At 67.4% G+C, this 57,671-nt stretch carries 47 protein-coding genes and 2 tRNA genes (1 of these 49 running past the window's edge); 29 read left to right on the forward strand and 20 right to left on the reverse strand.

Annotated features, from left to right (window positions below; translation table 11 throughout):
* The first annotated feature begins 57 nt into the window (after positions 1-57).
* Positions 58-1,614, forward strand: a complete 1,557-nt coding sequence (locus CYJ26_RS08690; protein WP_219619551.1) for a site-specific DNA-methyltransferase — start codon at positions 58-60, stop codon at positions 1,612-1,614.
* Positions 1,614-4,196, forward strand: coding sequence for a DEAD/DEAH box helicase (locus CYJ26_RS08695; RefSeq protein WP_101638283.1), 2,583 nt, complete (start codon positions 1,614-1,616; stop codon positions 4,194-4,196). The genes CYJ26_RS08690 and CYJ26_RS08695 overlap by 1 nt, the downstream gene beginning before the upstream one ends.
* Here the strand turns inward: CYJ26_RS08695 and CYJ26_RS08700 are convergent.
* Positions 4,180-4,878, reverse strand: a complete 699-nt coding sequence (locus CYJ26_RS08700) for a recombinase zinc ribbon domain-containing protein (RefSeq protein ID WP_101638284.1) — start codon at positions 4,876-4,878, stop codon at positions 4,180-4,182. The genes CYJ26_RS08695 and CYJ26_RS08700 overlap by 17 nt on opposite strands.
* A gap of 241 nt (positions 4,879-5,119) precedes the next feature.
* Between CYJ26_RS08700 and CYJ26_RS08705 the strand changes: the two genes are divergently transcribed.
* A complete protein-coding gene (locus tag CYJ26_RS08705) occupies positions 5,120-6,850 on the forward strand; it encodes a class I SAM-dependent DNA methyltransferase (protein WP_244902055.1) in 1,731 nt (576 codons plus the stop codon).
* A gap of 146 nt (positions 6,851-6,996) precedes the next feature.
* Here CYJ26_RS08705 and CYJ26_RS08710 read toward each other — a convergent pair whose 3' ends face one another.
* Complete coding sequence (locus CYJ26_RS08710; RefSeq protein WP_276327963.1) at positions 6,997-7,815, reverse strand: MerR family transcriptional regulator; 819 nt, start codon at positions 7,813-7,815, stop codon at positions 6,997-6,999.
* A 35-nt stretch (positions 7,816-7,850) separates the two neighbouring features.
* Positions 7,851-9,182 (reverse strand): MFS transporter, encoded by a 1,332-nt coding sequence (locus CYJ26_RS08715; protein WP_024035300.1) that lies wholly within the window; start codon positions 9,180-9,182, stop codon positions 7,851-7,853.
* A gap of 191 nt (positions 9,183-9,373) precedes the next feature.
* On the opposite strand from CYJ26_RS08715, the gene CYJ26_RS08720 reads away from it, so the two are divergent.
* From CYJ26_RS08720 to CYJ26_RS08725, 3 genes are all read left to right on the forward strand, one after another.
* A complete protein-coding gene (locus CYJ26_RS08720) occupies positions 9,374-10,156 on the forward strand; it encodes an MFS transporter (RefSeq protein ID WP_211205877.1) in 783 nt (260 codons plus the stop codon).
* On the forward strand, positions 10,157-10,288 hold the full coding sequence (locus tag CYJ26_RS11145) for a hypothetical protein (RefSeq protein ID WP_276327964.1): 132 nt from the start codon (positions 10,157-10,159) through the stop codon (positions 10,286-10,288). It begins immediately after the preceding gene.
* Between the two features lie 86 nt (positions 10,289-10,374).
* Positions 10,375-11,016 carry a TetR/AcrR family transcriptional regulator gene (locus CYJ26_RS08725; RefSeq protein ID WP_101638285.1) on the forward strand — a complete coding sequence of 214 codons (642 nt, stop codon included), beginning with the start codon at positions 10,375-10,377 and terminating at the stop codon, positions 11,014-11,016.
* A 117-nt stretch (positions 11,017-11,133) separates the two neighbouring features.
* On the opposite strand, the gene CYJ26_RS08730 is transcribed toward CYJ26_RS08725, so the two are convergent.
* The 4 genes from CYJ26_RS08730 to serC form a co-directional block, all read right to left on the reverse strand.
* Positions 11,134-12,525, reverse strand: coding sequence for a glycoside hydrolase family 30 protein (locus CYJ26_RS08730; protein ID WP_024035347.1), 1,392 nt, complete (start codon positions 12,523-12,525; stop codon positions 11,134-11,136).
* Positions 12,526-12,653: 128 nt separating this feature from the next.
* Positions 12,654-14,771 carry a beta-galactosidase gene (locus CYJ26_RS08735; RefSeq protein WP_244902056.1) on the reverse strand — a complete coding sequence of 706 codons (2,118 nt, stop codon included), beginning with the start codon at positions 14,769-14,771 and terminating at the stop codon, positions 12,654-12,656.
* Between the two features lie 238 nt (positions 14,772-15,009).
* On the reverse strand, positions 15,010-16,194 hold the full coding sequence (locus CYJ26_RS08740) for a phosphoglycerate dehydrogenase (protein ID WP_006547863.1): 1,185 nt from the start codon (positions 16,192-16,194) through the stop codon (positions 15,010-15,012).
* A gap of 163 nt (positions 16,195-16,357) precedes the next feature.
* On the reverse strand, positions 16,358-17,446 hold the full coding sequence (gene serC, locus CYJ26_RS08745) for a 3-phosphoserine/phosphohydroxythreonine transaminase (protein ID WP_040319468.1): 1,089 nt from the start codon (positions 17,444-17,446) through the stop codon (positions 16,358-16,360).
* A gap of 638 nt (positions 17,447-18,084) precedes the next feature.
* On the opposite strand from serC, the gene CYJ26_RS08750 reads away from it, so the two are divergent.
* On the forward strand, positions 18,085-18,957 hold the full coding sequence (locus CYJ26_RS08750; protein ID WP_101638287.1) for an ATP-binding protein: 873 nt from the start codon (positions 18,085-18,087) through the stop codon (positions 18,955-18,957).
* Positions 18,958-18,976: 19 nt separating this feature from the next.
* On the opposite strand, the gene CYJ26_RS08755 is transcribed toward CYJ26_RS08750, so the two are convergent.
* Positions 18,977-20,446, reverse strand: coding sequence for a CCA tRNA nucleotidyltransferase (locus CYJ26_RS08755; protein WP_034235864.1), 1,470 nt, complete (start codon positions 20,444-20,446; stop codon positions 18,977-18,979).
* 102 nt (positions 20,447-20,548) lie between these two features.
* Between CYJ26_RS08755 and CYJ26_RS08760 the strand changes: the two genes are divergently transcribed.
* The 8 genes from CYJ26_RS08760 (at position 20,549) to CYJ26_RS08795 (ending at position 32,755) form a co-directional block, all read left to right on the forward strand.
* On the forward strand, positions 20,549-21,058 hold the full coding sequence (locus CYJ26_RS08760; protein WP_006547859.1) for an NUDIX hydrolase: 510 nt from the start codon (positions 20,549-20,551) through the stop codon (positions 21,056-21,058).
* A gap of 8 nt (positions 21,059-21,066) precedes the next feature.
* The gene (locus CYJ26_RS08765) at positions 21,067-23,559 is read left to right on the forward strand and encodes a DUF6049 family protein (RefSeq protein ID WP_101638288.1); all 2,493 of its coding nucleotides are present in this window, start codon (positions 21,067-21,069) and stop codon (positions 23,557-23,559) included.
* 8 nt (positions 23,560-23,567) lie between these two features.
* Positions 23,568-27,296 carry a murein biosynthesis integral membrane protein MurJ gene (locus CYJ26_RS08770; RefSeq protein ID WP_101638289.1) on the forward strand — a complete coding sequence of 1,243 codons (3,729 nt, stop codon included), beginning with the start codon at positions 23,568-23,570 and terminating at the stop codon, positions 27,294-27,296.
* Between the two features lie 100 nt (positions 27,297-27,396).
* Positions 27,397-28,323, forward strand: coding sequence for a thioredoxin-disulfide reductase (trxB, locus tag CYJ26_RS08775; protein ID WP_024035667.1), 927 nt, complete (start codon positions 27,397-27,399; stop codon positions 28,321-28,323).
* A 64-nt stretch (positions 28,324-28,387) separates the two neighbouring features.
* Complete coding sequence (gene trxA / locus CYJ26_RS08780) at positions 28,388-28,714, forward strand: thioredoxin (protein WP_006547854.1); 327 nt, start codon at positions 28,388-28,390, stop codon at positions 28,712-28,714.
* A 178-nt stretch (positions 28,715-28,892) separates the two neighbouring features.
* Positions 28,893-30,320, forward strand: a complete 1,428-nt coding sequence (thrC, locus tag CYJ26_RS08785; protein ID WP_101638290.1) for a threonine synthase — start codon at positions 28,893-28,895, stop codon at positions 30,318-30,320.
* A gap of 156 nt (positions 30,321-30,476) precedes the next feature.
* On the forward strand, positions 30,477-31,784 hold the full coding sequence (locus tag CYJ26_RS08790) for an aminotransferase-like domain-containing protein (RefSeq protein WP_006547852.1): 1,308 nt from the start codon (positions 30,477-30,479) through the stop codon (positions 31,782-31,784).
* A gap of 8 nt (positions 31,785-31,792) precedes the next feature.
* Positions 31,793-32,755: a D-alanine--D-alanine ligase family protein gene (locus CYJ26_RS08795; protein WP_101638291.1), complete on the forward strand. Its 963-nt coding sequence runs from the start codon at positions 31,793-31,795 to the stop codon at positions 32,753-32,755.
* A gap of 142 nt (positions 32,756-32,897) precedes the next feature.
* Here CYJ26_RS08795 and CYJ26_RS08800 read toward each other — a convergent pair whose 3' ends face one another.
* The 8 genes from CYJ26_RS08800 to rpmH form a co-directional block, all read right to left on the reverse strand.
* On the reverse strand, positions 32,898-34,160 hold the full coding sequence (locus tag CYJ26_RS08800) for a ParB/RepB/Spo0J family partition protein (protein WP_048680447.1): 1,263 nt from the start codon (positions 34,158-34,160) through the stop codon (positions 32,898-32,900).
* Positions 34,160-35,062, reverse strand: coding sequence for a ParA family protein (locus tag CYJ26_RS08805; protein ID WP_101638292.1), 903 nt, complete (start codon positions 35,060-35,062; stop codon positions 34,160-34,162). Before CYJ26_RS08805 ends, CYJ26_RS08800 begins: the two co-directional genes overlap by 1 nt.
* 167 nt (positions 35,063-35,229) lie before the next feature.
* Positions 35,230-35,826 carry a 16S rRNA (guanine(527)-N(7))-methyltransferase RsmG gene (gene rsmG, locus CYJ26_RS08810; protein ID WP_048680449.1) on the reverse strand — a complete coding sequence of 199 codons (597 nt, stop codon included), beginning with the start codon at positions 35,824-35,826 and terminating at the stop codon, positions 35,230-35,232.
* Positions 35,827-35,939: 113 nt separating this feature from the next.
* Entirely contained in the window at positions 35,940-36,482 is a 543-nt protein-coding gene (locus tag CYJ26_RS08815; protein ID WP_034234904.1) for a Jag family protein, read from the reverse strand.
* A 37-nt stretch (positions 36,483-36,519) separates the two neighbouring features.
* Positions 36,520-37,683 (reverse strand): membrane protein insertase YidC, encoded by a 1,164-nt coding sequence (gene yidC / locus CYJ26_RS08820; protein ID WP_006547846.1) that lies wholly within the window; start codon positions 37,681-37,683, stop codon positions 36,520-36,522.
* A 73-nt stretch (positions 37,684-37,756) separates the two neighbouring features.
* Positions 37,757-38,065, reverse strand: coding sequence for a membrane protein insertion efficiency factor YidD (yidD, locus tag CYJ26_RS08825; protein ID WP_034234900.1), 309 nt, complete (start codon positions 38,063-38,065; stop codon positions 37,757-37,759).
* A complete protein-coding gene (rnpA, locus tag CYJ26_RS08830; RefSeq protein ID WP_081449130.1) occupies positions 38,062-38,436 on the reverse strand; it encodes a ribonuclease P protein component in 375 nt (124 codons plus the stop codon). Before rnpA ends, yidD begins: the two co-directional genes overlap by 4 nt.
* Before the next feature lie 3 nt (positions 38,437-38,439).
* On the reverse strand, positions 38,440-38,577 hold the full coding sequence (gene rpmH, locus CYJ26_RS08835) for a 50S ribosomal protein L34 (protein ID WP_006547843.1): 138 nt from the start codon (positions 38,575-38,577) through the stop codon (positions 38,440-38,442).
* Between the two features lie 338 nt (positions 38,578-38,915).
* Here rpmH and dnaA point away from each other — a divergent pair, with 338 nt between their 5' ends.
* The 10 genes from dnaA to CYJ26_RS08880 all read left to right on the forward strand — a co-directional run bounded on the left by dnaA (position 38,916) and on the right by CYJ26_RS08880 (position 49,824).
* Positions 38,916-40,493: a chromosomal replication initiator protein DnaA gene (gene dnaA, locus CYJ26_RS08840; RefSeq protein ID WP_034234889.1), complete on the forward strand. Its 1,578-nt coding sequence runs from the start codon at positions 38,916-38,918 to the stop codon at positions 40,491-40,493.
* Positions 40,494-40,969: 476 nt separating this feature from the next.
* Positions 40,970-42,103, forward strand: coding sequence for a DNA polymerase III subunit beta (gene dnaN / locus CYJ26_RS08845; protein ID WP_006547841.1), 1,134 nt, complete (start codon positions 40,970-40,972; stop codon positions 42,101-42,103).
* Positions 42,104-42,135: 32 nt separating this feature from the next.
* Positions 42,136-43,365, forward strand: a complete 1,230-nt coding sequence (gene recF, locus CYJ26_RS08850) for a DNA replication/repair protein RecF (protein ID WP_101638293.1) — start codon at positions 42,136-42,138, stop codon at positions 43,363-43,365.
* A complete protein-coding gene (locus tag CYJ26_RS08855; protein ID WP_244902057.1) occupies positions 43,352-44,002 on the forward strand; it encodes a DciA family protein in 651 nt (216 codons plus the stop codon). Before recF ends, CYJ26_RS08855 begins: the two co-directional genes overlap by 14 nt.
* Before the next feature lie 283 nt (positions 44,003-44,285).
* Complete coding sequence (gene gyrB, locus CYJ26_RS08860; protein ID WP_034234912.1) at positions 44,286-46,304, forward strand: DNA topoisomerase (ATP-hydrolyzing) subunit B; 2,019 nt, start codon at positions 44,286-44,288, stop codon at positions 46,302-46,304.
* 81 nt (positions 46,305-46,385) lie between these two features.
* Positions 46,386-48,968, forward strand: a complete 2,583-nt coding sequence (gyrA, locus tag CYJ26_RS08865; protein WP_006547837.1) for a DNA gyrase subunit A — start codon at positions 46,386-46,388, stop codon at positions 48,966-48,968.
* The gene (locus CYJ26_RS08870) at positions 48,965-49,435 is read left to right on the forward strand and encodes a DUF3566 domain-containing protein (RefSeq protein ID WP_006547836.1); all 471 of its coding nucleotides are present in this window, start codon (positions 48,965-48,967) and stop codon (positions 49,433-49,435) included. Before gyrA ends, CYJ26_RS08870 begins: the two co-directional genes overlap by 4 nt.
* Positions 49,436-49,484: 49 nt before the next feature.
* A tRNA-Ile gene (locus CYJ26_RS08875) sits at positions 49,485-49,561 on the forward strand.
* 27 nt (positions 49,562-49,588) lie between these two features.
* Positions 49,589-49,711 carry a hypothetical protein gene (locus CYJ26_RS11150; RefSeq protein WP_006547835.1) on the forward strand — a complete coding sequence of 41 codons (123 nt, stop codon included), beginning with the start codon at positions 49,589-49,591 and terminating at the stop codon, positions 49,709-49,711.
* A gap of 37 nt (positions 49,712-49,748) precedes the next feature.
* A tRNA-Ala gene (locus CYJ26_RS08880) sits at positions 49,749-49,824 on the forward strand.
* A 604-nt stretch (positions 49,825-50,428) separates the two neighbouring features.
* Here the strand turns inward: CYJ26_RS08880 and CYJ26_RS08885 are convergent.
* Together CYJ26_RS08885 and CYJ26_RS08890 are read right to left on the reverse strand one after the other, a co-directional pair.
* Complete coding sequence (locus CYJ26_RS08885) at positions 50,429-51,277, reverse strand: rhomboid family intramembrane serine protease (RefSeq protein ID WP_006547834.1); 849 nt, start codon at positions 51,275-51,277, stop codon at positions 50,429-50,431.
* 110 nt (positions 51,278-51,387) lie between these two features.
* Positions 51,388-51,909 carry a peptidylprolyl isomerase gene (locus CYJ26_RS08890; protein WP_006547833.1) on the reverse strand — a complete coding sequence of 174 codons (522 nt, stop codon included), beginning with the start codon at positions 51,907-51,909 and terminating at the stop codon, positions 51,388-51,390.
* A 176-nt stretch (positions 51,910-52,085) separates the two neighbouring features.
* On the opposite strand from CYJ26_RS08890, the gene CYJ26_RS08895 reads away from it, so the two are divergent.
* Positions 52,086-52,715, forward strand: coding sequence for a hypothetical protein (locus CYJ26_RS08895; protein ID WP_034234881.1), 630 nt, complete (start codon positions 52,086-52,088; stop codon positions 52,713-52,715).
* Positions 52,716-53,414: 699 nt separating this feature from the next.
* Positions 53,415-54,275 carry an aldo/keto reductase gene (locus CYJ26_RS08900; RefSeq protein ID WP_024035377.1) on the forward strand — a complete coding sequence of 287 codons (861 nt, stop codon included), beginning with the start codon at positions 53,415-53,417 and terminating at the stop codon, positions 54,273-54,275.
* A 63-nt stretch (positions 54,276-54,338) separates the two neighbouring features.
* Here the strand turns inward: CYJ26_RS08900 and CYJ26_RS08905 are convergent, their stop codons facing one another.
* Positions 54,339-54,680: a cell division protein CrgA gene (locus tag CYJ26_RS08905; protein ID WP_006547829.1), complete on the reverse strand. Its 342-nt coding sequence runs from the start codon at positions 54,678-54,680 to the stop codon at positions 54,339-54,341.
* Positions 54,681-55,063: 383 nt separating this feature from the next.
* Here CYJ26_RS08905 and CYJ26_RS08910 point away from each other — a divergent pair, with 383 nt between their 5' ends.
* Both CYJ26_RS08910 and CYJ26_RS10755 read left to right on the forward strand, forming a co-directional pair.
* Positions 55,064-55,822, forward strand: coding sequence for a class E sortase (locus CYJ26_RS08910; protein WP_101638294.1), 759 nt, complete (start codon positions 55,064-55,066; stop codon positions 55,820-55,822).
* Positions 55,822-55,977: a hypothetical protein gene (locus CYJ26_RS10755; protein WP_006547827.1), complete on the forward strand. Its 156-nt coding sequence runs from the start codon at positions 55,822-55,824 to the stop codon at positions 55,975-55,977. The genes CYJ26_RS08910 and CYJ26_RS10755 overlap by 1 nt, the downstream gene beginning before the upstream one ends.
* A gap of 229 nt (positions 55,978-56,206) precedes the next feature.
* On the opposite strand, the gene pknB is transcribed toward CYJ26_RS10755, so the two are convergent.
* Positions 56,207-57,671 carry the 3' portion of a Stk1 family PASTA domain-containing Ser/Thr kinase gene (gene pknB / locus CYJ26_RS08915; RefSeq protein ID WP_101638295.1) on the reverse strand. It continues 497 nt past the right edge of the window, so only the last 1,465 of its 1,962 coding nucleotides appear in the window; the start codon falls outside the window, past its right edge; the stop codon is at positions 56,207-56,209.

A 57,671-nucleotide genomic window follows, 5' to 3' on the forward strand; every position in this document is an offset into this window, starting at 1 on the left:
AAGTAGGGTGGAGCACGTCGAGGTCTTTCGGGATGGCGAGCGTGAAGAACTTCCATCATCCGGGAGACCTCGACCCCTACCCAGCCACCGACGCGCTCAACCGACTACACCCTCGTTCGTGAAGAGCCGGACAACCTCGAGCACTCCATCTGGTTGACCATGATGCGCGACCGGCTGCTCCACATGAAGAAGCTGCTATCTGCTGACGGTTCGATTTGGGTACACCTTGACGACGTGGAGGTGCACCGAATGCGCCTTTTACTGGATGAAGTGTTCTCCCCAGGCTCGTTTGTGACGACTATCGCATGGGAGAAAGCGCAGGGTGCGCGCAATGATACCGATATCTCATCCGCCCAGGATTTGATTCTCGTGTATAAGAAGTCACCGACCATCGACTTTAAGAGCGTCCGGAACCTACTGCCACGAAGCGCAGCGCAGATCGAACGGTATCAAAATCCAGATAATGATCCACGCGGACCCTGGCGACAGGGTGACAATGGAACTGCAAAATCAGGCTCCGAGGATTACCGGTTCCAGATCAAGCTGCCCTCTGGCCGTGAAGTTGTCCCGCCACCCGGGTCATACTGGCGTTTCTCTGCCGCGTCCTTTCAAGCTGCAAGGAAAGAGAGACGTATTTGGTTCGGCGCGAACGGGGATTCACTCCCGGTGATTAAGCGTTACTTAAACGAAGTCCAAGGCGGCGTGGTTCCGCGAACCTGGTGGCCGGCATCAGAGGTTGGATCAAACCAGGAAGCAAAGCGTGACCACTTGCGTCGCCTGTTCCCTGATTCCGAGCCGTTCTCCACCCCCAAGCCGGAGCGTCTCCTCGAACGCATCATTCACATCGGATCGAACCCGGGAGACATCGTGCTAGACGTGTTTGCTGGGTCGGGGACGACGGCGGCGGTGGCGCAGAAGATGGGGCGGCGTTGGGTGACGTGTGAGCTGCTCGAATCGACGTTCAACACGTTCACGCGTCCCCGTCTGGAGAAGGTCGTCAATAACGAAGATCCCGGTGGTATTACGCGGACGAAGGGTGAACGGGTTGATGCGGCCGTGGACGGTCTGCCTGATGGTGTCTCGCCGGAGGATGCGGCGAAGTTCACGAGCGTGCTCAACAAGCTGATCAAGGGCGACCCGGAATTAAAGAAGAGCGTCGAGGTGAAGTCTTTGAAGGCTGCCTCGAAGACCAGGCGCACGAAGGAAGTGGTCAACTGGCGTGGTGGCGGCGGCTTCCAGGTCGCCCATCTGTCGCCTGCGTGTTTCGACTACACCCCTGAACTGGACCGGGTGATGCTAACTGCGGCCGCGACCGGACAGACCCTGATCGACTCGGTGGCTGCCAACCTCGGGTTCACGCTGTTGCACCCGGACGATGACTATGTGTTCGACGCTCGACGCGGTAACGCTCTGTTGAAGGTCGTGGAGGGTGTGGCCACGCCTCAGATCGTTGACTGGCTAGCTTCCCAAATCCAGCCCGGAGAGACGATCGTGCTGGCCGCTACCACCGTCATGGACGGCGTGCGTCAGCACCTGCGCAAGCTGGTGAAGGGGTCGCGGGTGGTTGCCCTGCCCGATGATGTGTTCCGCTATTCCGAGGGTGGTGACCAGTGATGAGGCTCAACATCAGTTTTGATTCGGACATGTTGGAGTCGATCAGTGCCGAGTTTGATCTTCGTGCCCCGAACAAGGAAGCGCTCCGTCAGCTCATCTTCACCCTCGATGGTGACTACGACCCGGCTGTGATGCAGGTGCTCAACCTCGCCACGGGTGTGGGTAAGACCTACTTGATGGCGGCGTTCGTGGAGTATTTGCGTCGTCAGGGTGTGGGCAATGTGGTGATTGTGACGCCCGGTAAGACGGTGCAGGCGAAGACGGTGCAGAACTTCACTCCCGGCTCCCCCCGCTATATCGCTGGCTCACCGGTACCACCAGAGGTGGTGACGCCGCAGGATTATTCGGCGTGGATCGCCCGGCAGAACGGCCCCGCCCAGCTTTCGTTCGGGCGGGAAACCCCGATGCTGGCGTTCATCTTCAACATCCAGCAGTTGATCGCGCCGAAAGAGGCCGAGGGTGATACCCACGGTGCTACGCAGGATGCGATGCGCCGTAAGCCCCGCCGCTTTGATGAAAACGCCGGTGTGCTCTTCGACTACCTGAAGAACCTCGATGACCTTGTCGTGATCGCGGACGAGTCACACTTGTATGGTTCCAGCGCGGTAGCGTTCAACGCCGCGCTGAAGGAACTCGACCCAGCAGCGGCGATCGGTTTAACGGCGTCGGTGGATAAGAAGACCGATCACGTGATCTTCGAGTACCCGTTATACCGGGCGATCGCCGACAAGTATGTGAAGGCTCCGGTGTTGGCGTTCCGCAAGACTGGATATGGCACCGACGAGGCTTCTGAGGAGCAGCAGCTACGTGACGCTCTGCAGCTACGTGCGCTCAAGCAGGCCTACTACGACTCGTACGCGGCTTCCCAGAACCACGATCATGTGAATGCGGTCACGTTCGTGGTCTGCTCGGATGTGGAGCACGCCACACAGGTCGCCGAGTTGCTGCGCACCCCGGAATACCTCGGCCGGGAATCGGCTGTGCTGCAGGTGGACTCCAAGCACGAGGATGAGTTGACCCAGCGTCGCCTCGACGAATTGGACCGACCCGAATCGCCTGTGCTGGCAGTGGTCAGTGTCAACAAACTCAAGGAAGGCTGGGATGTCAAAAACATCGCGGTCGTCGTGACACTGCGGGCGATGGCCTCCGAAGTGCTTACCCAGCAGACCATGGGGCGCGGACTGCGTTTGCCGTTCGGGAAGTACACGGGCGTGTGGCAGATCGATCAGCTCGACATCATCGCTCACCAATCCTTCACCGAATTGTTGAACGCCGAGAACGTGCTACAGCAGTTCGGATTGGACGAAGCCGTCCCCGAACCCGACAAAGCCAAGGTAGAAGAGGCGATCCGTAAAGCCGCCGAAGAGTCCAACACGGATACAGGCACAGACACGACCGGTGGTGACCAACCAACGGCGACAACCGGTTTTGAACCGGGCACCGGTGCCAGTGGTGAGGTCGCCGGTGGTGTGGCTCTGCAGCCGGGCACCGTTCCCGTCGGCGGCAGTGATTCCCCGGGTGCGGGTTTGCCCGGTGTCGGGGTTCGCGCCATCACCGAACAGGAGGATGAGCCCACCTGGGAACTTGTCTCGATCGGGCGGAATCCGAGCTTTGCTGACGTGGCCTACCAGTTCCCGGTAACCACGATGACCGTGCAACAACCGCCCATTGACCTGTCCGAAATTAGTGACACCGAGATTGAGCAAGCGGCTCGTCGGGTCACCTCTGCCGGGGACGTGCTGCTGCGCAAGGAGATCATCGCCGCTCTGGGCAAGAAGCTACGGGCTGCGGATCGGGAGAGCGCCGAAGTCGACTCCGTCCACGTCGACGATACCGACGCGCGGGATGCGCTGATCAAGCTGGTGGTCAACATGTCGCTGGTGCCCAAGACCGAGCAGACTGCCCGCTACGTCGCCACGTTCCTGGTGCCAAAGTTCATGCAAGCGGTGACGTTCACCGGTTGGACCGTCAAGTCCCTCGACTCCGCACGAAACGAACTCCTGGCGCTCATCAAGAACTACACGACCGAGACGTTGCGCGCCACCCGCGAAGTGCCGACCATTCACCCCAAACCCATGCCAGGCACCGGCTACACGCTCCCGCTCGGAGAAAAGGTACATGACCAGATCGAAACCAGAGACCAGTTCGTACGAGGCCGGGTCTACGGCGGCTGGTTCAAGTCGCTGTTCGCCGAGGAATCCTTCGACTCCTTCACCGGCGAATACCAGCTCGCCCGCCTACTCAACACCTCACCCGGGATCGTGTGGTGGCACCGGTTGCATCCGCAAGACCAGGCGTTCGTGTACTACAACGCGAAAGATCGCTACTTCCCAGACTTCGTAGCCTTGGACACCAACGGGGTGCATTGGATCATCGAGGGCAAGGACGAGCGCGGCCGCGACGACGCCAAGGTGCAGGCCAAGCGTAAGGCTGCCGAGGCGTTGGTGCGACGGTTGGTTGCTGAGGATGCCTACGCTGGCCAGCACTGGGGGTATCTGATCGCCTACGAGCAAGACACGGCCCGCGCCGACTCCTGGGAAGACCTGAAAGCCTTCGCCAGCCCGGTCAGCAACACCTTGTAGCTGCGAGATTGTCCGCGCGGAGCAGGGGGCTCCAGCGGTGCGGCAGGTCGAGGGTGACGGCCTCGCCGGTGATGAACACGAAGCCGAGCCTGCCGTCGGTGAGCATGCACCCGCCCTCCAGCACGGCAAGGAAATCCGGGAGGTGGAGGGTGATCTGTGTCGGCGGCGCGGTCAGGAGCTTGTCGATCGCCGTGTGGAGCGTCGATGGGCGTCGCCGCACACCCGTTGCCCGCAGGCTGTCCACCACCTGGTCGACCGCCGCGCGGTTGCGCACAGCGAGCACCTGCAACGCTTCGGCCATTTTCACCAGCAACACCTCTTGGTAGAGGTGGCTGGTGGCGCAGGTGCCGCGCTTGACGTAGTTCGTGGGGCACTCCCACACGTCGACCCGGTTCGGGGTGCCCGAGTGCCAGGTCTTGTGGCCGAACCTCCGTCCGCAGTCGCCGCAGACGATCTTGCCAGACATGCGAAGCCCGAAGGACTTGTAGCCTTGCGGGTCGACGCGAGTGCCCAGCCAAGGCAACTCGCGGTCTGCGATGCCGAGGGTCTCGGCGACGTGGCGTTGGGCGCGGAATGCGTCCATCCACTCGACGGTGTGCCCGGCGGCGAGATTTTCAAGGAGGAAGCTGGTCAGCCGGTAGGTCAGGCGAGCTTGTACTGTTGCCAGATCGGGGTAATGCATGGTGGCGGCTCCTGTCTTTGCGTCACGTACATACACGCTCTGATCAGGGTTAATAGCAAGCCGTAACCGCCACTACCTTTTGGCGCTTACCGAACCTTTTGGCGCTTCACGGCAATCCGGACCCGCCGTGGTTCACGGTGCTCGACTACGCCACACGGCGATAGTAGATACCGGAACCGCACCGTCCGGGTAGGCCGCCCGGCACCTCTCACGACCGCGCGTTTCCCCAAGTCACGCGCTGGTGTCGCCCCATCTGCCTCATCCACGCCCTACATGGCGTTGTATCCATTTCGATACGGTTTGCGATCCGGCTGCTGGCAGCGGCAATTTCCTCACCGAGACCTTCATCTGCCTGCGACGCCTGGAGAACAAGGTGCTCTCCGTCCTCCAGGGGCCGCAGACGGCACTGGAGTTCGAGGGCGTGGGTGAGTCTGCCATCAAGGTGCAGCTCGCCCAGTTCCACGGCATCGAGATCAACGACTTCGCAGCCTCCGTCGCACGCACCGCGCTGTGGATCGCAGAGCTCCAAGCCAATGCGGAGACAGCGGAGATCATCCAGCGTGAGGTCGAAGACCTGCCGCTGCGCGACGCCGCCACGATCATTGAGGGAAACGCCCTCGACATGGACTGGAATGACCTCCTGCCAGCTTCGCGATGCTCCTACATCATGGGCAATCCACCGTTCATCGGCTACTCGAATCTCACGCCAGAGCAGAATGCCGATCGCGCTCGGCTCTTCGGCAAGGTCAAGACGGTGGACTACGTGGCCTGCTGGTACGTCAAGGCGGCGCAGTACATGCGCGGGACGGCAATCCATACCGCCTTCGTCTCCACGAACTCGATATGTCAGGGGCAGCAGGTCACCCCGATCTGGAAGCCGCTGTTTAACGACGGCGTCGACATCACCTTCGCGCACCGCAGCTTCGTCTGGGGCAACGAGGCCTCCGACCAGGCACATGTGCACGTCGTCATCGTGGGCTTCAGTTACGAGTCTCCGACGTCGAAGCTCCTGTTCGAGCACAACAGCGGAGCCTCCTCCGTCCGCGAGGTCGCGCATATCAATGCTTACCTCGTGGACGCACCAGACGCCTTCATTGAGCGGCGGAGCCAGCCTCTAGGGGATGTACCTGCAATGGCTCAAGGTTTTAAGCCAGCTGACCATGGTTACCTCATTCTCTCTGACACTGAACGATCGACACTCCTAGACGAGGATCCTGACGCCGTGCAATGGGTGAGGGAATTCTCGATGGGCGCCGAGTTCATCAAGGGACAAGATCGATACTGCCTGTGGCTGAGTGACTTCGATCTCCCTGCACTCACAAAACATCCAGAGGTTCGAGCACGCGTCGATGCATGCCACTCATGGCGGCTAGAGCAAACTCCAACCGGAGACGCCTTCAAACTTGCTAACCGCCCCCATCAGTTTCGACCCAACGGACTGTTTAGGGACGGCACCTACATCGCCGTCCCCGCCGTCTCATCGGAGCGCCGTCACTATATCCCCATGGGATTCGTGCATAACGGCATGATTCCAGGGAACAAGCTCTACTTCATCCCCACGGATCGCCTCGATATATTCGGGATTCTCATGTCCCGGGTCCACAACGCCTGGATGCGTGTGGTCGCAGGACGGCTGAAGTCCGACTACAACTACGCCAACACCATCGTCTACAACACCTTGGTCTGGCCAGATGCCACCGATACGCAGCGCGCTGAGATCGAGCACTGCGCCCAGGCCGTGCTTGACGCACGAGCGCAGTACGAAGGAGCGAGTCTCGCAGACCTGTACGACCCGGATAACGACTTCCTCTACCCGGCGCTCACCGCCGCACACCGAGCGCTCGACCTCGCCGTCGAGCAGGCCTATGGCCTCAGCTTCCCGGCGCAGATGGGCGAGGAGGAGAGAGAACGCGCCATCGTCGCCCATCTCTTCGCCCTCTACGCGCGGGCCACCGCCGATCCCAGCGCCTGAACAGCACCGCTGGAACGACCGCTCAGCCACGCGAACGGCCTTCAACGACTGGGGCGTGCCTCCCATCCCTCGGGAGGCACGCCCCAGTCATCAAAGCCCGGCCCGATCAGCGCAAGCACGGCTCCTGGCCACACCCTGCGGCTCGGCTACTCCCACTGCGCCGTGGCGGGGTCGATGCCGTGTGCCGCAGCATTGACGTCAATAACGTCTTTGAGCCACCGAGCCAGGCCCGGCTCACGCTCGTCGTAGTGGGCGGCGAAGCGCGGGTCCTGGACGTAGTTGCACGCGATCAGCACGTGCTTGGACCGCGTCACGTCGAACCAGCTCATACAGGCCCGGTGCTCCTCCGCGAGCGCGTTGGCCCGCTCGCTGCCCGGCTCCACGCCCTCTCGCAGCGCCTGGGCCAGCTGCTCCTCAACGCGCTCGATCCGCTTCTTCGCCACCTCTAGATCCTCCCTGCTCATGGAGGCCATCCGCCGAGTGGAGACCTTCCAGTCCTCGGTGTCTCCCCAGCGTCGCTCAGCCTCCTCCTCCCAGGCTGGGTCCCAGTCACGGCCGAGGATCTCAGCACGCTGCTGAGCGTTCAGTACCTGCCCCGTCATGGTCTTCTCCATCATCGTGTCCACTGCCCGCACCATGCGGGTCAGGTGATCGATGCGCCGAATCAGCAGCTCCCGCTGACGCAGGAGGTGGCCGGAGGCCTGGGTCGAGGGATCACCAAGAACCGTGGCGATGTCACTGAGCCCCATACCGGTCTCCCGGTAGACCAGAACCTGGTGGATGCGGGCGACGTCGTCGCTGCTGTAGAGCCGGTAGCCAGACCGCGAGCGGGCCGAGGGGCTGACCAGCCCGATCTCGTCCCAGTGGTGCAGGGTGCGTACAGACACCCCGACCATCCGTGCGGCCTGCCCCACCGTGAGCTCGTCCTCCACCACGTCCTTCTCCCCTCTGGCGCGATCGTTCACGGCCACCGAGCCTCGTGCCTGACGCAGCGTGAGGGTCAAGCCTGCGCCGAGCCCTCCAGCCCCGGCAGCCCTGTCACGGGTCGTGGCCGGTCCCCGAGGCGCCGCACTCCGCGGCCGTACCACGCGGCCACGCACCACACGAAGACCACGAGCGCGCCCTGAACCACCCGCGACCAGCCGGTGTCCGGCAGCACGAGGATCGCCACCCCGGCCGCCACGCACTCCGCGGTGTTGAACAGGACGTCGTAGATGGAGAAGGCCCTGCCTCGGTAGGCGTCGTCCGTGTCAGCCTGGACGATCGTGTCAACGGCGATCTTCGCGCCCTGCACGCCGACGCCGAAGACGAAGATGCCGATCGTCATCGCCAGCTGGTGGTGCGTGACCACCAGGACGATCTGGCCCACGGTCCCTCCCAGCAGGCAGCACACGATCCACGTCGAGGGCGCGATCCGCTCGTGGGCGAGCGGCGTGAGGATGACGGACAGGCCGTGGCCGGCCACCATCGCCCCCATGAGGGTGCCGAAGACCGCCAGGCCCGCGTCGGCGTCGCCACCGGGGGCCAGGAGGTTGCGAGAGGTGAGGATGAGGGTGATGAGCTCCATGCCGTAGACGAAGCGGTGCAGAGCCATCGTGCTCAGCGCCAACCCCGGCGTCCCGCGCCGGACCAGATAGCGCACCGCGTCGGCCAGGTCTCCGACCGTACGGGCCAGCGCGCGGCCCAGCCCGCCCCCCTGTCGGAGCCGCTGCGGCCCCAGCTCGTCACGCCCGAGCCGAGCCACCACCCCCGCGGCGCCCACGTACAGGACGACGGCGCAGGCCAGGCTCGCGCTGTCCTGCACGGCTCCGGCTGGCAGCACCAGGCGCAGGACGACGCCGATCACGGCCCCGACCGCCGTCGCCGCGCCTCCCAGGGTGGGCACGAGGGAGTTGGCCACGAGCAGACGCTTGTGGTCAATGACCTGAGGCAGACCGGCTGAGAGCACCGACAGCAGGAAGCGGTTGATCCCGAGCGCCACGAGGACCAGGACGTAGACAGCCACCCCGATCCCCCACTGGCGCAGGACCAGGGCCGTGGCTGCGATGAGGCCGGCGCGCAGCAGGTTGCCGACCACGAGGGTGTTGCGGCGCCGCCAGCGGTCGATGAAGGGACCCGTCAGCGGTCCGACGACGCTGAAAGGCAGCAGCATGACCACCAGCGCCCAGGCGACCCCACTGGCGGTGGTCATGTTCTGGGGCTGGAAGAAGAAGAGCGTCGCCAGTCCCGCCTGCACCATCCCGTCACCACTCTGGGACACGAGCCTGACGACGAGCAGTAGCCGAAAGGCTCGGACGGAGGCAAGGTCCTTGAGGTCCTCGGTCAGGCGCATAGGAACAGCCTCCCACGTCCCCCACGCCCGGCACCGGCACCGCGAGCCGACGTGACGCCACGACCACCGCGGTCACGAACGCGCCCACCCAGGCTGCGCCCGAGACCACTCCGTCCCTGGCGCGAGGAACCTTCCTACGCTTCGCCGCCGGGTTCCTGTCCATCTCGGTGCTGTGGGCGCTGGGCCTGAGCATGGTCGCCACCGTGCTGCTGCCCCAGCGGCTCAAGGACCTGGGCGCGGCGGACCCCAATGCACTGCTCGCCTCGATCAGTACGGTCACCGCCGTCGTCTCCCTGGTGTCCAACCTCGTCTTCGGCAACTTCTCCGACCGCACCCGCTCGCGCCTGGGTCGGCGCACCCCGTGGGTCGTGGGCGGCGGTCTGCTCGGCGGCATCTTCATGGGTGTCTCCGGTATCGCGGCCGTCCTGCCGTGGCCTCGCGAGGGCTCGGCCAAGGACCTTGAGGCTCCGGCCTCCTCCTTCAAGGACGTCCTGATGTCCTTCGTCCCGCCGATCCACGGCGCCGCGGACTTCTGGAAGGCCTTCATCGGCCGCTTCACGATGCTGCTGTCCTACCAGATGATCAACGCCTACCAGCTCTACATCATCCAGGACCACCTCAAGGACTCCGGCCAGGCCCTGTCCGCCGGGCAGGTGGCCGCGACCGTCGCACTGACCAACTCCATCATCATGGTCGCCGGCCTGGTCGGCGGGTTCATCTCCGGACCGATCTCCGACCTGCTGCGCCGCCGCAAGGTGCCGGTTGTCTTCGCCTCGGCCTGCTTCGCCGTCGGTGTGGCCATGCCCTGGCTGACCCCCACCACCACGGGTATGTACATGTTCGCCCTCATCGCCGGCTTCGGCTACGCCGTCTACGGCGCGGTCGACCAGGCCCTCAACGTCGACGTCCTGCCCAACCCCGAGGAGGCCGGCAAGGACCTGGGCATCCTCAACATGTCCACCACGCTCGGCTAGATGTGCGGTCCGCTCATCACCGCCTCGGTAGTATCGGCGCAGGGCGGAAGCTACGCACTAGTCTTCCCGATCTCGATCGCCTTCGCGCTGGCGGGCTGCGTCTGGATCCTCCTGATCAAGTCCGTGCGCTGACCCGCGCCAGATCCTGGACACGGCGGCTCCGCTCTGGCGGGGCCGCCGTCGTCGTCTCCCCGCTCCTGCCGACCCAGAAAGCCACCATGACCACCAGCCGCACCAAGCGCCTCCGACTCACCGCCGAGCAGCGACGCGAACAGATCGTCGACGTCGCCACCGACCTCGTGGCCCGCCACGGCTTTAGCGGACTGGCCTTGCAGGAGGTGGCCGACGCCGTCGGCATCACCCAGGCCGGGCTGCTGCACTACATCGGCACCAAGAACGGGCTGCTGGAGCTACTCCTGGACCAGCGCTACGACCGCCAGGGCACGCCGCAGGACTTCATCGACTCCGGGGACCCGGCCGCCACCCACCCCGAGGGCATCAGCCTGCCGGCCTACTTCCGCTACCTCGTGGCCTTCAACGAGGCCCGCCCCCAGCTCATGGGCCTGTACATGACGCTGGGCGTGGAGGCGACCGACCCGGAGCACCCGGCCTACCACTACTTCATCAACCGCCCTGAGCAGGTCTGGGAGTTCTACTCCCAGTTCACCTGGCGCCTTCCGCCGCAGGTCCGCAAGGAGGGGGGCTGGCCGAGCATGCGCCCGCTGGTGGAGATGGCGATCGAGGCCATGGACGGGTCCCAGATCCGCTCCTTCCGCAGGCCCGCGGTCTCGCTGAGCCAGGAGTGGGCGCGCTGGGAGCCGGTGCTTTTCCCCTCCCCTACCTGGGACGGTTACCGCTGAGGACGACGACGCAGGCGGGCCGGACGGTGAGGTCACCGTCCGGCCCGCCTGCGTTACTTGCTGGACAGGCCAGGTCCAGGCTCGGGCATGCAGCCCGGACCAGGGCGGCAGACCCGGTCAGGCCAGCAGCTCAGCCGGCACGTGGATCGTAGAGATCGAGTCAGCCGGCAGCGTGGCCTTGATGAGCTTGCCGCCCGCACCGAAGACGATCGGCAGCTCGCTGGTCATGTCGTTCTGGGCCGCGATGACGATCGAGCCGTCCGGGTTGGCGAAGGAGAGCACGTTCTCGTAGCCGGTGTAGGACAGGGTCGGCAGGAAGCGGGCACCGCGCTGGACGAAGTGCGCCAGGTGCTTCCAGATGTAGTACTCGTAGTTGAAGGTGTAGGTGGCGTCTGCGGGGTCCACCGTGACGAAGGAGTTCTGGCTCCAGCCCCAGCGCGAGACACCACCCTCGTCCAGGGACAGGTTCCAGTAGTCGTAGACGTTGGCGCCATGGTTGAAGTAGTGGCGCATCATCGTCCAGGCATAACGGGCGTAGCGCCAGTCGTTCTTGCCGTCACCGCACTCCTGCTCACTCTGGTAGATCTTGAGCTCGGGGTGGGCGTGGTGGATGTAGGGCACTGCCCCCTTGCCGGCCCACTGGAAGCCGATGCCGCGGATCTTGTCCCCGATCTCGGGATCCGCCAGGACCTCTTCCACCAGGCGCTCGTTGGGACGCTCCATCGTGCCGAAGAAGACCTCGACGTCGCGCTTGCTCATCTCGGGCACGAGGTGGCGCAGGAAGCGGGCCAGGCCCGCCGGGGTCCAGGTGCACGAGGGGAAGACCTGGTCAGAGTTGAACTCGTTCTGCGGCATGACCATGGAGATGTCGATGCCGTGCTCGGCGTAGGCGTCGATGAACTTGCCGAAGTAGCGGGCGTAGGCGTCCAGGTGCTCCTCGTCGAGGATGAAGCCGTCGGTGCCCTCGGGGATGGTGCGGTCCGGGGTCAGCCCGTTGTCGTAGCGGGTCTGCTGGGCCATCGGGCTGGGCACGCCGCAGGCGTAGTGGCCGTTGGTCTTCATCCAGGTCGGCGGGCACCACGGCGATGCCCACAGGCGCAGGTCACCTCGCACGGCCTGGGCGGCCTTGATGAAGGGAACGAGCGTGGCCTCGTCGTGCTCGATGGAGAAGTCCTTCAGCTCAAAGTCGCCGGGGGCCTCGTCGTAGGAGTACCAGTCGATCGAGAAGTCGTTGGCGCCCACGGGCATGCGGCACACCGAGGCGTTGCCGCCCTCGGGCGAGAAGATCTCGGTGAGGATCTCGGCTCGCTCGTCCTCCGTGAGGCGGGCCAGCGAGGTCCAGCCCAGCTCGTTGAAGCACACGCCGAAGCCCTCGATCTCCTGCGCGGGCTTGTCAGTCTGGATGAGGGCGCCGGGGAACTCGTCCATCGGGGTGATCTCCACACCCGTGGCGGGCGTGGCCCAGGACTCGTGCTCGGTGGTGACGACCCAGGTGGGCTGTGTTGTCATGGAAGTCTCCTTCTGTGTTTCATGCGTCCTTGCAGTGGTGCGGGCTGGCCTGGCCCGGACGTGGTTGAGGTGCCTGCGCAGCGGCAGGCGAGCGGTCGCCGTCGTGCGTGACGACGGCGACCTGAGGCTCAGGCCTGCTGGCCCTCCAGGGCGAGCACGCCCCAGCCGGGCAGGGTGACGGTGGCACCCGCCGGCAGGACGGCGCCGACCTCACCGAGGGTGCCCAGCACGTCGGTGCCGCCCACCGGGAGGGTGAGGGTGACGGGCTCGTGGCTGTAGCGCAGGAGGTAGGCCAGCGGGCGGCCGGCGCCGTTGACGCCCTTGCGCACCGTGACCTGGCCGGCGAGCTGGCCGGCCCAGTCGGTGACGCCCGCGCGCTCGGCCACGAGCGTGACGACGGCGCGCACCACCTCGGGGCTGGCCCAGGCGGCCAGGTGCGTGATCGAGCCGGAGCCGACGGCGCGGGTGGCGATGGCGGGGCCGGACCAGGCGTGGTGGTCGTAGCTGGCCAGGACCTCGACGTCGTCGGCGCCCTCGACGGGGGTCAGCAGCTCCATGAAGTGGGCGAGCCCCAGGTCGGCCCCCTCAGGCAGGGTGGCGGCAAGCGCTCCGGTGGGAGCCAGCCGGACGCCGTCGGGCCGGGTGAACTGATCGGTGCCCAGACCGAGCAGGTCGGACAGTCCGTGAGGCTGGCGGTCGGTGAAGACCTGGACGTTCTCGTCGGCCACAGCGGTGCGGAAGGTGGTCACCAGGTGGCCGCCGCCGGAGACGAAGGCGCGCAGGTTGGCGATGGTCTGCTCGGGCGTGACGTACAGGGCCGGGGCGAGCAGGACGTCATAGCGGGCCAGGCGCTCGGCCGGGGCGTCGGCGGGCACGATGTCAGCCTCGAGGTTGGCCTCGAACAGGGCGTCGTAGACCAGGCGGAAGACGTCGTTGTAGTTGGCGCCGCCCCCGCTGACCTGGCGCGGGAACCCGGAGTCGATGGAGAACCACTCCAGGGCCGTGTAGGCCTCGTTGGAGACCATGACGGCGATCTTGTTGCGCTTGGCCAGGCCCGCCAGCGACGCGGCGTGCTCCTTGATCTCCGCGCCGAAGCGAGCGGCCTCCAGGTAGGTGGGGTTGGCGGAGTAGTCCTGGGAGACCAGGCCCTTCCAGTAGGTCTCGAAGGAGTTGTGGATCGAGCCCCAGTGCCAGTACATGACTCCCATGGCACCAGAGGCCAGGTGGGAGTAGGCCTGCAGGCGCAGCTGGCCGGGGTAGGGCAGCCAGCCCATCTGCCCCTGGGCCTCGGTCTCCAGGACCAGGTAGGGGGCGCCGTCCTTGAGGGAGCGGTTGATGTCCCCACCAAAGGCGATCTCCTTGCCGGTGAGCTGGTCCTCAGTGGGGTGGTAGATGTCCACCCCGGCCAGGGTGACGGCCTCGGCCGCCTTGAAGTGGTCGACGGCGGGCTGGATCCCGAAGGAGTAGCCGCGCCACTCGTAGTCGAAGTTCTGGGTGACGAACTGGTCCTCGCGGCGGTACTCGTCCACGATAGCGCGCTGCCACAGGAGGAAGTCGGTGACCAGCGAGCGGCGGAAGAAGTCGAAGGCGGCGGCCAGCGAGCCGTTGATCGTCTGGGTGAGGTCCGGGAACTCCTCCCAGGCGTTGATCCGGTTGGCCCAGTAGTTCAGGCCGTAGGCGGCATTGAGGGCGTCAAGGTCCCCGTTAAAGCGCTCCTTGAGCCAGTCGACGAAGGCACGTTGGATGTCCGCGTTGTAGGCGTCGTAGTACTTGGTCTCGTTGTCCAGCTGGAAGCCGACGACGTTGTCCCGCGGGGCGGTGTGGGCCACGAGCGCGCGGATGGCCTGCTCGCCGTAGTAGCGGTAGGCCGGGGCGGTGATGTCCATGTTCTGGCGCGGGCCGTACTTGTTCGCGGTCCCATGGGCGTTGACGCCCATGACCTCGGGGTGACGGGCGGCGAGCCAGGTGGGTACCGCGGCGGTGGGGGTGCCGATGATGACGTCCAGGCCGTGGGCGGCCGCGGCATCGATCGCACGGTCGACGTGGGTGAAGTCGAAGACGCTGGGGGCGGGGTTCCAGGTGCCCCAGGTGAACTCGGCGATGCGGATGGTGGTGAAGCCGGCCTCGACCATCATCTTCATGTCGCGCTCGAGGCGGTCCTCGCCTGCCGAGGCAGGGGTGTACTCGTCGTAGTAGGCCGCGCCGAACAGGAGACGGTTCGCGGAGCTCGTCATCGGGCTTGTCATGGTGACCTCCTGCGGCGCCCTCGCCGCTTATCTAGTAGTTACTAGATAGTAGAGGGTCGAGGAGGCCTCTGTGAAGTCCTGGCGGCGGGCATTCGTCATGCTGCAGCGTGCTCAGACACTGAGGGCGTGTCCCTCAACGCCTCAGGACACGCCCTCAGATATCACCCGCGCCACCAGGACGCGCTGATCACACCCAGACCGAGTCGGAGCCGCACCAGGCCCGGACTCACACGCCCTCTCAGGCCCGCGCCGGGATCAGGCTCACGCTCTGGACGCCGTCGATCCCGCGGACCTCCTCCGCCAGCTGAGCATCCGCCTCGCCGTCGACGTCAACAAGGGTCACCGCCAGCTCACCGCGCGAGCGGTTGAGGAGGTTGGCGATGTTGTGACCACGCTGGGCGACGATCGTCGAGACCTGACCGACCATGTTCGGCACGTTCTTGTTGACGATGAGCAGGCGGAAGGTGCCCGGCTCGCGCGCCATGACCGCCTCAGGGAAGTTGACCGAGTTGTGGATCTGGCCGTCCTCCAGGAAGCCCCGCAGCTCGTCGACCGCCATGACGGCGCAGTTGCGCTCGGCCTCCTTGGTGGAAGCACCCAGGTGAGGCAGCGAGATGCACTTGGGGTGCTTGTGAACCGCCGTCGACGGGAAGTCGCAGACGTAACCGGCCAGGTAGTCCTGGTCGAGGGCGGAGACGATCGCCGCCTCGTCCACGATCTCAGGCCGGGCGAAGTTGAGGATGACGGCCGAGTGCTTCATCAGAGCCAGACGCTGGGTGGACACGAGGCCGCGCGTGGCCTCGATAAGAGGGACGTGGACCGTGAGGATGTCAGCCCGCTTGAAGACCTCCTCCATCGACTCCGCACGCTCAACCTCAGCCGACAGGTTCCAGGCGTGGTCCACGGAGATCGCCGGGTCATAGCCCACCACCTTCAGGCCGAGCCCGAGCGCCGCGTTGGCCACACGCACGCCAATGGCCCCCAGGCCGATGACGCCGAGGGTCTTGCCGGGCAGCTCAAAACCGACGAACTGCTTCTTGCCTGCCTCGACCGCCTTGGCGATCTCGGCGTCGGTTCCCGTCAGCTCATGGGCAAAGCGGGCGGCGGGAATGAGGTTGCGCGAGGTGATGAACAGACCGGCCAGGACCAGCTCCTTGACCGCGTTGGCGTTGGCGCCCGGGGTGTTGAAGACCGGAACACCTCGCTTGGTCATCTCGGCAACAGGGATGTTGTTCGTCCCGGCGCCGGCACGGGCGATAGCCCGGACGGACTCCGGGATCGGGGTGTCATGCAGCTTGGCGGACCGCACGAGCAGGGCGTCGGGAGACTCCACGCCCTCACCAACCTCGTAGCTCTCAGCGGGGAAACGGGTCAGTCCGCTGGCGGAAATGGCATTGAGGGTCTTGACGCGCAGCTTGGTCATGATGGTCCTTCCGGTGCTGGCGGCTTGCAGGCGTAGTGAATCAGTCGGGAATGGTCACGTAGGAAACACACAGGAAACCGTCTCCCGGTTCCCGTGCTCAGGCAGCCACGGGCTGTCGTGGGCCGACGGCGCAGCCAGGCTCCGCCGTCGACCCACCTCACGCTCAACCGCGGGTGCGCTCGAACTCAGCCATGTAGTCGATGAGGGCGCTCACGCCCTCATCCGTCATGGCGTTGTAGATCGAGGCGCGCATGCCGCCGACGCTGCGGTGGCCCTTGAGGTTGACCAGCCCGGCAGCGCTGGCGCCGGCAAGGAAGTCGGCGTCGAGGGAGGAGTCGGCCAGCGTGAAGGGGACGTTCATCGCCGAGCGCGAGCCGGGCTCCACCGGGTTGTTGTAGAAGCTGGAGGAGTCGATGGCCTCGTACAGGCGGGCGGCCTTGGCGTCATTGCGTTGCGCCATCGCCTCCAGACCGCCCTCGTCCTCGATCCAGTGCAGGATGAGGCCGAGCAGGTAGATGGAGAAGGTGGGCGGGGTGTTGAGCATGGAGTCGTTGTCCGCCATGACCTGCCAGTCCCAAATGGCTGGGACGTCCGAGCGGGCGTGACCCATGAGGTCGCGGCGGATGATGGAGATGTCCATGCCGGCCGGGCCGAGGTTCTTCTGGGCGCCGCCGAAGATGACGCCGAACTTGGTGACGTCGATGGGGCGCGAGAGGTACATGGAGGACACGTCGGCCACGATCGGCACGCCTGCGGCCTCCTCGGTGGGCACGTAGGGCATGGCGACGCCGCCGATGGTCTCGTTGGCGCAGTAGCCGAGGTACTTCGCCTCGGCGGGAACGGTGAAGGAGCCGGGGGCAGGGGTGGTGGTGTAGGAGGAGTCGGCCTCGTCGGCCACGACCTTGACCTCCAGGCCCTGACGGGTGGCCTCCTTGATGGCCTTCTTCGACCACTGACCCGTGTTGAGATAGGCGATCGTGTCCCCACGCTGGGTGAGGTTGCCGGGGATGGCGGAGAACTGGCCGGTGGCACCGCCGGCAAGGAAGAGCACGGCGTAGTCGTCCGAGACGCCGGCCAGGCGGCGGATCGTGGCCTCGGCGTCCGCGGCGCACTCGGTGAAGTCCTTGCCACGGTGAGAGACCTCGAGGACGCTCATTCCAGAACCTCGCCAGTTGGTGAGCTCGGCGGAAGCCTGCTCAAGAACGGGGAGGGGAAGCTGGGCGGGTCCTGCTGAGAAGTTATGCACGCGCATACTCCATCTTCGCTCAGATCTCAGCCGATGGGCAAAGCGGTCTCACGGCACGGTCCGCCGGGCGAGAAGACGGCTTCTTGCCCGGCGGACCGCGGCAGTGACAGGCACGCGCCATCAACCAGATGGGCCACGCGCGTGAATCCCGAGAACTCTGAAAACCGAGGAATCGCCCGCTTGCACGGGCCGCGCCGATCTCATACGTCGTAACTGCCGGCTACATAGCTACAACCCCCGTGGGCACGGGGACGAGCTGCGGATCTGGTCCCACACCAAGGTCATTGCCCCCTCCCACGCACGTGGGGACGACATCTCCCAGAACCTCGGACCCGGCTCACTGAAGCCTCAACCCCCACGCACGTGGGGTCGGCCAGTCTCCTGAGGGAAGGCAGGCTGGCCGGAGGCCTCGTTTTAGGCCGGCAACAGTCGACTTCGAGGTTCCGGGTCGACCCAGACCGTCGCTTTAGGCCGATAACAGTCAGTTCGGTTGTGGCAACCGTGGAGATCGACTGTTAAGCACCTAAAGCGAGAAATCTGCGGAACCGGCCAGATGGGTACCGACGGTTGCAGGCCTTAAGCGACAAGGCACAAGCGCGCCTCACCCCCTACCCCCATGCGCGGGGCGCTCCGCCTGGCCGCCCTTGGGGCTGAGGTGCCTGCCCCTCCACCCCCGCCATCAAGCAGGTCAGACGGAGGGGAGCACGATCCACTTCCCAACTCCACGCAGGTGGGGAGGACTGCGTCTTGCGGGTACCCGTGACCTCCCCCTGGTCGCACGCCAGGCGCAGCTGGACTCCTACATCGACCTCATCGTCCGACACGACCTGTCTGACGGATCCCAGCGCCGCACCCGCTCTCTCAAGGACTGGATGCGCGCCTACGCCGCCTCGGTCTCCACCTGCACCACGCTCGACTCCATCAACCGCTCCCTGACAGCCCGCCAGGGGATCCAGCCTGCTGCGACCACAGCACGCACCTACAGGGACACCTTGGCGTCCATGTGGATGATCGACCCCGTACCGGGTTGGATGCCGACGGAGAACGAGCTTGCACGCGCCACGGCAGCAGACAAGCACCAGATGTGCGACCCGGCCCTGGCCGCCCGGCTCCTGGGCATCGGCACGGCCCACCTCCTCGGCGTCGGTCATCCCATTGTCCGCACCCCCATAGGCCAGCCACGTCGAACCCGTATGCTCGGCTTCCTCTTCGAGTCGCTCGTCACCCAGAGCGTGCAGGTCTACGCCGACCTGTGCCAGGCCGACGTCCGGCACCTGCGTACCAAAGGAGGCCGCCAGGAGATCGACCTCATCGTCGAGGGCCCTGACGGACGGGTCGTCGCCATCGAGGTCAAGACTGCTGCCGCACCGCGCCCCGGGGACACCCGTCACCTGCTGTGGCTACGTGAGCGTCTGGGAGACAGGCTCGCTGACGCCGTCGTCATCACAACCGGCCGGGACGCCTATCGGGACACGGACAGCATCGCCGTCGTCCCGGCCTCGCTGCTCGGCCCCTAGAGGACCCCCTCGCGCCGGCCTACTTCTCCCCGCGCGCGGCCCACCACGAGTGCAGGGCCTGGCGCGCCAGGTCCTCACCCATCGGGCCCTTTTCCATCCGCAGGTCCATGAGGAAGCGGTAGGCCTGCCCCACCACCGGGCCGGGCTCGATCCTCAGCTCAGCCATGATCTGCTGACCATCCAGGTCCGGGCGGATCGCGGCGAGCTCCTCCTGCTTGGCCAGCTCAGCGATGCGCTCCTCTAGGTCGTCGTAGGCCGCGGAGAGCATCTGCGCCTTACGCTTGTTGCCCGTCGTCACGTCCGCGCGGGTCAGGCGGTGCAGCCGCTCCAGCAGCGGCCCGGCGTCCGTGACGTAGCGACGCACGGCCGAGTCAGACCAGCGCGCGTCCGCGTAGCCGTGGAAACGCAGGTGCAGCTCCACCAGCCGCGCCACGTCCTTGATCGTCTGCTTGTCAAAACGCAGCGCCGTCAGCCGCTTCTTGGCCATCCGCGCCCCCACGAGGTCGTGGGCGTGGAAGGTGACCACACCGCCGCCCTCGAAACGGCGGGTCGCCGGCTTGCCGATGTCATGGAGCAGGGCGGCCAGCCGCAGCACGAGGTCGGGGGCCGGCACCGGACCCTGCGGCCCGGTCTCCAGCGCGATCGCCTGGTCGAGCACCGTGAGGGTGTGCTCATAGACGTCCTTGTGCCGCCCCTTCTCATCCACAGTCTCCTGCAGGGCGGACAGCTCTGGCAGGACCACGTCTGCCACCCCGGAGTGGACCATGAGCTCCAGCCCGCGCCGCGGCCAGCGGGAGGTCAGCAACCGCTCCAGCTCAGCACGCACCCGCTCAGCCGAGACGATCTCCAGGCGCCCGGCCATCTCACTCATGGCCTCCAGGACGTCCATCTCGACGTCGAAGCCGAGCTGGGCGGCAAAGCGCGCCGCCCGCATGATGCGCAGCGGGTCGTCGTCGAAGGACTGCACGGCCGTGACGGGAGTGCGCAGCACCCCGGCCTCCAGGTCAGCGCGCCCACCACAGGGGTCAACCAGCTCCAGGTCCGGCAGGCGCAGCGCCATGGCGTTGACGGTGAAGTCACGGCGGGTGAGGTCACCTTCCAAGGTGTCCCCGTAGGCGACGACGGGCTTGCGCGAGCCGACCTCGTACTCCTCGGTGCGGTAGGTCGTCACCTCGACGACGACGTCTCCCTTGCGTGCCCCGATGGTGCCGAACTCCTTGCCAATGTCCCAGCAGGCGTCCCCCCACTGGGTGAGGATCGCCTCGGTCTCATCCGGTCGGGCGGAGGTGGTGCAGTCCAGGTCGTGCGGCACCACGCCGAGGAAGGCGTCACGCACCGGCCCCCCCACCAGCGCCAGCTCGTGGCCGGCCCGCACGAACAGGTGTCCCAGGGCTGCCAACGAGGGCGGCAGCTGCGCCAAGGCGTCCAGGGCGGTCTCGGACAGGCCCTGCGGGGTGGAGGAAGCGGAGGTCGCGTTCGTCGTGGTCATCAGCCCTAGAGTGCCATCTTTTTCCTCCGTGACGCCTCTGTGCCAGGCACGCCACCTCGGACCTGGGCCAAGGGTCGCTCCAAGACCGCCTAGAGTGTCCCTATGCCTAGCCACCGCACTCGCCGACCCCGCGCGGGCTCTCAGCCGCGTCGGGCGAGTGCGCGCAGCCTGCCCGTCGTCGATGAGACGAGCGCCGGCGGCCTGGTCATCGATGTCCAGGACGGGCGCGCAGTCACCGCCGTCATCGCCCGTCGTAACCGCGGTGGGCGCCTGGAGTGGTGCCTGCCCAAGGGCCACCTGGAGGGCACTGAGACTCCGGAGCAGGCGGCCGTGCGCGAGATCGCCGAGGAGACCGGCATCCACGGGCGCGTCCTGCGTCACCTGGCCACGATCGACTACTGGTTCGGAGGGGACGACCACCGCGTCCACAAGGTCGTCCACCACTTCCTCCTGGAGGCCACCGGCGGCACCCTGACCACGGAGAACGATCCTGACCACGAGGCGGAGGACGTGGCCTGGGTGGACCTGGAGGAGGTCTCCCGCCGCCTGGCCTACCCCAACGAGCGCCGCATCGTCGCCACGGCCCGCGAGATCCTCGTGGGAGACGGGTGAGGCCCCAGGTGAGGCTCGGCCGTCAGCACCCGGCCCGTCGTCGGCCCTCCCTGGCCGCCCGCGCCCGCACCATCGTGGCGGGCGTGTGTGCTGCTTTCGCCCTGGGCCTGGCACCCGTGGCCACGGCTGGCACGGCGCCCTCGTCATCCCTGCCACAGGCGATGACGGCGACGCTGACCTCCTCCTCCGCCACCTCCCGCACGGCCGAGGTGGTCCCGGGGCAGGTGACGATGTCTGTGGACTCCCTGTCCGCCGAGGTCCTCGCCAGCGACCAGGACCTCACCCTGACCGGGACGATCGCCAACGGCTCCGACTCCACCCTGTCCGGCGCTGAGCTGGTGGCCCGTGTCCAGCGCAGCACCGAGGTCACCACCGCGGCGCTGAGCTCCTGGCTGGCCGGGGAGCGCACCGGCTACCTGTCCACCGTCGCCTCACTCGACCTCGACGGCGAGCTCGCGCCCGGAGCGGTGCGCACCTTCACCCTGACCGTCCCCGCGGCAGAGCTCCCCTTCGCCTCCACCGAGCAGTGGGGGCCCAGAGGAGTCGAGCTCGCGCTGGAGCAGGAGGGCGAGGAGATCGCCACGGACCGCACCATCGCCCTGTGGGACGCCGGCGTACAGGTCGATGCCACACGCGTGACGGCAATCGTGCCGGTGGTCGCCTCGCCGGCCGAGATGTCACTGCTCGGCGCCACCAGCGTCACGGACACCGGCGAGGACGACGCAGCCGAGCCGGAACCGGCCCCCTCGCCGCAGGCCTCCACCGCCGCGAGCGCTGAGCCGGGAGAGCAGACCGCGCCAGCGCAGGACGCCGACTCAGTCACGACGACCTCGACCCAGGCCGAGCTCAGCGCGCTCCTGACGCGGGTGACCGGTCTGCTCTCCCTGGCAGGCGACGGCGTCGTCCTCGCCGTCGACCCTGCGCTCATGGAGGCCCTGGGAGTCTCAGCCGGTCAGGAGGGCTCCTCGGCCACGCCGAGCGCCACCGGGACCGCCCAGGCCAGCCCGGCCTCGCCGTCATCCCCGGAGGCTGGCGAGGCAGGCCCCGAAGCCAGCTCACCAGCCCCGAGCCCCGCCGCCACGACGAGCTCCGACTCGCAGGAGCCGAGCCCTGCCACGGTCCCGCTGCCTGCGGCCCAGCTCGCTGAGCTGCGCCGCGCCCTCAACCACGCCCTGGACTCAGGCTCGGTCATCACCCTGCCCTGGGCTGACGCTGACCTCAGCGCCCTGGCCCACCTGGGTCAAGGCGAGGCCATCAGCTCAGCCCTGACCCGCTCGCTCCAGGCCACCAGCACCTGGGACGGCGCCATGACGACGACGGTCCTAGCCACCGGCGCCCTGGACACCACGACCCTCGCTCAGCTCCCGCAGTCCGTGACCACCGTCGTCGCCCAGTCCGGGGACCTGCCCGTCTCCGAGGACCTGACCTACACGCCGTCGGGATGGGCGATTAGCGAGGGACGCACCGTCCTGGTCCCTGACGCGGACCTGACCGCCGCGATCGACGGCGAGATGTCCGTGGCCGCTGATGAGACTGACCAGCCGGTGACCACGGACAACGAGCTGGACACTCGTCAACTCATCCGGGCCAACTCGGCGATCCTGACGCGTCAGGCGCCCAACCGCCACCGTGACCTCGTGGTCACCGTCAGCCGCCAGACCGCGGCCCAGACCGATCCGAGTGAGCTGGCCGCGCGGCTGGGCGCCCTGCTCGACCCCTCGTGGACCACGGGTCAGGGCCTGGACGCGCTGGTGGCTGCCGCCCAGGCGGAGCAGGAGAGGGACCAGGTCGCCCGGGCCGAACTCCCCTCAACGCAGACCTCGGCCACCGAGCTCACCCAGGACGAGCTCGACGCTAGCCGGCAGACCGCCTCCTACCTCGCCTCCCTCGCCTCGGTCCTGAGCTCTCCCAGCAGCGTCCTGGGGCTGTCCACCGAGGTCGAGTCCTGGGCGAGCGCAACCTCCTGGCGCGCGGACCCTCAGGGTCGGTCGGCCTATATCGACCAGGCACGGCAGACCGGCACGGCCATGACCGAGCGCATCACGGTGGTCCCCTCCTCGACCATCAACGTCATCTCCTCCTCCGCGGACCTGCCGCTGCGCATCCAGTCCAGCCTGGACCAGGACGTCACCGTGCGCATCCACCTCAAGCCCGGATCAACCCGGCTCCAGGCGAGCAAGGACGTCACCGTCACCGTCCCGGCGCACGGGCAGGCCTCCGCCACGGTCCCGATCAAGGCGGTGGGCAGCGGCGACGTCGACGTCCACATCACCGTGCTGGCGGCTGACGGCACGCCCGTGGGCACCGCCATCACTCTGCACACACGGGTCAGGGCCGACTGGGAGTCCCTGGGCACGACCGCCGTCGCGGCGGTGCTCGTGGTCATGCTGCTGGCCGGCATCGTGCGCACCGTGCGCCGCGGCCGCCGCTCCGGCGCTGACGGCCAGGCCCTCAAGGCACCGGCCGCCGGCACCTGTCCGTCCCCGTCTGAAGCCAGCTAGGAGGCACCATGAGCCAGTCCTCGATCGCACGCTCCAGCATCGTCATGGCGGCAGGCACACTGACCTCGCGCATCCTCGGTCTGGTGCGCAACGCGCTGCTCATTGCAGCCCTGGGGGCGACGGCGTCGGGGGCGGCTGACGCCTTCAACGTCGCCAACATGCTGCCCACCCAGCTGTACAACCTCATCATCGGTGGTGTCCTCAACGCCATCCTCGTGCCGCAGATCGTGCGCGCCATGCGTCAGCGCAACGGCGAGGAGCTGGTCAACCGAATCCTGACGGCCGCCGGGCTCCTCATCGCGGCGGTCTCTGCGGTGCTGACCGTGGCCGCTCCGCTGGTCATCATGCTCTACGCCTCGGGCCTGGGACGCTGGCAGCCCCTGGCCTTCGCCTTCGCTTTCTGGTGCATGCCGCAGGTCTTCTTCTACGGCCTGTACGCCCTGTGGGGACAGGTCCTCAACGCCCGGCACAGCTTCGGCCCCTACATGTGGTCGCCGGTGCTCAACAACATCATCTCCATCGCCTCGATCCTGGCCTACCTGCACCTGTACGGCGGCTACTCGACCGGTCAGGACCCGGGGATCTGGGACGCCAGCCGCATCATCCTCATCGGTGGCTGCTCCACGCTCGGCATCGCTGTCCAGGCGCTGGTGCTCTACATCCCATTGCGCCGCTGCGGCTTCCGCCCGCGCTTCATCCTGGGAGTCAGGGGCCTGGGACTGGGCTCGATGTCCAAGGTGGCCCTGTGGGCGCTGCTGGGCACAGCCATCGTCTCGCTGGGGGACCTGGCCGTGACCAACCTCGGGTCCCGCGCGGTCACCGCCGCCGAGTCCGCCCAGTACGCGGGCGTCGTGGTCCCCTCGACCACGATGTACGCCAACGCGCTGCTGGTCTACATGCTCCCCCAGTCCCTCATCACCACCTCGATCATCACCGCGCTGTTCACGCGGATGAGCGAGAAGGCCGTGGCGGGCGACGCCGAGGGAGTGCGCGACGACCTGTCGCTGGGACTGCGCTCGGTGGCCGTGTTCACCGTCCTGTTCGCCGCCGGGATCATGACCCTGGCAGGCCCGGCGCTGCAGCTCTTCGTCCCCTCGATCTCGCGTGAGGTCGCGGACGCCTCGGCCCCGATCCTCGCCATCCTGGCCGTGGGCATCATCTTCCAGGGCGCGTGGTTCACCACCCAGCGCGTCATGCTCGCCTACGCCGATACCAAGCGCCTGCTGGCCGCTGACTGCGTGGTGGGTGGGATCGCCGTCGCCTCCTGCCTGCTGGCCTGGTTGCTGGCCCCCGCCACCCACTGGATGATGCTGGCGGCCGCCGGCAACACCATCTCCCTGGCCGCGGCCTGCCTCGTCATCATCCCGCTGCTACGGCGCCACCTTCCTGACCTGGACGGCCGCCGCATCCTGTCCACCTACGCCCGGCTCATCGCCTCGGCAGGCGTGGCCGTCGTCGTCGGCGTGCTGGTGCGGCGCCTGACCGGCCCGGCCGACGGCTCGCTGACCGGCACCCGAGCCCTGGACGCCCTGGTCATCATCCTCGTCACGGCCGTGGCCATGACCCTGGTCTACCTCGCCGTCGCCCGGGTGCTGCGCGTGAGCGAGCTCGGCGTCCTGTTCCGCCCGGCCTCGCGGATCGTGCTGGCGCTCGGTGCGAGGCTGCCCGGTGGGCTGGGCCGCGCGGTGCGAGGCGCTGGGCGCGCCCTGGCGCTTCCTGCGTCGGCTCCGGCCGGCCAGGAGCTGCCTGGTCACGCCTCGGTGCCGGTGGTGGTTCCACCTGTCAGCAGCGTTCCGATGCCCGGTGCCGCTGCCGATAGAATCGGCATGTATGCGTCACTGCGCACAGGAGGGGACACCATGGGTGACGGCACGCCAATCGGCTCCGGCCGCTACCGACTCATGTCTCCCCTGCCGGCCACGCTTCCGCGCATCCTGCGTCACCGTGGCAAGGACACGATCCTGGACCGGCCCGTCACGGTCCTGTCCCTGACCGACATCACGCCGCACCGCCGTGAGGTCCTGGAGGCCGCCACACGCGCCGTACTGGTGGAGGACCGCCGGATGCAGCGCGTGTACGACGTCGAGCAGGGCAACCCTGCCTTCATCGTCACCGAGCCCACCGTGGGGCAGCCGCTGTCCGTGCTGGCGGCCTCCGGCCTGAGCCCGTCCCAGGCCCGCGCCGTCATCGGCGAGGTCGCCCAGGTGCTGGACGCCTGCTCGCGCCGGGACCTGCACCATCTCAACCTCTCCCCCGACGCCGTGCGCATCCGTCCGGACGGATCGGTGCAGGTGTGCGGCGTCGGCATCGAGGCGGCCCTCCTGGGCCTGGAGGCGAATCGGCACGACCCACTCGCCGCGGACCGCACCGACGCCCGGTCGCTGGTGGAGCTGCTCTACTTCAGCCTCACCGGACGCTGGCCCGGCAAGCGCACGGGTATCCCCTCGGCACCGAGGGTCGGTGGCGCGCCCGCCGCCCCCTCCACGCTGGCTCATGCCATGTCCGACGCCGATGCTGACCTCGACGCCCTGGTCACCCAGACCTGGGGTCCCGAGCCGCCGGACTCGGCCGCGCAGGTCGCTGCCCTCCTGGGCTCCTGGGACCCCTCGGTCCTGCCCAGGCCGGAGGTCGCCACCCATGAGGAGGCGGCGACCGAGCCCGAGGAGTCGGCGCCGGTGGCGGCGGCAGGGACCGCGGGACTGGCGGTGGCGGCCCAGGGTCTTCTTGGACGCCTCAGCGCCCTGGCCGGCAGCCTGCGCGCTCAGCGCCCCGGATCCGCCGCCCGCACGGCGAGGGGCTCCGCTCCTGGCACCAGGCCCGACGCCGCCACACCCGAGCCCGCTGCCACGGCACCGTCGGCGCCCGCACCCGCCGAGCCGACCGCACAGGCTAAGCCGGACCAGGCACCGAGCTGGTCGGCGCCGTCGGCCCGCACGCCTGATCCGGCGCAGCCACAGGACGACCGCGCCGCAAGCCCGGTTGAGCCGGTCCTGAGCGCGCCGCCGGCACCCGCTCCTGCCCTTGCCCCGACCCCTGAGGACCTGGAGCCCGAGGAGGAGGTGAGCCAGGAGGATCGCGAGGCCTCCCGGGCGGTGAGCCGGACGACGGCGATGGTGCTGGTGGCCGCCCTCGTGGCCGTGCTCGTGGGCGCCTTCTTCGCGATCTCGAACCTGTTGTCCCTGGCGAACCTCAAGATCAGCGACGAGGACATCCCCGCCGCCAAGACGGTTCCGACGGCAGCCTCGGCAGCCTCCGAGGACTCCTCTGGCTCGGACCAGGCCGACTCGCAGGCCGGGCAGGACCAGCCGGCGGCTCCGATCACCATCTCCGGCGCCCAGTCCCTGGACCCGGGCGGCGACGACAACGAGCACCCGGAGCTCGCCGGTGCGCTCATCGACGGCGACCCGAGCACCTCGTGGTACTCGCGCTACTACGCCTCCTCCTCCATGGCCTGGAAGCAGGGCATCGGGGTGGGGGTCACCCTGGCTCAGGAGGCTGAGGTCTCCGCGATCGAGATGCAGGGCACCGGCAGCGGCGGGCACGTGGAGATCCGCGCGACCTCACCTGAGGACCCTCAGGGCGGCACGCTGCTGGCCGAGGGAGCCTTCACTGAGGGGACCACGACCTTCGAGTTCTCGGCCACGACGACCAGCTCGGTCGTCGTGTGGGTGACCGATCTGCCGACGGCGTCTGACGGGCTCCTCAAGGTCACTATCGGCGAGATCACTCTCCGATAAGCAAATACTTCGGAACATACGCGTCCTATCACCTGTTCCGCAGGAGATACTGGGAGCAGGGTCTCGCCGACCCTCCTGAACGCTCGACACAAGGAGAGCCATGATCCACGACGTCATCATCGTCGGCTCCGGACCGGCCGGGTACACCGCAGCGATCTACGCGGCGCGCGCCCAGCTGGCACCGATCGTGCTGGCAGGCTCGGTCACCGCTGGCGGTGCCCTCATGAACACCACCGAGGTGGAGAACTACCCGGGCTTCACCGAGGGCATCATGGGTCCTGACCTCATGACCCACATGCAGGAGCAGGCCGAGCGCTTCGGCGCGGACATCCGCTACGAGGACGTCACGGCCCTGGACCTGGAGGGCGAGGTCAAGCGGATCACCACTGACGACGAGGTCTACGAGGCCCGTACCGTCATCATCTCCACCGGCTCGGAGTACCGCAAGCTGGGTCTGGAGGGCGAGGACCGACTCTCCGGTCACGGCGTGTCCTACTGCGCCACCTGCGACGGCTTCTTCTTCAAGGACCAGGACATCGTCGTCGTCGGGGGCGGTGACTCGGCCATGGAGGAGGCCACCTTCCTGTCCCGCTTCGGGCGTACCGTGACCGTGGTCCACCGCCGCGACTCCCTGCGCGCCTCGGCCGCTATGGCTCGCAAGGCCATGGACGACCCGAAGATCTCCTTCGCCTGGAACTCCAAGGTCGTCTCGCTCAACGGCGAGGCAGCCCTGGAGTCCGTCACCCTGGAGGACACCGTGACCGGCGAGCGTCGCGAGCTGCCGGCCTCCGGCCTGTTCGTCGCGATCGGCCAGATCCCGCGCTCCGAGCTCGTGGCTGAGGTCCTCGACCTCGACGAGGCGGGCTACATCAAGGTCGAGGCTCCCAGCCAGCGCACCAAGATCCCCGGTGTCTTCGCCTGCGGCGACGTCGCTGACCCGGTCTACCAGCAGGCCATCACTGCCGCTGGCTCGGGCTGCCGCGCCGCCCTGGACGCTGAGCACTACCTCGCCTCACTCAAGGCCTGAGCGAGCCCTCGGCCCGCACACCTCGCGTCTACCCACGACCATCTTTCATCTCAGGAGAACTCCTATGTCCAACGCCCTTGATGTCACTGACGCCACCTTCTCTGACGAGGTCCTGTCCTCCACCACGCCCGTCGTCGTCGACTTCTGGGCCACCTGGTGCGGCCCGTGCCGCCAGATGGCTCCGATCGTCGACGAGGTCGCGGCCGAGCTCGGTGACCGGGTCAAGTTCGTCAAGGTCGACGTCGACGCTAACCCGGCGACGGCTCGTTCCTACGGCATCCAGTCCATCCCGACCTTCGCCGTCATCCGCGACGGCGAGGTCTTCCACCAGTTTGCCGGTTCTCGTCCCAAGGCTTCCTTCAAGGCCGAGGTCGAGAAGGTCCTGGCCTGAAGCAGGATCCTCAACCCGATCTGCTGCCTGCACCTCCTGCCTGAGCGTGCCTGAGCCGCACGAGCGCCGCCCACACACCGCGTGTGAGCGGCGCTCGTCATGTGGCGCCTGCGGTGCCCGTATGCGCCCACCAGTACACTGAGGCCGCACCCAGTGGCTTCTTTCCAAGGCGGAGGACATGCAGTTCATCTCCACGCGCGGGGGCATGGAGCCCCTCGGTTTCACCGACGTGCTCCTGTCCGGGCTCGCACCTGACGGCGGACTCGCTATCCCCTCCGAGGTGCCTCAGCTGGCGCTCGAGGACCTTGAGGACCTCAGGGACCTCAGTTACGCCGAGCTCGCCGCCCGGATCATCGGTCTGTACGCCACCGATATCGACGCCGAGGACCTGCGCACGCTCACTGCCCAGGCTTATGGGCCCCAGCGCTTCCCCTCCCCCGTGGTCCCGCTGACGTGCCTTGACGACGTCGCGCAGGGGCTTGGTCTCGTCGGCCTGTCTGAGGGCCCCACGATGGCTTTTAAGGACCTGGCCATGCAGTTCCTGGGGCAGGCCATCCCCTTCGTCCTGCGTGGTCGCAGCCAGGTCCTCAACATCCTTGGCGCGACGAGCGGGGACACTGGCTCTGCCGCCGAGCACGCCTTCCGCGAGCAGGACGGGGTGAGCGTCTTCATGCTCTCCCCCCAGGGCAGGATGAGCGACGTCCAGCGTGCCCAGATGTACAGCCTGGATGAGCCGAATATCCACAACATCGCCGTGGCCGGCGTCTTCGACGACTGCCAGAGGCTCGTCAAGACGATCAACGCCGATGCCGACTTCAAGCGCGAGTACTCCATCGGCGCCGTCAACTCGATCAACTTTGGTCGCATCGCCGCACAGATCGTCTACTACGTCTGGGCCTGGCTGCGCTGCACCGATGAGCTGACGGCCGCGGCACGAGCGGCCTACCGCGTGGACGTCGCCGTGCCGAGTGGGAACTTCGGCAACATCTACGCCGGCCACCTCGCGCACAGCATGGGGGTCCCGATCCGCCGGCTCATCCTCGCCACGAACGAGAATGACGTCCTGGACGAGTTCTTCCGTACCGGCGTCTACGCACCGCGCTCAGGTGCCCAGACCCTGGCCACCTCCAGCCCCTCGATGGATATCTCCCGTGCCTCCAACCTGGAGCGCTTCATCCGTCAGCTCTTGGGTGAGGAGGACTTCGTGGCTGCGTGGGCACAGCTGGCGCGCAGCGGCCGCCTCGACCTCTCGGCGCACCGCGAGCGCATGAGGGAGGAGTTCGGCTTTGTCTCTGGCCGCTCCACCCACGCTGACCGCCTCGAGGCAATCCGCCGCGTCCACAGCGCAACCGGCTACCTCATCGATCCTCACACGGCCGACGGGGTCACCGTCGCCCTGCGTGAGAGGGAACCGGGCTTCCCCACGCTGGTCCTCGAGACCGCCAAGGCCGCCAAGTTCGGCGACACCGTTGCCCAGGCAATCGGCGAGCAGCCGCCCACTCCAGATGCCCTGCGGGTTCTTCTGGCCGCATCGCAGCATGTGACCGACATTGACGACGACGTTGCCGCACTGCGCCGCATCATCGTTGCCTCTGCCCTGTCCTGAGGCTGCCACCGGGCATTGCCGGTCCACTGGCTGCGGATGTTTCACGTGAAACACTGACGCCGACCTTCTGCCACGTGACCACTGTCTCCTCCCTCGGTGGGCACGTGGCAGACTTGTCCTCTAGGCGCGGAAGGACCCGCCTGAGAGGAGCTGGACGTGACTGACGCGAACCAGGTACGTGGGAACCGACTCGACCCGTGGCTGGACTCCTACGCAGCACGAGCTCACGGGCTCCGAGCCTCGGAGACCAGGTCCCTCTTCGCCGTCGCCTCTCGTCCCGAGGTCGTCTCCTTGGCTGGTGGCATGCCCAACCTCAAGGACCTGCCGCTGGACCGCCTCGCTGACGCAACCGCTCAGATGATCCGCAAGGACGGCGGCCGCGCGCTCCAGTACGGCAATGGTCAGGGTCTACCGGCCCTGCGCGAGAAGATCCCGCAGATTATGGCTCTGGAGGGAATCGACGCCGACCCCGAGGACATCATTGTCACCACCGGGTCCCAGCAGGCCGTTGACATCATCACGGAGCTGTTTATCGACCCCGGTGACGTCATCCTGGCTGAGGCTCCGACCTACGTTGGCTCGCTCAGCATCTTCTCGACCTACCAGGCCGACGTCCAGCACGTAGCCATCGATGCTGACGGCGTCATCCCAGAGGCTCTCGAGGAACGCATCACCCAGCTCGAGCGCGAGGGTCGTTCCATCAAGTTCTTCTACTGCCTGCCCAACTTCCACAACCCGGCTGGCGTCACGCTCAGTGAGGAGCGGCGCCCGCAGGTGATCGAGATCTGCCGCCGCCACCACATCCTCATCGTGGAGGACAATCCGTACGGCCTGCTCGGATTCGAAGGGCAGACCTACACCGCTCTCAAGACCCTCGCGCCAGACGACGTGGTCTATCTCGGTTCCTTCTCCAAGATCTTCGCGCCCGGCTATCGCGTGGGATGGGCGGTGGCTCCGCCGGCGGTCCGGGACAAGATGAAGCTCGCTTCCGAGGCCGCCATCCTGTGTCCCTCCTCCGTGGGCCAGTACTCGATCGCCATGTACCTCGACCAGTTCGACTGGCGGGCTCAGATCCAGGAGTTCCGCGGCATGTACCGACGCCGTCGCGACGCCATGGTCTCTGCCCTCGACGAGTTCATGCCGATGTGCACATGGAACGTTCCTGACGGCGGCTTCTACGTCTGGGTCGGCTTGCCTGAGGGCCTAGACGCCAAGGAGATGCTGCCCCGGGCGGTCACGAACCTCGTCGCCTATGTCTCCGGCACGGCCTTCTATGCCGGAGGCCGGTCAGGTCGAGACCATATGCGCCTGTCCTTCTGCTACCCCGAGCCGGTGGAGATCCGTGAGGGCGTTCGGCGCCTGTCTGAGGTCGTCGCCCGTGACCTCGACCTTGTCACGCTCTTCGGCCCCGCCCGCTCCCGTCACGACGACGGCGTCGTCGCTCCCGCACCCGACCAGATCTGAGGACCACGATGAGCAGCACCACTCTCCCCTCCGCCGAGCCTCTTCGTATCGCCATCCTTGCCGGTGGCCTCAGCCATGAGCGCGATGTCTCCCTGCGCTCGGGCAACCGCGTGGCTCAGGTGCTCAAGCACCTGGGGCACACCGTCCTCGTCCTCGACGTCGATGCGCGCACCATCGCCTCGCTGCGCGCCTTCGGCCCGGACGTTGTCTGGCCGCTGGTCCACGGCGGTCCCGGTGAGGACGGCGGCCTTCAGAACATCCTCCTGGCCCTTGACCTGCCCTACGTCGGCACGCATTCCGACGGCTGCCAGCGCGCCTCCTTCAAGCCCACGGCCAAGGCGGGAGTCCGTGCAGCCGGGGTGAAGACACCCGACTCCCTCACGCTGCCGAAGGCCTACTTCTCCCAGCTCGGGGCCCAGGAGGTGCTGGGCACGGTCATGAGCCGGCTCGGTCTACCCGTCGTCGTCAAGCCCCAGCAGGGTGGATCCGGGCTCGGCGTCTCTCCCGCCTCCGATGCCGATCAGCTCCGCAACGCCATGGTGGCTTGCTTTGCCTATGACGAGCGGGCCCTCATCGAGGCCTACGTCGCAGGTCGCGAGATCGCTGTTTCGGTCGTCGATGCTGGCGAAGGCCCGCAGGCCCTACCGCCGGTCGAGGTCGTCACCGAGGGCCAGTATGACTTCGACGCCCGGTACAACCCGGGACGCTCGGAGTACTTCGCACCTGCCCGGCTCAGTGCCGAGGAGACTGCTCTCGTGCAGGAGACGGCTCTGAGCGTGCACCGCACACTCGGCCTGGGCAAAGTCTCCCGCACGGACCTCATCCTCGACGAGCAGGGCACGCCATGGTTCATTGACGTCAACGTCGTGCCGGGAATGACCGAGACCTCCCTCCTCCCCCTCGCCGCAGAGGCTGCCGGTGACCTTCCCGGCCTCTACGACGCTCTCGTCCACCACCCGCTCGTCCGCTAGACCGGCTCCGCTGCCTGCCGCCCGGCGCGGTCCTCCGGCGCGTTCGCCGGCTCAGTCGCGCGGCGAGGCCGGTTGGTCCACGCGAAGACGGGGCGGGATGTTTCACGTGAAACATCCCGCCCCGTCTTCGCGTTCTCGCAGATCAGAGCTCACTTAAGTCCGTGCCCGGCGCCAGCGCACCGACGATCCTTGCCAAATCCTCCGATCCGGCGAACTCGATCGTAATCTTGCCCTTCTTCGCACCCTGGGTCACTTTGACGCGGGTATCAAAGACATCCGAGAGCCGACTCGACAGCTGGGGCATCGGCGTGCTGCGAGACCGCAAGACCGGCGCCTTCACGTCGCCGGCCGGCTCGTCATGAAGTGCCACCAGCTCCTCCGTGGCGCGCACGGACAGTCCTTCCGCGACGATGCGCTGAGCCAGGCGCTCCATGGCGGCGGCATCAGGAAGTCCCAGAAGAGCGCGCGCATGGCCAGCCGAGAGCACACCTGCTGCCACGCGTCGCTGCACAAGAGGCGGGAGCTTCATGAGGCGCAGCGTGTTGGAGATCTGCGACCGCGACCGCGCGATGCGCTGGGACAGCTCGGCGTGCGTACAGCTGAAGTCCTCGAGCAGCTGCTGATAGGCGGCTGCCTCCTCAAGAGGATTGAGCTGCACGCGGTGGAGGTTCTCCAGCAGCGCGTCACGCAGCAGGTCTTCGTCCTCCGTGTATCGCACCACCGCGGGTATCGTCTCGAGCCCCGCCTCCTTCGAGGCGCGCAGGCGCCGCTCACCCATGATGAGCTCGTAATGCGCTGCCTCACCGTCTGGCCCGTCCACGCGACGCACGACGATCGGCTGGAGCAGACCGACCTCCTTGATCGAGGCCGCCAGCTCAGCGATGTCGTCGTCGTCGAAAACCTGGCGAGGCTGCCGGGGGTTTGGCTGGATGAGCGCCACCGGGAGATCCGCAAAGGTCGCTCCAGGCACGGGCATGAGCGCGTCGCCGTCAGCAGATGCCGCGTCGTCACCCCGCACGGAGCTCACTGCCGCCTTCGGAGCAGCCCCGGCCTGGGCCGCAGCCTCGGTTGGCCACCCGGCACCCTGAGCGCCCTGGCGACCCGGCGAAGATGTTTCACGTGAAACCGCACTTCCGCGCTCGGCACCTCCCGCCGCACCCGATGTTTCACGTGAAACATCACCGCCCTTGCGACCGCCCCGCTTCGAGGCCTGCATACGCTTGGAGGGAGCGAGCAAAGTCGAGGCGATGTCAGCCGCGTGAGACGAGCCTTCGCCGTCGTGCGCCTGAACGGAGCCACCCGCTGGAAAGAAGACGTCCGTGGGACGCCGCGAGGGGTTCTCTGCCTGCGCCTCCGGGATGAGCGCCTGCAGTCCGCGCCCCAGTCCTCGCTTCTTCTGTGCCATCAGTTCTCCTCCTGGGCAGGGCTGCCGCTGCCACGTTGCGCAATCTCTTGAGCCAGGACCTTGTAGGCCACCGCACCCGTCGACCGGGGATCCCAGTAGACCACAGGCGCGCCGAAAGAGGGAGCCTCCGCAATGCGCACCGACCGCGGAATCTTCGTTTGCAACGTTGCCTCCGGGAAGTAGGTCCTTACCTCATCCTCGACGTCGCGAGCCAAGGTGGTGCGCTTGTCAAACATCGTCAAGACAATCATGGACACCCGCAAGGCAGGATTATGGATCTGCGCAATCCTGTCCACCGAGCGTGTGAGCAGAGCAAGACCCTCCAGTGCGTAGTACTCCGCCTGCATCGGGATGAGCACCTCACCGGCCGCCACGAAGGCGTTGATCGTCATGATGCCCAGGCTCGGTGGGCAGTCGATGAGGATGTAGTCCAGCCGCTCCAAGCCGGCCTCGCTGCGTCCGATGAGGTACTCGCGCAGGGCGAGGCGCAGACGCGACTCACGCTGGGGAGAGTTGATGAGCTCGATCTCTACCGCAGCGACATCGATCGAGGAGGGTACGCACCACAGGGTGGGCGCGAACCTCGTCTGCACGGCTACGTCAGCGATTGGTCTCCCCTCGACCATGACGTCGTAGAGCGTCACGTCCTCCTCGCTATGCGGTACACCCAGTGCCGTCGAGGCATTGCCTTGGGAGTCTGCGTCGATGACGAGCACGTTGAGCCCCGCCTCGGCGAGCGCGGCGGCGACGTTGACCGTCGTCGAGGTCTTGCCGACTCCACCCTTCTGGTTCGCCACTGCGATGACCCGGGTCTGCTCGGGTCGATCCAGACCCGCGGTGGTCACCTGGTTCAACGCGGCGTGATCCGCCCGAAGCTGGTCGAAGATGGACGAATCTGACAAACCTGTCCTCCTCGGACGACCGGATCTGCGGGGTCACTCCCCCAGGCAGCACAGTCTACGTGAGTCCACCGACACGCAGAGCGGGGCCACCGCATACTGCAGTGACCCCCGCTTGGCCAGGCCTCATCCCCGGCGCTCAGTACCCTCGGCGTCCGCCGGGCGCCGCATCATCCACGCCGACGACGGACCTCGACCACTCGGGTCAGCTCCTCGCCCGGTGTCACGACCTCGTGAATAACGGCCGGCTCGAGCTTCGCCTTCTTGATGACGTACTTCGCGTCGTCAACCTCCTGCTGGGCCTTGGCACCCTTGAGGGCGAGCAGACTGCCACCCGGGCGCAGCAGGCCAGAGGTCAGCCGCACCAGCTTGCTCAGGTTCGCCACGGCGCGCGCGGTGACCGCGTCGTAACGGTCCTTGATCTCCTCAGCCCGAGCACGTCGTATCGTGACGTTGTCCAGGTCGAGCTCGGCAACGACGAGCTCGAGCCACTCAACCCGACGCTCCATCGTCTCAATAAGCGTTACCTCTAGATCGGGTCTCATTAATGCGACTACGATCCCTGGGAAGCCGGCGCCGGACCCGACGTCAGCCACGCTGCCTCGCCGAGGCAGAAAGGGAACCACGGCCGTCGAGTTGACGATGTGCCGGGACCACAACCGCGGAAGCTCGCGCGGGCCCACCAGGCCCCGCAGCTCCCCCTCAGCGACCAGCATGTCCGCGAAGTGCTCGGCCGCGGAAAAAGCGACGCCGAACAGCTCGCGCATCTCCTGGCTCGGCTGCTCGAAGTCCTCGGCTGCCTGCGCCACCTGCGCTGCGGCCTCACTCTCCGCGGCCCCGCCAGGGTGGCGCTCCCCCATCTGGCTCGTCATGGCGATTCTCAGTCCTGCTCGGCGTCCTCGCCGGCCTCATCCTGCGTGTGGGCAGGCAGGACGACGACGTGACGGTGCGGCTCGGCACCCTCGGACTCTGAGACCAGGCCCGCGGCCGCGACGACGTCGTGGCAGACCTTGCGCTCGAAGGGGTTCATCGGCTCCAGGGCAACGACCTCGCCGGTGGCCTGGACCTTCGCCACGGCCTCCTGGGCCACCTTAGTCAGCTCAGCACGCCGAGCGGCCCGGTAGCCATTGATGTCCAGCATGAGGCGGGAGCGGTTGCCGGTACGGGCCTGAACGGCCAGGCGGGTGAGCTCCTGGACAGCCTCGAGCACCTCGCCATCACGACCCACGAGGTCGGCGAGCTCACGCTCGTCCCCCTCCTCCGAGGCCACGATGGCGACCGAGGCACGGCCGTGGTCGATGTCAATGTCAATGTCGCCGCCGAGGTCAGCGATATCGAGGAGCTCCTCGAGGTAGTCGGCACCGATCTCGCCCTCTTCCTCGAGGCGCTTGACGGCGGTGGAGGCGCTGGTGTTCTCACTCATCTGAGGTTCCGTTCTCTAGGGCCTGGCTGGGGCTGGCTCAGCGCGACTGGCGCTTCTTGCCGTTGGACTTCTTACGCTGCTGACGCTGGCGCGCGCGCTTCTCATAGCGACGCCGAGCGATCTCCTCAGGAGTCAGACCCACGATATTGGTCTCGATCTCCTCGATCGCCTCCTCCTCGTCGCTAGCCGCCTGGTAGCGCTCCTCCTCAGTCATCGAGACGTTCGCAGAGGCCCGCTTCTGGCGGTTCTTGCGCACGGGCTGGACACGCTGACCACCCGTCTTGCCAGCGGCCTCGAGCTCAGCAGCGCGCTTGGCTGCCTCTTCCTCCTCCAGACTCGGCAGACCCTTGCGGGCGCGCTTGGCGTTGACGCGTGCGCGGTACTTCTTCTCGGCCTCAGAGCCGGGCGCCGGCATGTTGCGGATCGTGAGGAACTGCTGCCCCATGGTCCACAGGTTGGTCGTCACCCAGTAGACCAGCACACCGATCTGGAACTGGACGCCGGTGAAGGCGAAGAAGATCGGCATGATCGTCATCATCATGCGCTGGGAGCGCATCATGGGGTTGTCCGAGTTCTTGCTCGACTCGGGCATGTTCTTCATCGTCAGCTGGGCCATGGTGTACCACTGGCTCACCGACATCGCGATGATCATGATGACCGTGACAACCTTGGTCGTCACGTCCGAGGAGTTCATGAAGGACTCAGACAGGTGCGCTCCAAAGAGCGTGGAGGCCTGGACGTCCTCGGCCAGCTGGGCGGTCAGCGGCCCGATGGAGTCGTGGTTCGCGTAGGTTCCGGTCGCCACGGCCTGCAGCGAGGCCAGCACTCGGAACAGGGCGAAGAAGACCGGCATCTGCACCAGGATCGGCATGCACGAGGAGAAGGGGTTGGTGCCGTGCTTGCGGTACAGCGCCATCATCTCCTCCTGCTGGCGCTGGCGGGAGGCGGGATCCGTCTTGCCCTTGTACTTGGCCTGGAGAGCCTGGAGCTCGGGCTGCATGAGCTGCATGCCGCGGCTGGCACGAATCTGCTTGACGAACAGCGGCATGATGAGCAGCCGCACGAAGATCGTCAGACCCACGATCGACAGCACCCAGGCCACTCCCGGGCCGTCAGGCAGGCCAATGAAGACCAGGGCCTTGTGGATGTAGACCATGACCCAGGCAACGGCCACCTTCAGCGGCCAGAGGATCGCGTCCATTGCACTCCTTGTGATGGGGCGTGGCCGCCAGTGTCATGCGGCCACCGGCCGGATGGACCGGCCACGGCTTGGGTCAGAGCGACGACGTCGCCGCACCTGCCTCGGGTCGAGGGATGTCGTGGGGGTAGCGATAGTGCCACTGGCCGGGCTCCGGCACGTGATCCACTCCCCCGCGCGTCAAGGGGTTGCAGCGCATCAGACGCCACAGCGTCAGCACGATCCCCTTGACCACGCCGTGCACCTGGACCGCCTCGACGGCGTAGGCCGAGCAGGTCGGGTAGTAACGGCACCGGCGCGGCAGCGCCGGGGAGACCCAACGCTGGTAGAAGCGAACCCCCGCCAGGAACACACGTGCTCCCAGGCCTTGACGCCTGGGGCTCATGACCCACGACCTTGGCGCCGTGGCTTCCCGGAGCGACCGCGCTCCAGCAGCCGATCGAGATCGGCGGCCAGCTCCTGGCTGGTGGCACCGTCCGCACCGGCCAGGCCTCGCAGCACGATCTTGGCGCCCGGCTCCAGGCCAGCCACCCGATCGCGCATGAGCGCACGCACGCGACGCTTGATCCGGTTGCGGTGCGTTGCCTTGGCCACCTGCTTCTTAGGCACGACGACGCCGACGAGGGCCGGGGTCGTGTCCCCGGCCTCGCCGGCGCTGTAGTGGATGACGAGCCTGCGGCTGCCTGCGCGCGCACCCGACCTCACCGCGGTCGTGAAGTCCTCACTCCGCAGCATCCGGTGCGCGGCGGGGAGCACGTGTCAGGCAGCGAGACGCGCGCGGCCCTTGCGACGGCGAGACGCGAGGACGGCGCGGCCAGCGCGCGTGCTCATGCGCGTGCGGAAGCCGTGCACCTTGGCGCGACGACGGTTGTTCGGCTGGAAGGTCCGCTTGCTCACGGGTGTACTCCTGGTCGGATGATCGGAACAGTGCATCACGGGATTCGCGGCACTGTCGCTCGTGCTGGCTGCCCCATGGACCGGGACGTGACTCCACACGAACGTCCTCACCACGATACGGTTGGACTTCCCGCAGGGTCAAACGAATTGCAGGTCTTCACACTGAGAAACCGGCCACGTTCGTGGCCTGACAGGCCTGTGATGATCACAGGCTGCGCCGCCGGTGTGGACAACTCTGTGAGCAACGATCATGATGGGCTACTCGGTGGTGTCCTTCCTGCTCGGCAGGGTCCCGACCACCACCGTTCCAGTTCGCGCGCACAGACGAGGAGGACGTCGTGACTGACGTCGCCACCACTCGGTGGGAGTCCGCCCTCAACCTCCTCGCCACCCGGCAGGAGCTCGGCCGAGGCCAGATCGCGCTGCTGCGCATGACCCGCGTCATCGACGTCGACGACGTCCTGGTCCTCGTGGTCGGCTTCGCCCTGCCCCGCGACATCATTGACAAGAACCACGCCGTCATCGCCCGGGCACTTGCCGAGGTCTGGGGCCGACCCGTCACCTTTGAGGTGACGATCGACCCCGCCCAGGAGTCCTCCAGCCACTCCTCGGACCGCTGGCCAGACTCCACCGAGGCAGCAGCCGAGCCTGCTCAGGCTCCGACCTCCGGCGCCCAGCCCACCGACGACGCACCCGCCTCACAGGACCCCGTCTCCCTGGCTGACGCGGCCCCCGCCGTCGAGGCTCCCTCCGCCCTCTCCCCCGACGGCCCCGGCGAAGACCATCCAGCGCCAGCGACGCCGTCGTCCTCCACCGGCTACGTGCCGCCCCTCCACCCCACGGCGACGCTGCCGGCAGCCGAGGTGGTTGACGACTCTCGCCTCAACCCGCGCTACACCTTCGCCACCTACGTTCAGGGCAAGTCCAACCGCCTGGCGCGAACCGCCGCCGCGGCCGTGGCCGAGGCTCCCAGCCGCGCCTACAACCCCTTGTTCATCTACGGCGGCTCCGGACTGGGCAAGACCCACCTCCTGCACGCCATCGGCCACTACGCCCGCAAGCTCTACCCGGGTATCACCGTCAAGTACGTCAACTCCGAGGAGTTCGTCTCCGACTTCATCGCCTCGGTCGCCGACGGCCAGATGCGCAACTTCAAGGACCGCTACCGCAACGTCGACATCCTGCTCGTGGACGACGTGCAGTTCTTCGAGGGCAAGGAGCAGACGCTGGAGGAGTTCTTCCACACCTTCAACGCCCTGCGCATCGCGGAGAAGCAGATCGTGCTCACCTCCGACCAGCCTGCCCTGGAGCTCAAGGGCTTCAACAACCGCCTCATCTCCCGCTTCCAGGAGGGACTGGTCGCCGACGTCCAGCCGCCGGACCTGGAGACCCGTCAGGCGATCCTGACCCTCAAGGCTCGCGCTGACGGCATCTCGGTGACCGAGGACGTCCTGGAGTACATCGCCAGCCGAGTCACCACCAACATCCGCGAGCTCGAGGGCGCACTGGTACGAGTGACGGCCTTCGCCTCCCTCAACAAGCAGCCCATTGACCGCACCCTGGCTGAGGTGGCGCTCAAGGACGTCATCACCGATCCCACGGGCGAAGAGATCACCTCCGGTCTCATCATGGGTCAGGTCGCCGACTACTTCGACATGACGATCGACGACCTGTGCGGTGAGAGCCGACGCAAGAACTTTGTCCACCCCCGCCACATCGCGATGTACCTGTGCCGCGAGCTCACCGAGCTCTCGCTGCCCAATATCGGACGCGAGTTCGGCGGACGTGACCACACCACCGTTATGAGCGCCCACCGCAAGATCACCACCCAGATGGGTGAGCGCCGCGAGACCTTCAACGAGGTCAACGAGCTGACCAGCCGCATCAAGCAGGCTGCTCTGGCTCCCCGCCGCTGACCAGGCTCACGGTCCTGCCACGAGCGGGGTCTTGTGCTGCCCGCAGACCCTGTGGACGAACCCGTGGACAGGGCGTGGACAAGTCCCCATCCTCATGTAGACAGTTCCAGGCCCTTCTGGGGACAAAACTGTCATTCGTCTAGAACCGTCCACCAATCGCGGTAGCGCTCCACCGAACTACACATCTGTGGTTCCACACCCGCCGGGACTGAAATGACAAGAAAAGATGTGGTTCTCCCCAGAATTCACATCTCCTAACAACCCTACGAACCAAGAATTCATCTCATCCCTCCCCGCACTGCCAACATGGTCCACGCCCCGCTCCGCGCCGACCTGGCGGCCTGCTACCCCTCCTCGCCGCGGACTCGACGCGCCTGGTCCTCATGCGTCTAGACTCCATACGGATCGTCCTGCCTCTTCTGAGGGCCACTCCTCGTTGCTGGCTAGGACTGCATGAACGCAGACAGGAGTGCACTGTGAAGCTCAGGGTTGACCGCGACGTCCTCGCCGAGGCCGTGACCTGGACCGCCCGTTCGGTGCCGGCCCGCCCCCCGGTACCTGTTCTCGCCGGTGTGCGCCTGGAGGCCTCGAACGCCTCGCTGGTCCTCGCCTCCTTCGACTACGAGGTCTCGGCTCACTGCGAGATTCCTGCCGAGGTCGAGGAGGAGGGCGTCGTCCTCGTCTCCGGCCGACTCCTGGCTGATATCGCCAAGGCGCTGCCCTCCAAGCCCGTGGACCTCGAGGTCGAGGGGACCAAGGTGACGGTCAGCTGTGGCTCCTCCCGCTTCGCCCTGGCTGCGATGGCTGCCGAGGACTACCCCACGCTGCCCGTCATGCCTTCCACCGCGGGCACCGTCGACGCCCATGACCTGGCTCAGGCGGTGGCACAGGTCTCGATCGCTGCCTCACGCGATGAGACCCTGCCGCTGCTCACCAGCGTCCAGATGGAGGTCGACGGCGACCGCCTGACCCTCATGGCCACTGACCGCTACCGCCTGGCCGTGCGCGAGATGACCTGGGCCAGCCAGGACAAGACCCTGTCCACCCACGCGCTGCTCAAGGCCCGCACGCTCTCCGACGTCGCCAAGTCCCTGACCTCCACCGGTGACGTCACCGTGGCCCTGACGGAGGCCGGCTCCACCACCTCCGGTCTCATCGGCTTCGAGGCCGGGGGCCGGCGCACCACGAGCCTGCTGACCGACGGCGACTACCCGCCGGTGCTGCGACTCTTTCCCGAGGAGACCTCGATTCACGCCACAGTCGGCCGCGAGGAGCTGATGGCCGCCGTGCGCCGCGTCAGCCTGGTCGCAGACCGTTCGACCCCGATCCACATGTCCTTCACCCAGGGCAGCCTGGCCCTGGACGCCGGCGCTGGCGAGGACGCCCAGGCCTCCGAGCAGCTGGTAGCGCACCTGGAGGGTGAGGACATCTCCACCGCCTTCAACCCCGGCTACCTGCTGGACGGTCTGGGCGCCATCCACCAGCCCTACGTCACCCTGGACTTCACCCACCCCTCCAAGCCTGCGGTGCTCACCGGTGTGGACTCCATCGGGGGCGAGAAGGACCTGTCCTTCCGCTACCTCATCATGCCCATCCGCTTCGGAGCCTGAGACCAAGCCCAGCCAGGGCACAGGGTGACTTCGTGTACGTCTCAGACCTGTCTGCGGACGACTTCCGCTCCTACGAGCACCTTGTGCTCTCCCTGGAGCCAGGCGTCACCGCCTTCATCGGCTCCAACGGCCAGGGCAAGACCAACCTCGTTGAGGCCGTTGGCTACCTGTCCAACCTCACCAGCCACCGGGTCGGTGCGGACTCGGCGCTCATTCGTCGTGCCGAGCCTGGGCAGCCACAGCCAGCCGGTGCGGTCCTACGGGCCAAGGTGGTCCACGGCGAGCGTCCCACCGTGCTGGAGATGGAGCTCATCTCCGGCAAGGCCAATCGCGCTCGGTTGGGTCGCAGCCCAGTGCGGCCTCGAGAGCTCCTCGGGGTGCTGCGCACGGTGATCTTCGCGCCCGAGGACCTCAGCCTCGTGCGTGAGGAGCCGGGGGTACGGCGTCGTTTTCTCGATGATCTCGCGGTGACCTTGCGTCCCTCACTGGCCGGCGTACGCACCGAGCATGACAAGATCCTCGCCCAGCGCGCCAGCCTGCTGAAGTCGGCGCGTGCGGCGCGCCGGTCAACGGCCTCGATGCTCTCCACCCTCGAGGTCTGGGACGCCCAGCTCGCTGCCGCCGCGGCCACGCTCATCGCCGCCAGGGTCGACGTCGTACGCAGGCTGCGGCCCTGGGTGGCCTCTGCCTACGAGGCCGTGAGCCAGGCGCAGTCACCGGTGCACCTGGCCTATCGCTCTAGCCTCCTGGCCCACGAAGGGATGGCGGACCCCGATCCGCGCGCCATCACCCCCGGGCAGGAGGAGTCCTGGCCACCGGGCGAGGCCGAGCTGTTGGACCAGGCTTCCACGGCCGAGCGCCTGGAGGCTGCCATGGGTCAGCTCCACGCTCGCGAGATCGATCGTGGCGCCAACCTGGTGGGCGCTCACCGTGACGAGCTCAGCCTGTTCCTGTCCGGTATGCCGGCCAAGGGCTTTGCCTCCCACGGCGAGCAGTGGTCGCTGGCCCTCGCCCTGCGCCTGGCCTCCTACGAGATGCTGCGCCACGACGTGGCCGCCTACGGCGGCGACGGCGAGCCGGTCCTCATCCTTGACGACGTCTTCGCCTCACTGGATGACAAGCGTCGTCGCGCCCTGGCGCAAACGGTCGCCGGTGCCCAGCAGGTCCTCGTCACTGCGGCGGTGCCGCAGGACGTTCCTGGCGAGCTTGACGGCACGCGCCTGAGCGTGGCCGGGTCCAGGATCAGCCGTGACCAGCTCTGAGTCCACCTCGCCCGCGCCCGGCCCGGCCAGTGATGACGACGGCGACGCGCTCGCCCTGGCCCAACTGGCCCGGCTTCAGGAGATGGCCTGGGCGGGTGGGGTGACTCGCAGCTCGCTGCGACGGGCCGAGACCTCCCCGGACGGTGTGGCCGCCTGGGACGCCCCGCGCGGGCGGCGAGTGAGCCGGGGCGAGGAGGATCCGGAGATGGACCGTGGACCGGGCCTGGCGCCGGGCCGGGACCGTCCCGGACCTACGCGCTTTGACCCGCGCACCGGCAAGCGTGAGCTGGCGCGCGCCGTCGCCGAGCGCGGATGGGCCGGCAAGCTGGCCATGGCGCAGGTGGTGGTGGCCTGGGAGCGGATCGTGGGCGCCCAGATCGCCGATCACGCCGAGGTGGTCTCTTTCGAGGAGGGGCGGCTGGACATTCGCAGCTCCTCCAGCGCCTGGGCCCAGCAGCTGCGCCTCATGATGCCTTCGATCAGCGCCGCCGTGGCACACGAGCTCGAGAGGCTCTACCCTGGGCGCCGGGCACCCGCCGTCGAGATCCGCATCCTCGGGCCCGGCACGCCCAGCTGGCGCCATGGCCGTTTTGGTGGGGCACGGGGCGGGCGTGGACCGCGTGATACCTACGGGTGAGGCCGGGGGTGCCGTCGGCACGCTCAGCGTGACCCCTCCCACGTGCCGTGCTCGTCCGCAGGAATGAGGCTTCGAGGGCTGGACACGCTAGAATGACCCTGGAATAGCCCAAGGTGCGTCGCGAACCTTGCGCAGGTACCCACCTACATGCCGCGGATCTCATCCGCATCACGGCGCTTATGAGAGGTCCTGTCTGCCATCGACGCACAGAACGAGGAGCAGCTGACACGTGTCTGACCAGGACCAGCCTGTGACCACCCCTGAGGCCGGGGCCGAGGCCCACATCGGCCACCCGAGCGGCGAGTACGGCGCCAGTGACATCACGGTGCTGGAGGGCCTGGAGGCGGTGCGCAAGCGCCCGGGTATGTACATCGGATCCACCGGCGAGCGCGGTCTGCATCACCTCGTCTACGAGGTGGTCGACAACTCCGTGGACGAGGCCCTGGCCGGCTTCTGTGACCACATCGAGGTCACCATCCAGGCCGACGGCGGGCTCAAGGTCGTTGACAACGGCCGCGGTATCCCGGTGGATGAGCACCCCACCGAGCACCGGCCCACCGTCGAGGTGGTCATGACCGTCCTGCACGCCGGCGGCAAGTTCGGAGGCGGTGGCTACGCCGTCTCCGGCGGTCTGCACGGCGTGGGTATCTCGGTGGTCAACGCCTTGTCCACCCGCGTGGACACCGAGGTGCGCCGCCAGGGCCACGTGTGGCGCATGAGCTTTGGCGACGGCGGCCACCCCAAAACCCCCCTCGTCATGGGTGAGGAGACTGAGGCCACCGGGACCACCCAGATCTTCTACCCCGACCCCGAGATCTTCGAGACGGTCCAGTTCGACTACGAGACCCTGCGCCGTCGGTTCCAGCAGATGGCCTTCCTCAACAAGGGCCTGCGCATCACGCTGACTGACGAGCGCGAGGGCGTCAACGACGACGGCGACGAGATCACCGGGGACGAGGCCGGCACCGCCGACGACCCGGTCAAGGGCAAGCGCCAGGTCTCCTACTGCTACGCCAACGGCCTGCACGACTACGTCGCCTTCCTCAACAAGTCGAAGAAGGTCGAGCTCATCCACCCCGAGATCATCGACTTCGAGGCGGAGAAGGCCCTGGACGAGACCCACGGCATCAGCCTGGAGATCGCCATGCAGTGGACGAGCGCCTACTCCGAGTCCGTCCACACCTACGCCAACACGATCAACACCACCGAGGGCGGTACCCACGAGGAGGGCTTCCGCACGGCCCTGACCACGCTCATCAACAAGTACGGGCGCGAGAAGGGCCTGATCAAGGACCGCGACGACAACCTCACCGGTGACGACATCCGCGAGGGCCTGACCGCCGTCATCTCCGTCAAGCTCTCCGAGCCTCAGTTCGAGGGCCAGACCAAGACCAAGCTGGGCAACACCGAGGCCCGCACCTTCGTCCAGCAGACCGTCTACGACCGCCTGGGTGACTGGCTCGACTCCCACCCGGCGGACGCCAAGGCCGTCATCACCAAGGCCAGCCAGGCCGCGGCCGCGCGCGTGGCTGCCCGCAAGGCCCGCGAGGCCACCCGTCGCAAGGGTGTGCTGGAGTCGGCCTCGATGCCCGGCAAGCTGCGTGACTGCTCCTCGCGCAACGCCGCCGAGTGCGAGATCTTCATCGTCGAGGGTGACTCGGCCGGTGGCTCCGCCGTGGGTGGGCGCGACCCCGAGCACCAGGCGATCATGCCGATCCGAGGCAAGATCCTCAACGTGGAGAAGGCGCGCCTGGACCGGGCGCTGTCCAGTGATACGATCCGCTCCCTCATCACCGCCTTTGGGACTGGTATCGGTGAGGACTTCGATATCTCCAAGCTGCGCTACGGCAAGATCGTCATCATGGCCGACGCCGACGTCGACGGCCAGCACATCGCGACCCTGCTGCTCACGCTGCTCTTCCGCTACATGCGTCCCCTCATCGAGCAGGGTCACACCTATATCGCCATGCCCCCGCTGTACCGCCTGAAGTGGTCCAACGCCGAGCACGAGTTCGCCTACTCCGACGCCGAGCGCGACCAGCTGCTCCGGGCCGGGGCCGAGGCCGGTCGCCGTCTGCCCAAGGAGGGCGGCATCCAGCGCTACAAGGGTCTGGGTGAGATGAACGACCACGAGCTGTGGGAGACCACCATGGACCCCGCCGCCCGCATCCTCAAACAGGTCACCCTCGATGAGGCCGCGGACGCGGACGAGACCTTCTCCATCCTCATGGGAGACGACGTCGAGCAGCGTCGCTCCTTCATCCAGCGCAACGCCGCTGACGTGAGGTTCCTCGACATCTAGCCCGCAGCCAGGTGACCGACCCGGTCACCGCGAGATGCGGCGTCGAGAGACCAGACCTGACTTGACCAGCAAAGGAAACCCGTGAGCGACGAGACCACCCCGATCAGCGAGCAGACCCACGACCGCATCCAGCCGGTCGACCTCCAGATGGAGATGCAGCGCTCCTACCTCGACTACGCCATGAGCGTCATCGTGGGGCGTGCGCTGCCGGACGTGCGCGACGGCCTCAAGCCCGTCCACCGCCGCGTCCTGTACGCCATGTACGACGGCGGCTACCGCCCCACCTCCTCCTTCTCCAAGTCCTCCCGCGTGGTCGGTGAGGTCATGGGCAACTACCACCCCCACGGCGACGCCGCGATCTACGACGCCCTGGCGCGCCTGGTGCAGTGGTGGTCGCTGCGCTACCCGCTGGTGGCCGGCCAGGGCAACTTCGGTACCCCCGGCAACCTGGGGCCGGCCGCGCCCCGGTACACCGAGTGCAAGATGGCGCCGCTGGCCATGGAGATGGTCCGCGACATCGACGAGGAGAGCGTCGACTTCCAGGACAACTACGACGGGAAGAACCAGGAGCCGACCATCCTGCCGGCCCGCTTCCCCAACCTCCTGGTCAACGGCTCCGAGGGCATCGCGGTGGGTATGGCCACCCGCATCCCGCCTCACAACCTGCGTGAGGTCGCTCGCGGTGTCCAGTGGTTCCTGGAGCACCCTGACGCCTCGCGCGAGGAGCTGCTGGAGGCGCTCATCGAGCGCATCCCCGGCCCCGACTTCCCCACCGGCGCCACGATCCTGGGTCGGCGCGGCATCGAGGACGCCTACCGCACCGGCCGCGGCTCGATCACCCAGCGCGCGGTGGTCAACGTCGAGGAGATTCAGGGACGCCAGTGCCTGGTGGTCACCGAGCTGCCATACCAGGTCAACCCGGACAACCTTGCGGACAAGATCGCCCAGCTCGTGCGTGACGGGCAGGTCGGCGGTATCGCTGACATCCGTGACGAGACCTCGGGCCGCACCGGTCAGCGCCTGGTCATCGTGCTCAAGCGCGACGCCGTGGCCAAGGTGGTCCTCAACAACCTGTACAAGCGCACCCAGCTCCAGGACAACTTCCCGGCCAATATGCTCGCCCTGGTTGACGGCGTGCCGCGCACCCTCAGCCTGGACGGCTTCGTGCGCCACTGGGTCAACCACCAGATCGACGTCATTGTGCGCCGCTCCCGCTTCCGCCTGCGCAAGGCGCAGGAGCGCCTGCACATCCTCGAGGGATATCTCAAGGCCCTGGACGCCCTGGACGCCGTCATCGCCCTCATCCGCCGCTCCCAGACGGCTGACGAGGCCCGTGGGGGCCTCATGGGCCTGCTGGGCGTGGACGAGGTTCAGGCTGACGCCATCCTCGCCCTCCAGCTGCGCCGTCTGGCTGCCCTGGAGCGCCTCAAGATCCAGCAGGAGGCCGAGGAGCTGCAGGCCAAGGTCGCGGACCTGAAGGACATCATCGCCTCCCCCGAGCGCCAGCGCGGCATCGTCTCCGACGAGCTGGCTGAGATCGTGGAGAAGTACGGCGACGAGCGGCGTACCCGTATTGTGCCCTTCGACGGCGAGATGAGCATGGAGGACCTCATCCCCGAGGAAGAGGTGGTCGTGACCATCACGCGCTCGGGCTACGCCAAGCGCACGCGTACTGACGCCTACCGCTCCCAGCACCGTGGGGGCAAGGGCGTCAAGGGCGCTGCACTGCGTGAGGACGACGTCGTCGACCACTTCTTCGTCACCACCACCCACCACTGGCTGCTCTTCTTCACCAACCTCGGCCGGGTCTACCGGGCCAAGGCCTACGAGCTTCCTGAGGGCGGGCGTGACGCCAAGGGTCAGCACGTGGCCAACCTGCTGGCCTTCCAGCCCGGCGAGGAGATCGCCCAGGTCATGGAGCTCAAGGACTACGAGCAGGCCGACTTCCTGGTGCTGGCGACCAAGCGTGGCCTGGTGAAGAAGACGCGCCTGAGCGAGTACGACTCCAACCGCTCCGGCGGCGTCATCGCGATCAACCTGCGTGAGGACGCGGATGGCAACCCTGACGAGCTCGTCTCGGCGCGGCTGCTGTCCGAGGGCCAGGACCTCCTGCTGGTCTCCCGCCACGGCCAGTCCGCCCGCTTCCACGCCTCCGACGACGTCCTGCGGCCCACCGGCCGCGCCACGAGCGGCGTGACCGGTATGCGGTTCCGTGACGGCGACTGGCTGCTGGCGATGGACGTCGTCGACCCGCAGTGGACTGACGCGGACCTGTTCGTGGTCACTGAGGGCGGTTACGCCAAGCGCACCAACGTGGCTGAGTACCCGACCAAGGGCCGTGGCGGCCTGGGGGTCAAGGTTGCCAACCTGGTGGAGGAGCGCGGCGACCTTGTGGGCGCGCTGGTCACGGCGCCCAGCGACGAGGTGCTGTGCATCATGGAGTCGGGCAAGGTGGTGCGCTCCCGTGTGGACGAGGTCTCGGTGACCGGCCGCAACACCCAGGGCGTCACCTTTGCCAAGCCCGACGACGGCGACCGCATCATCGCCGTCGCCCGGAACACCGAGCGCGAGCTTGACGGCGACGACGAGCCTGCCGCTCCTGCGGATCAGGCTCAGGACGCGGTAGCGTTGAGCGAGGACGACGAGAGTGAGGACCAGGCATGAGCAAGCCGGAAACCCGCCACCCTGCCGGTGAGTCCGGCACGGCAGACAGCGCCGACATCGCCCAGATGCCGAGCTCATCGACCAAGCCTACGGTGACCGGTCCGCGCCGGGTGCGACTGGCCCTGACCCGGGTCAGCCCCTTCTCGGTGATGAAGGTGGCCTTCCTGCTGAGCGTGGCCGGGGGCATCATGCTCGTGGTGGCAGCAGCCTTCGTGTGGTTCATGCTCGACGCCATGCACGTGTTCTCCACCATCCAGAACCTGGTGGGTACGGTGATGGAGTCGGAGTCGAACTCCTTCACCGCGCTGCTGGAGTACATGAAGTTCTCCCGGGCTGTGTCCATGGCGACGATCATCGCCGTCATCAACATCATCCTGACCACGGCGCTGGCGACCGTGGGCGCTTTCCTCTACAACGTGACCGCGGCACTCGTCGGTGGGGTTCATCTCACACTGGCAGACGAGTGATTGGATTTGGCCACCTGAGATCGGGTGGGTTAATCTCTTCCGGTCGCAAGGGCCTATAGCTCAGTTGGTTAGAGCGCATCCCTGATAAGGATGAGGTCGCTGGTTCGAGTCCAGCTAGGCCCACCACCCGCGGTGGAACGATGAGGAGGGTTCATGAGGAACCGGCCGCTCGTGCTAGCCGCGGTTTTCTTGTCCCTGGCCGGGGCGGGCTACGCCGCCTGGCTCAGGTACGAGTCAGAGCGGATGATCCGGGCGCCGTGGACTGAGGTCGACTGAGTCCGGCCAGGCACGGGATCGCTGCGACAACTACATCGGGGCCATGGCGCAATTGGTAGCGCACCTGCTTTGCAAGCAGGGGGTTACGGGTTCGAGTCCCGTTGGCTCCACCACCACGATCCCCCGGCCCGCTGAGGTTCCGGGGGATCGTCGCTTCAGGCCCGGAACAGTCGGAACAGCCAAATCTCGCCCGTGCGTGGCGTCCTCACGGCTCCCTTTTCCCTCGGTTGAGGCCCGCGGCAGTCGGTCCCCGGCTCTGAACACCCCGGTGCCCGCCCCATTTTGCTCGGTTGAGGCCCGCGGCAGTCGATTCCATCCCGGGGAGCATAGGGATCGACTGTTAAGGACCTGAAGTGACGGGAAGTTGGGGGATCGTGGCTCCGGTGCGCACTGACTGCGACTGTTGACGGCCTGAAGTGATGGGGGGAGCAGTTCGTCATCCACACTGTGCACTGCTGTGGTTCCACGCCGTCCCCAGCTGTGGCTCGAGGGATTCTTGTCATTCTCGAGGCGTCATCACTCGCAATTGTCCCCAGCTGTGGAAAGGCCTGTGGAGAACTACACGAATGTCATTCCACAGGGTTACCCACAGATGTGGAGGAATAACATCGCTGTGCTTCGGCTGGCCTGTGGATAACGTGGGGGACGAGTGACGGCGCCTGAGAAAAAGGGCTCGGACGCCACGAGGCGCCCGAGCCCTTCGATCGCAGAACCGAGTCACACGAGGAGGTACTTCACCGCAATCAGTGCTACCAGCCCCAGCGCGACTCCCACGCTCCCCCACACGGCCACGGCGCTCCGGCGCTGGCGCGGCGCCCGGGCGTACAGGGAGGCCACCGCCAGGCCGGTCAGCAGGCCACCCAGGTGCCCCTGCCAGGAGATCCCAGCCCCAAGCACCGAGATGACCAGGTTGACCGCCAGCAGACCGAGGATCGCGGAGGTGTCCCGGCCAAAGCGCCGCTGGATGAGGAATACGGCCGCGAACAGCCCGAACACCGCACCTGAGGCTCCCACCGTGAGCGTGATCCAGGATGCCGAGCCTGGTGAGGACAGCAGGTAGATCGCCGTCGACCCTCCCAGGGCGGACAGCGCGTAGAGCGCGGCGAAGCGCCAGCGCCCGAGCAAAGGCTCCAGCGCGCTGCCACAGACCCACAGCGCCCACATGTTGAAAGCCAGGTGCATGAGCGAGCCGTGGAGGAAGGCGGTGGACAGGAACCGCCAGGGCTGAGACAGCGCGACCACGGGCGCGAAGCCGAAGTCCGTGGTCAGGGAAGGGCGCAGCATCTGGATCACGTAGACGACCACGCAGGCCGCGATCAGCCCGGTCGTGATGCGCGCGTCCTGCACTGCCACTGCCCCGAGCACCGTGCGCGTGGGACGCCGCCGCTGCTCGGCCGAACGCACGCAGTCCACGCAGTGGATGCCGACGGCGCTGGGCACCTGGCACTGTGGGCAGGCCGGCCGGTCGCAGCGCTGGCAGCGCACGTAGGAAACCCGGTCAGGGTGGCGTGGGCACACCGGCTGAGTGCCGTTGGCGCTGGAGGCGGCGGGAAGGTCCTGGCTCATGGACGACTCCTTCGGTCAGATGTGGACGACGCCGTCGGACCGGCTGGTCCGACGGCGTCGGCTCAAGATCAGTGGGCACGCCTGTGGTGGCCCCACACGGTCAGTCGCAGCTACTTCTGGACCGTCACCGAGGTGATGACGACGTCCTCCAGCGGGCGGTCACGCGGGTCAGTGGGGACAGCGGAGATCGCGTCGACCACCTTGCGCGAGGCCTCGTCCGCCACGGTGCCGAAGATCGTGTGCTTGCCCTGGAGCCACTCGGTGGGACCGGTGGTGATGAAGAACTGGGAGCCGTTGGTGCCCTTGCCGAAGCGGCGCCCGGCGTTGGCCATCGCCAGCACGTAGGGGGAGGCGAAGGTCAGCGAGGCGTCGATCTCGTCGTCGAAGACGTATCCGGGGCCGCCGGTGCCGGTGCCCAGCGGGTCACCGCCCTGGATCATGAAGCCGGGGATGACGCGGTGGAAGATGACGTTGTCGTACAGAGGAGCGTTGGACTCCTCACCGGTCCGCGGGTCCGTCCAGGTCTTTTCGCCGGTGGCCAGGCCCACGAAGTTCGAGACGGTCTCAGGGGCCTGCTCGGGGAAGAGCTCGAGGCGAATGTCGCCGAGGTTGGTGTGCAGTGTCGCTTCCATGGGCCACATCGTTGCACGCGGGCGCGGCGTCATGGACCGATGACCCCAGATGGAGGCACAGTGTTCACCCCAGGCAAAACAAGGTGACCGTTCTCAGGCGGCTGCCGGCCAGGAGTGGGACCATAGGCTTCAGTCATCATGTGCATGACCGATGTCTCTCTCAGCTAGGAGAAGCCGTGGCTTTCAAGAAGAAGATCGAGAAGAACCTTGACACTGACCAGCTGCGCGCGGAGGCTGCCGCATTCGCGGAGAACGTCGCCGAGCAGGCTGAGCGCGCCGCCGAGTGGGTTGCCCCGCACGTGGTCAAGGCGCGCAAGGACCTGGCTCGTGTGGCCGCCGGCGCTCAGGAGCGCCTGGAGCCGGCCTACACAGAGGCTCGCACCCGCGTGGTCGAGGACTACCTGCCGCGTGCCCAGCGCGCCGCGTCGGCCGCTCAGGCTGCTGCTCAGGCGCCCGGCACCGTGACCGAGCGTGCTCAGCGCGCCGCTGAGGCCGCCCGCCTGGCCGCCGTCGAGGCTCCCAAGCCCCGCAAGTCCCACCGCTTCCTCAAGTGCCTGGGATGGACCACCCTGGCTGCTGGTGCTGCTGCCGCGGCCTACGTGGTGTGGCGTCGCAGCCAGCCCGTTGAGGACCCGTGGGCCGAGGAGTACTGGGCCGACTCTGACGACTTCGACGCCGCCGAGGCTGTCCAGGACGTCAAGGACCAGGCTACCGAGGTTGCTGAGGCTGCCGCGGACAAGGCCGAGGAGCTCAAGGACAAGGCGGCCGACGCTGTCGAGGACCTCAAGGACGCTGTCGAGGACTGAGCCTGGCGTGCGCACGCGCCTGTTCACCACGCGGCCCACGGGGTCATAGGGCGAGACGAGCCTGGCGCGTTCAGGTGCCTGTTCTCTCACGGTCTCGGGCCGGTACGCATGGACGTACCGGCCCGAGACCTGTTTGAGGCCTGTCTCTTGCCTGTGCTGGCGCCGCGGCCCGCCCTTTGCTGACCCCGCCCCGCCCTGCGGTTGCTGCCTCTCCCCTGCGGTTGCCATCTGTGCCAGCCCGTCGTTACCTCTGCGTCGCGGTCGTGGCCCCTGCACGCAGCCGCTACCCCTGCCGGTGCTTCGCTACCCCTACGCCACGGTCGCTACCCCTTCGCTTCCTTTGCTACCCCCTAGCGCGCGCTAGGGGGTAGCGGACGACGCGAAGAGGTAGCGATGGTCAGAAGGGGGTGGCGAAGGTGGGCAGTGGGTAGCGGCGGGAGTGGGTTTGGGCCGTGCAATCGGAGGTCGGTGGTCGTGATGGGGTGGCGGACGACGCCGAGGGATAGCGATGGTGGGGGAGAGGTAGCTGTGACGACGGGGTTGGTGGGCAAGAGGGGGTGGTGATGGGGAGGAGAAGGTGGCGACGGGCAGGAGAGGACGGCGACGGGCAGGATGGGGTAGCGGACGGCGCGAAGGGATAGCGCCAGGAATGGGGTTGGTGCGCGATACGAGGGCACGAGCCACGCCTAGGCTTGGCTCATGACCCACGCGCTTCCCGCCGCCATGATTCCCTTGACCCACGCCGCCACCGAGGGCTCCCCCGTCCTCATGCCCCAGCTGGGCCTGGGTACGTACAAGATCAGCGACGACGCCGTCCAGCCCGTGGTCGAGCAGGGCCTGGAGATTGGCTACCGCCACCTGGACACGGCCCAGATGTACGGCAACGAGGCCGGTGTGGGACGCGCGATAGCGGCGATTGGCCTGCCGCGCGAGGAGCTCTTCGTGACCTCCAAGCTGGACAACCCCCACCACGCGCCTGCGGACGTAGCTCGAACCTTCGAGGAGACCATGGAGCGCCTGGGTCTGGAGGTCCTCGACCTCTTCCTCGTCCACTGGCCGCTAGCCAAGGCCCCCGGGCTCTCGCTGGAGCGAACCTGGGAAGCCATGATCAGGCTGCGCGAGAGCGGGCGCGTGCGCGCCATCGGCGTCTCGAACTACCAGGCGGACCACCTCAGGACGATCATCGAGGCCACGGGTGTGGTCCCGGCCGTCAACCAGATCGAGATCCACCCCTACCTTCAGCAGCGCCAGATGCGCGCTGTGCACGAGGAGCTCGGCATCGTCACCCAGTCCTGGTCGCCGCTGGCCCGCGGCCTCATGGTGAGTGACCCGGTGGTCCAGGCGGTGGCACGTGAGCTGGAGGTCAGCCCCGCCCAGGTGGTGGTGCGATGGCACCTGCAGCATGGGCTGGTGGTCATCCCCAAGTCCGTCCACGCCGAGCGTCTGCGCGCCAACGCGCAGGTCTTCGGATTCAGCCTCAGTGCCGAGCAGATGGAGCAGCTGGACTCCTTGGAGCGCGGCCACCGCACCGGATCCCACCCGGACACGATGCAGCTCTAGCGCCGCTACTGCGCCGCTACCGCGCTCAGGGCCGACGGCGCAGGGCGGCTCGCGCCCTCACGCTCACTTCCAGCGCAGGAGCCCCAGGAACCCGGCCATGATGATGAGGAAGCCGATGTAGAGGTTGCCGTTGACCAGCCAGTCGCTGGCGTGGTGGGCGGTGAAGTAGGGGATCGGGTACTGGCCCTTGAACAGGTAGGTGACTACCACCCACAGCAGACCCACGCACATCAGGCCCACCATCGTGGGGGCGTACCAGCGCGGCGAGCCGGTCTCCTTGACCTTGGTGGGGACGCGCGAGACCCGGTTGGCGGCAGCGCGCGAGGCCTCCAGGCGCTCACGCTCCGCAGCCGCAGCCTTGGCCGGGTTGCCGGAGCGCGCCGGGTCCTTCTTCTTCTCGCTCACGCGGGTCTCCTCGCAGACAGGACGACCGGGCAACCCGGTCGCGTGTTTTCAGCATGGTCCGTGCACAGCCTAGGCCATCCCGGCCGCGGGCCTGAACGCGCCAGGCGGCCTGTTGGTCACGACGTCGTGGCCTTGGTCGCCCCGGGGCCGCCATCTGGGCCTGTCCCCGAGGACTGCCGGCCCGCAACGCCGCCGGTGGGCCAGCAGCGGCTCCGAGCCTGCGCATCGTTGGCGCACAGCCAGGTGACAGTCAGACGGCGGTCAGCAGACGTGGTGGTAGGTTTCCTGCGGGCCCGGAATGAGTCTCACGCAACGTGGCGGCGGCCGATATCGCGGTCTCGGGCCCCTAGACTGACGGGCGGAACACCTATCCAGGAGGCCAGATGTCGTCTCGCCGTCGCCACCAGCGTGCCCGCAAGCGCGGGTCGCTCGACGTCGCCATCCAAAGCGTCGGAGAGCTCCTCATCACCGCGGGGCTCGTCATTGCCCTCTTCCTCGTGTGGCAGTTGTGGTGGACCGGCATCGGGGCGACCAAGCTCGCCAACGAGCACAAGGCGGCCTTCCAGCAGACCCAGGTGGAGTCCCCGCGCGTGGAGGGGACCAAGCACACGGACGCTCCCCCGGTGCCCGCCCAGGTGGGCTACGGCCAGACCATCGGCATGCTGATCGTCCCCAAGTGGTACGGCATCACGAACAACAACATGCCGATCCAGGAGGGCACCGGCGCTGACGTCCTCGACCAGGCAGCGGCCGGCCACTACACGGACACCCAGCAGGTCGGCGAGGTCGGCAACTTCGCCATCGCCGGCCACCGCCGCACCAACGGCAACTCCTTCCGGCGGATTGACCTGCTGGAGGAGGGCGACGAGATCATCGTCGCCACCAAGGATACGTGGTACGTCTACACGGTGACCTCGCACGAGATCGTCCTGCCTGAGGCGGTGGAGGTGATCGCCCCGGTCCCCGGTGACCCGAGCGTGGCGCCGACCGAGCGGTACATCACGCTGACCAGCTGCCACTCCCTGACCACCGGCGAGTGGGGCAACGACCACCGGTGGATCGTCCACGCGAAGCTCTCTTACTGGATGCCACGTTCCGAGGGTCGTCCCGCCTCGGTGCTCAACGACCCGGAGGTCAACTGATGTACGGATGGATCTGGCGACACCTTCCCGGCCCGGGCTGGCTGAAGTTCTTCGAGGCGCTCATCCTCATCGCGGCCGTGGTGCTGCTGCTCTTCCAGGTGGTCTTCCCCTGGGCCAACGAGACCTGGCACCTGTCCGGTAACGCGACCGTCTAGCCCGGTTCTCGCTGACCCGCGGCGGAGCCGGCTGGCGTCCAGCGCATAACGGGCCGCTCGGCTCAAAGACCGCGAGCCCGCTGAGCCCCCAGCTGCCGCTGTGCAGACCTACTGAAAGGCCCCCAGCATCACGCTGGGGGCCTTTCAGTGTCTCCTCGCGGGCGGACCCGCAGAATCTCGACCTGAGGAGCCTCAGAGCTCAGGACCTCACAAGCTCAGCCTCAGGACCTCAGGAGCTGGGCCGGCCGGTCGCCCGAGAGTCGGAGGAGGTGGTGACGGTGATCGCCGTGTCCTTGCCGAGCACGGAGCCTGGGTTCGGGCTCACGGAGGTCACGACGCCGTCGTCCGGCCCCTGGATCGTGATGCTCGTGAAGCCAGCGGACTGCAGCGCGGCCACGGCCTGGCTACCGGTCATGCCCAGGATGTTGGAGGGGACGGTCGCGGTGGTCGGCGCGCCGGAGGAGACTACGAGGGCCACCTCGCTACCGCGCTGCACGCTCACACCCGTGCCCGGATCCGTGCGAATGACCTGACCGGCGGCGTAGTCCGTGGACTCCTCCTGGGTCACGTTGCCCACCGCGAGCCCGGCCTCCTGCACGGCGGAACGCGCCTGCTCCTGGGTCAGTCCCACCAGGCCGTCAGGAACGGCGGTCTGACCGGTGGAGAGCACGAGGTCGATCGTTTCTCCGCGCGAGACGGAGGTGCCCGCCACGGGGTCGGTGCGGATGACGTTGTCCTTGTCCACCGTGCCCGAGTCCTCGGTGGTGACGTTGCCGACCTTGAGGCCGGCCTCCTCCAGGGCCTGCTTGGCCTCGTCCTGCGTCTTGCCGGACACGTCCGGGACGTCGACCATGGCCGAGCCGGAGGAGAAGTGGACGGTGACCTGGGCTCCCAGGACCGCGGAGGTCCCGGCACCGGGATCCGAGGAGACCGCCAGGCCCTCCCCGATGTTGTCCGAGGCGACGTCGTCGCCACGGCGGTAGACCAGGCCAGCGTCCTCGATGGCGCGCTTGGCCTCGGCCTCCGTCATGTTCTTCACGTCCGGCACGGGAGCGCTCGTGGCGGTCGCGGTGGCTGAGGGATCGGGGTCCGATCCGGAGAAGTAGCCGGAGGCGGCCAGGCCGATCACGGTGCCCAGGCCCACGATCATGAGCACGATGAGCAGCCAGATCCACCAGGGCCGGCGCGTGCGTGGCTCCTCGTCCTCCTCCTCACCCGGCAGGTCGAGCGGCGCAGGAGCCGCCGGGATCGTGGTGGTGGCCGGCGCGGGCACGGAATCCAGGACGGTGGTGGACTGGTTCCAGGTGTCCGTGGTCGGCGCGCTCACGGGCAGACCACGGGCGGCGGCCAGCAGGTCGGCGCGCATGTGAGCGGCGTCCTGGTAGCGGTCGTCGCGGTTCTTGGCCAGGGCCTTGAGCACCACGCGGTCCAGGGACTCGGGGATGTCGGCGGCGATGGACGACGGCGGACGCGGCACCTCGCGCACGTGCTGGTAGGCGATGGCGACGGCGGAGTCCCCGGTGAAGGGGGGCACGCCGGTCAGCAGCTCGTAGAGCAGGCAGCCGGTGGAGTACAGGTCGCTGCGGGCGTCGACGATCTCCCCGCGCGCCTGCTCGGGGGACAGGTACTGGGCGGTGCCCACCACGGCGTGGGTCTGAGTGACCGTGGCCGTGGAGTCCTCGATTGCCCGGGCG

Origin of the sequence: Actinomyces urogenitalis (assembly GCF_002861525.1) — a bacterium.
Lineage (GTDB): Bacteria > Actinomycetota > Actinomycetes > Actinomycetales > Actinomycetaceae > Actinomyces > Actinomyces urogenitalis.

Bases quoted from the DNA above. Each gene is read 5' to 3' on its own strand.
- CYJ26_RS11150 (WP_006547835.1), top strand. From the start codon at position 49,589: ATGAGGAACCGGCCGCTCGTGCTAGCCGCGGTTTTCTTGTCCCTGGCC.
- CYJ26_RS08720 (WP_211205877.1), top strand. From the start codon at position 9,374: ATGGTCGCCACCGTGCTGCTGCCCCAGCGGCTCAAGGACCTGGGCGCG.
- thrC (WP_101638290.1), top strand. From the start codon at position 28,893: ATGCAGTTCATCTCCACGCGCGGGGGCATGGAGCCCCTCGGTTTCACC.
- CYJ26_RS08870 (WP_006547836.1), top strand. From the start codon at position 48,965: ATGAGCAAGCCGGAAACCCGCCACCCTGCCGGTGAGTCCGGCACGGCA.
- CYJ26_RS08795 (WP_101638291.1), top strand. From the start codon at position 31,793: ATGAGCAGCACCACTCTCCCCTCCGCCGAGCCTCTTCGTATCGCCATC.
- CYJ26_RS08770 (WP_101638289.1), top strand. From the start codon at position 23,568: ATGAGCCAGTCCTCGATCGCACGCTCCAGCATCGTCATGGCGGCAGGC.
- yidD (WP_034234900.1), bottom strand. From the start codon at position 38,065: ATGAGCCCCAGGCGTCAAGGCCTGGGAGCACGTGTGTTCCTGGCGGGG.
- CYJ26_RS08715 (WP_024035300.1), bottom strand. From the start codon at position 9,182: ATGCGCCTGACCGAGGACCTCAAGGACCTTGCCTCCGTCCGAGCCTTT.
- CYJ26_RS08760 (WP_006547859.1), top strand. From the start codon at position 20,549: ATGCCTAGCCACCGCACTCGCCGACCCCGCGCGGGCTCTCAGCCGCGT.
- serC (WP_040319468.1), bottom strand. From the start codon at position 17,446: ATGCGCGTGCATAACTTCTCAGCAGGACCCGCCCAGCTTCCCCTCCCC.
- CYJ26_RS08755 (WP_034235864.1), bottom strand. From the start codon at position 20,446: ATGACCACGACGAACGCGACCTCCGCTTCCTCCACCCCGCAGGGCCTG.
- CYJ26_RS08735 (WP_244902056.1), bottom strand. From the start codon at position 14,771: ATGACAAGCCCGATGACGAGCTCCGCGAACCGTCTCCTGTTCGGCGCG.
- CYJ26_RS10755 (WP_006547827.1), top strand. From the start codon at position 55,822: ATGTACGGATGGATCTGGCGACACCTTCCCGGCCCGGGCTGGCTGAAG.
- rsmG (WP_048680449.1), bottom strand. From the start codon at position 35,826: ATGCGCGAGCTGTTCGGCGTCGCTTTTTCCGCGGCCGAGCACTTCGCG.
- CYJ26_RS08695 (WP_101638283.1), top strand. From the start codon at position 1,614: ATGAGGCTCAACATCAGTTTTGATTCGGACATGTTGGAGTCGATCAGT.
- CYJ26_RS08815 (WP_034234904.1), bottom strand. From the start codon at position 36,482: ATGAGTGAGAACACCAGCGCCTCCACCGCCGTCAAGCGCCTCGAGGAA.
- CYJ26_RS08800 (WP_048680447.1), bottom strand. From the start codon at position 34,160: ATGGCACAGAAGAAGCGAGGACTGGGGCGCGGACTGCAGGCGCTCATC.
- CYJ26_RS08740 (WP_006547863.1), bottom strand. From the start codon at position 16,194: ATGACCAAGCTGCGCGTCAAGACCCTCAATGCCATTTCCGCCAGCGGA.
- CYJ26_RS08725 (WP_101638285.1), top strand. From the start codon at position 10,375: ATGACCACCAGCCGCACCAAGCGCCTCCGACTCACCGCCGAGCAGCGA.
- CYJ26_RS08910 (WP_101638294.1), top strand. From the start codon at position 55,064: ATGTCGTCTCGCCGTCGCCACCAGCGTGCCCGCAAGCGCGGGTCGCTC.
- trxA (WP_006547854.1), top strand. From the start codon at position 28,388: ATGTCCAACGCCCTTGATGTCACTGACGCCACCTTCTCTGACGAGGTC.
- CYJ26_RS08700 (WP_101638284.1), bottom strand. From the start codon at position 4,878: ATGCATTACCCCGATCTGGCAACAGTACAAGCTCGCCTGACCTACCGG.
- CYJ26_RS08730 (WP_024035347.1), bottom strand. From the start codon at position 12,525: ATGACAACACAGCCCACCTGGGTCGTCACCACCGAGCACGAGTCCTGG.
- CYJ26_RS08885 (WP_006547834.1), bottom strand. From the start codon at position 51,277: ATGAGCCAGGACCTTCCCGCCGCCTCCAGCGCCAACGGCACTCAGCCG.
- trxB (WP_024035667.1), top strand. From the start codon at position 27,397: ATGATCCACGACGTCATCATCGTCGGCTCCGGACCGGCCGGGTACACC.
- CYJ26_RS08890 (WP_006547833.1), bottom strand. From the start codon at position 51,909: ATGGAAGCGACACTGCACACCAACCTCGGCGACATTCGCCTCGAGCTC.
- yidC (WP_006547846.1), bottom strand. From the start codon at position 37,683: ATGGACGCGATCCTCTGGCCGCTGAAGGTGGCCGTTGCCTGGGTCATG.
- CYJ26_RS08900 (WP_024035377.1), top strand. From the start codon at position 53,415: ATGACCCACGCGCTTCCCGCCGCCATGATTCCCTTGACCCACGCCGCC.
- CYJ26_RS11145 (WP_276327964.1), top strand. From the start codon at position 10,157: ATGTGCGGTCCGCTCATCACCGCCTCGGTAGTATCGGCGCAGGGCGGA.